The following is a 57671-nucleotide window of genomic DNA, read 5'->3' on the forward strand; positions in this document are numbered from 1 at the left end:
AAGTGCATAGGCACTTTAATTATTTGATCTGTCTACTTGACACGGAGCAGCGCCGACTGAGGCTTATTTCAGCTTATCAGATAAGCTATTTAAACGTGCCAAGTGGCACCCGTGTGTTTGCGTTGCGAACAGCAATGTAGTGATGATAACCACCTTTAATTTTATAACTGACGTAAATGTAGTTACCATTGCGAACATAACCATCATAGACAACTGACTCGCCTTTATAGTATTTAGCTCCCGTTGCTTGTACACCCGGATAGGCAAATACTCGCAAGGTTTGGCCGGCAGTAAATGTACTGTTCTGACGAGTAATCGTGTATGCTCCGTCCTTGAACGTACCTGTTGCTTTAACAACTGTTGATGTTGTTACCGGTTGACCGACACTCAGAATCTCGGCATCACTGCGATTGATCCAAGAGTTGACCCCGGCAAGCAGTAGACGAGTACCATTAACTTTTGCCACCTTGTAATGTTGACCTTTGACGAATGAGGCAATCTTTTGGCCAGTGGCCCACTTGGTTGCTGACAGATTAACCTTTACTGTGTCACCAGCCTTGATGTCCGTCTTGGGCGTGTTGTTAGCCTGTTGACCAGCTTTAATGGCCGTAGTCGTTGAATCCGTTTTGACCTGTGTCCCACCTTGCGAACTCGTAGTCGTCCCATCGTAGCCATTGTCGGTTACCCCAAGGTAATCCTTGTTACCATCCAAGCCACCGGCCACATACGTCGAAGTGAATTGAACGACCGACATTCCGTTGATCACAGGCAATGACTGCGTGCGTTCAGTTGAGCGGACCTGGTAATCAGGATAACGAGCAATCCATAGCGAATTAGGAAACACCTTGAGTACTGCCTTGTAGTCAAGGTGTGCTTTGATGAACGAGTCACCGCTGTACAGAATTGGCGTGTACCCTGCGGTCTTAATCTTGTTCATGGCATAAATAATGGCCGAGGTTGAAGGCGTGCCAGATTCGACGTCCAAGGCCACGATTGATCCTTTTGGTGTCTGTACTTTTGGTAAATAGTAATTAAGCATCTGATCCGCTTGGGCGTTCGTGCTGAACTCTGAGTAGATGTACGTATGAGCCCGCTTGCCTTGCGCAATGCAGTATTGGACTTGAGTGGCATACGTTTTTTGTGGTACAAAACGACCACCATAATAGCCACCTACTTGAGCAATCGCAAATCGATCTTTTGCGTACCCAAATTTGCCTTGATTTCCTTGGTAGACCGACCAGTCAACACCATAATCGCCCTTTGACGCAAATACTGGAGCTGTGGCTCCAACTACTAAAAAAGCCGCCGCGGTTGCGACAGCTGTCTTAGTTAGCTTGTGATTGAGTAGTTTGTGTTGCTTCTTGAGTCTGTGATCCGTCATCTGTTGATTCACCTCCTTGTGATGTTACTTTCGCGGCCGCAGCAAGCAAAGCTTCTGGATGCTCCTGCAAATAGGAAGTCACCGCCTGACTTACCCCCTGCTCTTGTGCGGTTTGTGCTTGAACTGTCTTGGCATCTTTACTAGCTTGTAACGTTGTAGCCACTGCCTTAACGGCGGGCTGCAGGCCATCAAATAGCCCACTGGTTGCACCACCTGCCAACAAGCCTAGTAGTGCGCCATTAAGATAGTTGGTGTCACCAAAGTAACCGAAGACGGCTAAGCCACCAATAACGCCCAAGATGGCAGATAACCATGGCAAATACTTACTGTCTAGGCTTGTCCATTTCTTGAGTGCCTGTGTAATTAATCCAACAACGGCCACAATGGCCGCTACTTCACCTGACGTTCCCAAATTTAAACTGTTTAAATCCATTCCAGTTACTTCCTTTCAGTCCGATCATATAGTTCTTTAATATCTTTACTGTGCTTGGTCAATTGAATATCTTGAGCATCGAGACGCTTATCTAATTCGTCATAACGTGTTCCAAGACGCTCAATGTTCTTCGTGAGCCGGTCAATGGTGTCCATCAATGAACGAATAGAGGCTTCCATCGGTTGTGTGATTGCAATGCGACTAAGCCACATAAATAAACCAATCAGCACTACAATAATGCTAATAATTGTCCCAACCTCAGACCAAGCTAAACCAAAAAAATAATGTGGACCCAAATTTCATCACTTCTTTTCTCCAAAATAAAAAGGACTAGGCTGCGTAGTCTGTCCCAGTAATTTCTTTATATTGATCGGCTGTGATCGTGTTAAGAACCACATACTGCTTGATGTCACAGCCCCAGCTGTACATTTGCTTAACAAAATCAAACATTATGCCGCACCCCCGTCCGTAGTTGTGAGCTTAGTAACTGTCGCTTGCAAACTTGCAACTTGTAAGCCTAACGCGTTAATCATTTGCTGTTCAGCCGTGGGGCCAACACTTGTGGTTCCAGTAGATTGGCGTTCTGTTTGGTAGTCATCTACCGACTGACCTGTCCATTTCACACCGTCCCACGTATAAGGTTGCACAATGCCGTTCGGCTTAACCAGTGTTGCATTCGCTGGTACGCTATTTTCATCAGCCACTTCGACGTATCCATTAAAAATCTTAGTTGTTGCGTCATATGTCATTGCTAACATTTATTAATCATCTCCTTATTTTACAAAAAATCCGCCTGCATTGATCTGACCCGGAGTAACAGACCCCATATAGTGCAGATCACCACTTCCCTGTGTTTGTAGACTTTGAACTCCTTGGCTTGTTACTACTGCTACGTTTGCCCAATGTAAATTAATAAGTGGTGTTCCCGTGCACTTTGATAACAACATGCTGTTAGTAAATTTGCCGTTGATTTGCCCTTTAATATAAGTAATTGAGCCATTATACGACGTAGCAACTGACAGATTTCCAGTAATGCCACTTTCTAGTGGTAAATCAACCCATGTTAATTTCTGTCCCGCTGTTAATGTTGCAATGTCTGCATTCAACGCCACATCGTTGGCGTCGATTGCTTCCGGACCTTTTTCCATGCCTGTTACAATTTTCGTTAATGTTGCCATTTATTTATCTCCTATCCGTAATAGATCGCTTTGTAGCCGCTAAACGCGGCATAAACGCCATTACTTTGTTTTGTTAATTTTGTTTGATCTGTGAAACTGGTATCACTGGTAGTTAATTCAACAACCGAACTGCCACCGCTTGAACTAATGACCGTGGCCGCTAACGTCTTTTGGTTTCCTCCGCCAAACATACCCGATGGCTCTGATCCAATTGCAACCAGTCCCAACGAATATTCTTGGTATCTCAAACTGATAGCCGCACCGACTGTTAACGTTTCCGGAATAACAAGCTGTATGCCACGCGTTTTAAACGTGACGCTGGCTTTTGTACCATCTCGCAAACCGTTATTAGGCACAACGCCGAGCGTATACGACGTTACCGGCTTCAATCCGGTTACTGTGTACGACTTAGCGGTTACTGTCGCTAACAGCGTCGTGCCGTTATAAATCTTGTAGCTAATAGCCATCGACTAGTCACCTCTTTATGACCACGTTAGGGTTGTACCTGTTGTTGTGGTACCAGACGCTGCCAGATTGGTTACAGTAACCAATGCCGCATATACCGTGACTGAAATAGCTGCGGACGTAATCGTCCCAACCTTGGCCGTGATATTTGCTTTGCCTTCCTTTAGTGCCTTGATTGCACCAGTACTAGCGTCAACTGACGCAACTGCTGGTGTATCTGACGTATAAGACGCTGCTCCATCGGTTTCGTCCGCTGGCGTAATCGTAACGCTAGCCTTAGCTGTCCCGCCGACTTCTAGCGACTTAGTATCAACTGCGATCGTTACGGCAGTCGTTGCAATGTTAGCGGTTGTTACTGTTACAACCGCCGTCTTGTCACCTTCACGCAATCCGTTTGTGGCCGTGACCGCAAAAGTATATTCTGTCTTAGGCTTTAAGTTGTTGACGGTATAGGTCTTTGCCGTTGCTGTCCCTAGCTTAGTCCAGTTTGCTGTGTCTCCCTCTTTTTGATAAATGTTATATGAAATTGCCATTATTATTTTCCTTCCTTTGCTTTCTATGCTGTATCCCAATCCAAACGATCAGTTTTGTCGTCGATTGGAGTTACTTTCAAATTTTTAACTTCCGGAATTGTTGTGTTTGTGCCCGTACCAGAATCATCACCGGCACCACTTGAATCTGTTGACGTTTGATTGCTACCATTACCGGCTGTCGCTTCCTCATCATTAACCGTTCCCAGATCAAATCTAAGTGTCTTGTACCCATCGATCAGATACCAGTAACCGTCCTTGTAGGTGACAACACCCGTCAATGCGTAGGACAATGGCAGGTGCACAATACACGTGTCATCATCCGGATAATCAACCTTGGCTGATATCGTTTGTACAGCCGACTCGCCTAATCCATAAGGACCTGTACCGAACCCATCACTCTCGGTTCCAATTGCGTACTCGTAATAGTGCACCACAACTTTCGGCTGTCGGTTCTGATTATGCTTGATCGTGACATTGAAGCCAGCCGGTACGTATGCTGCCAGTAATGACTCCATGTATTCAAGCCGATCATCAAGCACTGTAAAATTCCCAAAATGTGATGAACCACGAGCAAGGATCACTTCGCTATCCTTAGTGGCATTGGCAATAACTGCCTTGAATTGATCCAGCACATCACTCATCGTTTGTTCGACTTCTGTTTGACGGGCTTCAACACCTTCTTGTTTGTTCTGCAATTCAATCTTGAACGCCGTTTCATCCTCATTGATGTACGTTTGCACTGCCAGCACGATCTCGATCCACCGTGCTAACGATTCACGGACATCAACTCCGTACATTTTGGTTCGAATGAACTTAGCCAACTCAATCGCAATCGGCTGGATGTTGCTTGGTGTGTACTCCTGTTGCTCAGGAATCGGCGTTGAATCTTCATAATTCACTGATCCACTAACTGTTGCCATTTTCTACCTCCTCTCATTCGAGATAATTCGTCTTAAACCGATCACTAGGATCGGTACTCAAATCCACTGTATTTTGTGTGATGCCTGCAATGTGTCCCTTAGATGTGTACTGCCACAAGTCATATGGATGGGTTGGCTTCGTACTCCCGGCAACCGTACCATCATTTTGACCATATGACGGAATCCAAACAGCCCCGGCACGTGATACGTCAAGGTTAAAGGAATCGTAAAGATGATTAGCAATATACAGAACAATCTTATTATCAGGAACACCCAGACTATTGAGTTGATCCATATAGGCGCTGATACACGAACGCATGTCGGTCATGGTCTTCTCTTCCACATCGATCATCCAGAATCGAGGCTGTTTTCCATCACCGATGGCCGCTTGAGCACGATTATAGAAATTAGTAGCCTCAGTCTTAGCGTCTTCAACCGAAATAGCGGCATTATAAGCATAGACGGCGTAATTAGCACCCGCATCGATTGCCGCTGATATGTTGGCCTTATACGTCAAGTCTTCATGACTCGTACCATGTTGAACTCGAATAACTGCCAAGGCTAAACCGGCCTTAACTACTGCGGTCCAGTCAATCGTGTACTGAAACTCGCTAACATCAATGATTACTCCACCAACACTAGTCTTACCCTCAAGTTGTTCAATGGCCGCCTGCAACTGAGCGTTCTTCTTGGCTAATTCTTCATATTGAGTATTGCTGTTGGCCTTGATCTCGGCCAGCTGTTGAGCTTGAGCATTGATCATCTTGGCCAACGTCTCATTAGCCGCGTTCGCTTGAGCAAGGTTCATTGCTTCGTACGAGGACTGATTCATATCATCCTCGCCGATTGTCATGGTTGACGAAGCGATGTTCACGCAATCGATCACCATGCCGGTAATCCGCTCGACTAGATCAATGCCTTGAATCCGGCTAACAAGTTCGACAGTATCCCCATTGTTAAATGAGTCCAGATCCTTGTTAATATGGCTTAAGTCCACATAAGTCAGCTGAATCTGCGTCTTGAGGTTCTTTTGGGCGTCCATCATAGCTTGCCCCTTAGTCTTGAGCACCGCCTGCGTGGTCACGTCGTCCCAGTCATTAGCTTTAACAATCAAGCCAAACTTGGCGATCAATGCCTCGTTACGAATTAAGCCATCACCACCGATTGTCAAACGCGGATAGGACACGTCTGTGGTGTCCGTATTATCATCTGTAGTTTCTGGTTCTTGAGTTGCACCCAACGGTTTGAGTGCGGTGTAGAATGTCAACGCATCAACTGACCGTTGCAATGATAGCAGGTTCTTCCCCAGTTCAATCTTTTGGATCGACTGCCCACCGATCTGGGGCTCGTAGTCAAGATACAAGCCATCAGATTCATGGCGTACCCGAATTTCACCACCCAGCGAATTGATCAGCTTATCGGTAATGTTGTCATAGGTGTCCTTGTCGTCCTCCAGAAACCGGTATACGTTATCCGTGCTATTGGTTACTGTCACAGTGCCCAACTTGATCCGTTTATAATCATCAACCTGATTGTTGTGGTTCGTGATTATGGTTTGGAGAAAATCCTTAGGTGTTGTGTTGTGGAATTCGGCAAACGGCTGAACAGAATCATGCAGAAAACCTTCGAGACCCTCACAGATCACATCGTTGAAGATAGACCCGCCTGTGTCCATCTGATCATCAGGAGTGATAACACGGCCTTCAAAAATAGTCTTCTGAAGATCCGGACGTGTGACCTTAACGAACGTCGTAAACTGATGGAAATTGGCGTACTGCGGCTGATCCGGCGTGATCTGAATTTCTAACGAATCATAAGCAGATACGTCCTTTGTAACTTGACACATCAGCAATCTGAACTTGTCGGTTCGCTCAGAATGGATCACATGTTCTTCACCATCCCAGCCTTGCCGAATTGTGACACGATATCCATGACTTACCATCAAATCACCTCTTCAAACCAATCAAACGTGGCGTGAGCGTTACCCGTTATCATAAGCGAATTCTCACCCGGATTAAGCATGATCTCATCGTTATTGGTTGAACCTTGTGCCACTGAGAATGTGTCCCCGTTGAGGGTGAGTGTAAGTTTACTATCCGTCTCTATCATTAATGTCACAGCAATTTCACCATTGTTGATCAAATTGAGGTATGATGACCCATCGACATCAATCGTCGTACGTTGAGCCACATCCCAGTTAAAATTGAATGGATCCCATAGATCATCAGCTCGTTCATGGAAGCGATACGGATAGGCTTGAAACTCAATCGTGAGGTAACAAAAAGACGGCATCTCGCTAATTGTGGGTGACTTCTGTACTTCTGCCTTGTAGAAAAAATCCGATTGTGCATCATCGTCAAGTTCTCGCTTGCCCGTGGGATTCATCAACCAATTGACGATCTTAGTCCACGTGTTGTACAAGCGGTCCCGATCGTTGTACCCAATGTCTAACCGGCAAGGAAACGTGATCGTACGTTCGCCAAATGTGTTAGATCCATATAAATCACTTAGATCGAGCGATCCGTTCTGATACGGCACCTGCACAGTAGTCTTAGTCTTAGCTGGCAACACCATTGACTTAGTGTTGAGAACTTTCAGACCAAACTCACTAGAGTGGTGGCCGTTGAATGTGAATCCATAGTTCTTAGATGTTGACATTAATAGCTAACCCCCTCCGTGCTTGCTGTGTGCGTTGTACCCGACGTGCGGACCCGTAGGCCTCGTACGTCTTTGAAAAGCTGTGGCCGTTGATCTCAAGCGACTTGTTAGCAATCGTGTCCAGCTTATTAAGTACGTTGTCCAGATGGCCTGTGTAATCGTGTGAGTTGTCACCAGTGGCCACTTTGATGTTCTGTGATGCTCGCTGGCCCCAGATTGGAGCAACTTGGCCTGAGTCCTTAGCATTTTCGATCACCTGAGCCAGTTGAGCTGTGGTGCTGTTCGGTGCTTTGGCCGCACGTGCTTGGATCGCCTGCAAGATATGTTCATCTGCGGTGTCCCGTGCTGGGTTAATGGCCAATTCTGGCTGAGTAATGTCTTCACCGAAAATATTTAAATTACCGGGAATGCTCCACCCACCGTCGTTGTACCAACCAACCCGTTTGTGGAATGATTCGGCAGCCATAGCGGTTCCATACCGGCCCTTAATATAATTGACCATCCATTTAATCTGCGTAATTGGATTGTCTCGCCAGTCTTTACCAGCACTAGACAGCTTGCTGGCAGGTAAAGATTGTGGAATACCATAAGCACCTGACGATCCGTTGCGAGCATGTGGATTCCATCCAGATTCGGCATTAATTAGCCATGCCATCGCACTGGTCCATGAATCAGGTACACCAGCTTGCTTTAACCAATTTAAATGACTTCCAGTGGCCTTTGCACTCGTACCATTAGCATTCATTTCAGTACTTTCTTCAGAATACTTATCAAATTTCTCTTTCAAATAGTCAATGAAACCTTTTCTAGTTGAATCACTGGCACCCTGCATCAGATCATGTTGAGCAGCATCATAATTCGAAAGAAATCCTTTCAATCCTAGCTTATCTGCAATGAAGTCAAACGCCTTGTCTGCACCATCAGAAACAAATGACATAGTATCGTCCAATTTATCCTTCAACCAGTCATAAGCCTGCGTAATGGTACCGGATTTTCCGCCCTTATAGGCAGGTAATCCATAAGTCATGGAAAGAAATTGCTGAGAAAGTGTATGTGGCAAAATCGAAGTTCCTGCTTCCAAGTGCCGAATTTCCGGTCCACTCATTCCTAATGCAAATATTCCACGATTAGGATTATGAGCAAGTTCAAAGCCTTCTTCACCGACAAGTGCAATTTCATCACCCGACAATCCAGATGCCCCACGAGCATGTTTACCAATCTTTGGAATTTTACCCCAACCTTTATGGAGTGCATCAAGTACCTTGTTTAATCCCGAAGCAATACCATTCCATAGCACACGCATAGCATCAAAGCCACCGCTGTATTGACCATTAACCTCAGTCATTTCACCCTGAGCAGCGTTTACGTGGTCGGTGGCCTGTTCGTTGGCCTGCTTCTTTACATCTTTTTTCTGTTGAGTGATTTCTGATGTAACTTTGGTGTGCTGATCATGTGCGCTTTTTGTTACTCCGTGATACTGATCATCTGCCGCATTTTTTGTATCAGTACGTTGCTGTTCAGCATTATGTTTAACTTCTTTATACTGTGCATACGTAATAGTACCTTTCTCTTTCCATTCTTTTCTCGCTGTGGCAACGGTCTTGTGATACTGATCATCTGCCGCATCTTTTACATCATCACGAGTTTTTCGAGCTGACGTAACAGACGTCTTGTACAGATCATTAGCGTGCTTCTGCGTAGATTTAAGATCACTAGCATTAAGCTTGCCTTTGTCTTTAATTAACTGATCATATATCGATTTTTGTTCCTTGGCGCCCTTGCTAACGTCTTTTTTAACTTTGGTGTTAAGCCCATTTTCATCATTAATGTACGTATTCACGAAATTTTTATGCGCTTTTTGAAGCTCCTTATTTTTTTCTTTTTCGTACTTTTCAGAATTCACACCATACTTTTGCGCAATCTGTTGAAGCTTCTTGGTGCCACCGTTTTGAATATTCTGAACTTGCGCATAATAATTAGTTTGATCTTTTTGCATTTGTTTGAGTGCATTCTGTTTTGTAGTACGTTCTTTCTGATCGGCAGTAGTTTGCTTCTTTAATGCGTCGTTGGCTTGTTTTTGAGTCATGACCCCCTGCTTAACTAAGTTGTCTAGATCTTTCTTTGATTTAGATTCTTTATTTTTGTAATACGAGTCAATTGACTTAGACATACCGGAATAAAGCTTTTCAGTAGCCGCCTTTGTGCTGGCCATGCTTTTTGAATCATAACTAGTACTTACTACTAGCTTTTTATCCAATTTCTTGATGGATGGTTCAAGTTGCTTGCTAAGTTTATCGGCATCAATCTGTGAGGCTTTTGCACTTGCAGATATTTTTACATTTGCTTTGATTGTTTTAGGTTTAAGCTTTTTACCATCAACAGAATCTTGCAAACTTTTTCCAAATCCTTCGCCGAACTTTTTGCCGACCCACGATCCAGCCGAAGCCCCTAAAATTGTACCTATACCAGGCAAAATTGCTGTACCGAGTGCAGCACCAGCAGCAGCACCACCGATAGACCCGATGGATCCACCAGCTTTTGCGCCAGTTCCATTCTTACTAGTTAATTCAGTCGCAACATTTGCCCCAGCTACTAAATAAGGGCTTGCCTTGGCAAACTTGCTGACTAATGAAGTACCAGTTGCAACTAGCCCTGATCCGATTCCAGCGGTACCCGCTAGAGATTCGGCTCCCCCAGCGACCGTTGCAGTTTTAGCGCCCTTACTTAAAAAGCCACCAACGCCACTGCCGGATCCGGTTAGCGCACTGACTGCCTGAAATTCAAGCAATGCTTTCTTTGCGCGTCCAAGGTAAATAATGAAATCCGTAATTTTTTTCACGGCAAAGGCCGTAGCAAGTGCACCACCAACAGCAACTACAATTCCTTTGTGTTCCTGCATTGCATTGATCAACTTGATAAAAAATTTAGTCAAAGAAACGACCGCATCGGATGCACCATTAATGGCGTTTGTTAGGTTCTTTTTCCCAACTTTTTGTAGCATTTCCTGCATACCGGTGACGATGTTAGCTTTTAAATTGCCAAAAGCGCCTTCGAATGTTTCGGTACTCTTAGCGGCCTTCTTAGCACCATCGTTCATACCTAGTTGCATGATGGCCTTGTTAAACTCATCAGAGCTAATCTTGCCGGCCGCCATCGCATCCCGAAAGTTACCCGTATAGGCACCGTTCTGCTTCATGGCCTTCTGGAGTACACCAGAAGCACCCGGAATTGCATCGGCAAGTTGGTTCCAATTTTCAGTGGTCAATTTGCCGGCACCAGCTGTTTGAGTAAGCATCATAGCTACTGACTTAAACGTGTTAGCATTCCCACCGGCTTGAGCATTCAAGTTCCCAGCCGCTTCAGTTAAGTTCATGTATCCTTTAACACCGTTAGCTGCTAACTGTGCCGTCGTATTAGATACATCACCCAGCTCGTACACCGTTTCGTTAGCGTACTTTTGAACCTCTTTACTAGCACTGTTAATCTCTTTTTCACCGAATCCCCCAAGTTTCATGGTGGACTTGAATTTGTAAATCGAATCAGACGCTTCTATCGCTTCGGATCCTAAGCTAGCAATTCCTGATACGGCAGATTGCAGCCCGGTTGCCACGACGCCACCAACAATTCCGCCACCAACAGCCGTTTTTAGACTTGAAAACTTTTCTTCTGTCCGACCGGCCTCACTCTGAATATGTTCCAATTTTGGACTGGCATCATCATTTAGATGGGCGGTTGACGTAATCTTTGTAGGAATATGTTGAAGTAACTCCTCATAGTTAACCACCTCACCCTTGTCAGCCTTTGCTAATAGTTCAGTTTGAACTTCCTTAGGTAACTTGTTGAGGATTTTTTCGAAGTTATCAATTCCCGCTGTCTTAGCATCGGCTACTAGTTTAACCTTAGTTTCCTTAGAAAATTTACTGTCAATATGTTCCTTGGCCTTGTCGGCCGTCTGCTCCATCTTGCTAGTATTCTGCTGGAAACTCTCGTCCATCTTGTCACCGGCACCTGAACCAATACCGTGTACGATTTCATTAGCACGTTCACCGTCTGATTTAAGCCCAGTGAGATCCATGTCGAAATCAATTGTAATTCTTCCATCTGCTGCCATTTATATTTCCTCCTTTCCTCAAGATTTTCAATTAACGTGTTGCTTCATTTTTCAGTGCAGAGAAAATATCGTTCATGGCAGTGTCTTGGACTTCGACAGACCGATTATCATCAAGCTCATAGTACTGCTTGAGTTCCATCATATTGGCAACTTCTTGGCCTTCCATGCCCTTAGTATCACGCATCCGAATACTTAGGATTCGCCTGAAATACGTTTTGTCATTAAGTCCGGCCATTAACGCCTTGAACTTGTCCCAGTGCAGTTTGCCCTGTTGTTGAATCAAGTCAATACCATACTGCTCGACAAACGATGAATAAATGGCGTCAGCATCCTGACTATATGAGTAATACTTAATTGGATCACTGGTACCCACACCTGTATTGTCCTCATAATGGCCGTATGGTTCTTGGTGGATGTAGTCAGCAATCGCATCCACACCGGTAACTAGCAGATCAGAATCCAGCGCACATGCACTGTAAAACATCTCAAATGCCATTGACACTTTGTCATAATCGTCAATTCCATCGTCTTCTAGTAGCTCGTACCAGCGCAGTACATTGTCAAAACTCAAATCAAGCTCGTAGCTTTGGCCTTTATACTCAAACGAATGTTCTAACTCCTTAGTTAGGCTTAGCAAGGCTCATCACCGCCGCTTGTTGCTGGTGTACTTCTGACGTCGCTGTTGACGATTCTTTTTAACGATATTAGATGATTCTTCATTCAACTGGCCGATGATATAAGCTAGTGCTTGGCTGTCTTCGACATAATAGTGATAGATTCGTTGACCCTCACCATCGCCCAAAACTTCATCAAAAAAGTCACGTGCAATCTTGGCTGCCTCGTCAAATTTCCCAAAAATAAAGACTTGTTGTTCTTCTAGTGACATATCGTCAGCAGTCTCTTTATCAACATCGTCAATTTCTTTTTGCACCTTAGAAATCGAAAGATCCACGGTGGCCACATGTTTTGAAAACATATCATTCATTACTAGCGAATAGGTTTTACCCGCAATAATGAAGCTCTTTCGATTCTGAATCCGTTCGTCTAAGTTAATTGCCATGATTTATTACCCCTTTAATTTACGTCTCATTTTTTACTCGTCTCTGTCTACCATCAGTGCCTATTCGGCAGCTGTTACCGTAATTGCTGATGTACCAGACTTGCCATCAGCTGTTGCAGTGATCGTTGCTGATCCAGCCGCTACACCAGTAACCGTCCCATCACTTGCAACCGTGGCAATTTTCTCGTCACTCGACTTATAAGCAATCGTCTTATTTGTTGCATTATCTGGTGCTACCGTCGTGGATAGTTTAGTTGTCTTATCGACTTCCACGCTGGCCGTTGCCGGTGCAACAGTAACATTAGTGACAGCAACTGTATTATCACCATCATCGGTCGTAATGGCCGGTTCAAAGTCAGGCTTGCCATTGAACACAATAACAACTGAGAACGTCTGCTTTGCTCCTGGAGCGCCACCAGAACTAACAATGCTAGTCAATGTTATTACACCAGTGATCGTATCTCCTGATGGTTGAGTCCAACGGAACAATGTCTTGAGATCGTCACCGATCGCTAGTTGCTTGGCCGCAATATAGTCTTGGGCCGGATCACCTTCCAGACGATTACCAGCCAGTGTGAGTTGCAGACGCTTAGACGTTACATCTGATGTTCCAAACCCTTCACCGTCGTAATATTCGTCGTTGGTGGTTGTATCGTTAGCAGCAGGTGTTGAGTTGTTAATGCCTGCCGCCAAAGGCTTCCATTCAGCCTTGTCAACATTGTCTAGGCTGGTCTGCCCCGAAATATCAATTTCGAATTTGTTCTTGTAGTTGAGCGTAAACTTACCAATTTTCCCAGTAGTTGCCGCGTCTTCATTTACAATTGCCATGAGTTATTTACCCCTTTTCATATTTGTTTGTTTCAATAAAAACAGCCATGTCTAGTGCAAACGTTGAGTTGCCTTCGGTATCCTGCATAATTAATGCGGGAGCACTAGAGACAGTCAACGATTGAAAGACAAAGCTGTTGTCGTTGCTATTAAGTTCAGTCAAACCATCCAAGTATTTCTGAATGGCAAACAGGCTTTCACCTGCTGATTCTTGGTCATTTGTACGTATGGTGATCGAATAGTTGTAACGCCAGTCTTGATTGCCAGCGTAATCCTCATCAATCACTGCACTACCAGGAGCTGGAACTAATCCAATGCCCTCGTTTGGGATCAAATAGCCCATCTTGATTGCCACTCCGGTATTGGCCTTAATGGCATCAAACAGACGTTGTTCAAGATCCATTCCAGTTGGCCCCCTTCACAAATGCTTGTGTGACTTTATTCATGAGTTGCTGATCACCTTTAAGACGTAAGTCCCAGCGGCTCGATGCACCTGCAGGATGGTGGTTTACAATCGGATGACCATTAATCTTGCCATAGAACTGTGCTCTGGCGTACGGCATGGCATACACAATGTCACTGCCATCAGTATTCACGTTGGAATAGCTACGCAGATCGCCACTACGCTTGGGTACAAATTGCTCCATGGCTTGGTGTGCATCATTGACAGCCGCTAAGCGTCCCATGCGTAGGCTTGATTGCGTGAATTTACTCTCAAATCCGTTCATGTCGAATCTTACATGTGCTGGCATCACAACACCTCCAATTCATATGACCATACCTCATTACTAAATGGATCACGATTGTCTATGATCGACTGCAAAGCATAATCATTACCTTCAAATGTGATCACCGACTGGTAGTTATCCTTAGATAGCACCGGCATCGGTGAACTAACTCCGGCGTATAAAAAAACAATCGCGTTAGCTACTAGCTGGCGATTGTCGTTGGTACCGGAATAAATTGTTTGCGGTTGAAATACACAGTGATCGATCGTGATTGGTTCCTTATAGATTGGCTGGTTATAATCGTTGGTTTCACCAGTAGCCATCTTAATCTGCACAGTCTGATTAGCTAATTGTTTAGGAAACTTTGGCATTACCATGCCCTCACCCCTCTATACAGCAAACCAGTTCTAGCCAATAGATCTACGGCCGTTGTTACCACGCCAGTATTGCCATATGTGGCATCACTAATCGAATTGCCATCTGTGGATAACGACGTTCGGCCAACTGAAACCGTCTTGAGATTACCCGCTTTCTGCTCATAGATTGTTGATGCACCACTAGCCACGGCAAACTCGCATTGATAAGCAATCGCCTTTTGGTATTGTGTCGCTCTATAAACAATAAACGGAACGTCTGATGACAGATCGTCTGACACATCGTGTGTGATGTAATAATCATTGGTTAGATTATCAATCAACAACTTAGCATCGTTACATTGACCCTTGAACTGCTCCTCTGTGAACTGCTCCTCTGTGAGCGTTGTAAAGCCCAGTCTGGTATACGTCGCAAAGTCCATCAAATCATCTCCTAGTTAGCGTCTGATTATTGTGCAGGTGCTGTGATTGTTAATTTAGCAGTGCCAACGAAATTACCATCATTAGTGGTGTAAGTAACATCAACATCACCCACTGCACCATCCTTTGCAGTTACGACACCACCAGATACCGTAGCTTTAGTAGTGTCTGACGTTGCCCATTTACCGGTTTGATCCGTTGCATCTGCTGGTGCTACTTGTGCAGTAAATGTTGACGTTCCACCAGCTTTAACGGAAGCTGTGGCTGGTGATAGTGTTACACCCGTTACCGCTACTTTTGTCGGATTAACGACTGTTGTTCCGCCACCGTCACCCGATGGCGCTACGCTTTTGGGGCTAACGAAGTAACGATTCCATCTTCCATGCTCTTACGTACAAACAAATCATGGTACAAACGGTTCTGATAAAGATAACCGTCGCCTTCAGTATGTTGACCAGGTGCAAACAAGTACACTGAATTTTCTTTGACTACGGGAATAACTGCTTGCTTAACGACAAATTGATAATTGATAGCAAGTGCATCGGGAGCTACCACCGCACCTTCGTCATAATTATAAGCTGATTGGAAACGGGCATCATCCCAAACTTCGATTAAAGTAACACCATCAATCGAAGTTACACGTGATTCAAGCGCAGTCATGCCAACATTTTGATTAGTGATGTTACGAGTGAACTCACTAGAACGTTCAAGGGCATCCATAGTTGCACTAGAAACGAATCCAGTAATGTTGGCCGGATTATACTTACGAATTGGCAAGATCGAAGCCTTGAGCATTGAATAAGCATTATCCTTAGAAATCGTTTCGCTCTTGAAATGTTTAGCATCTCGAACAGACTTAGCAGCCATTGTTGAAAAACGGTATGCGTCAAGTTCTGGTTGAACATGTTCAGTGATGAAAGTGTTTGAGATGTTCGCCATTGCAAGCTCTTGATTAGTTTCATCGACATCTTGACTATCAATGAAAAATTCAATATCCCGATCTTGTCCCATCGTGTAAGTATCTTCGTCATCTGTAACAGTTCCAGAATTATATCCCTTGCCACGTGTATGTGTCTTTAATCCAGTGGTTGAAATACGGCGAAGTTTAAATGACTTGTTACCATTGAACCAGTCAACTTGTGGTACTCCCAAAGCCGTAGTGACCAAACCTTCTGTAATCTTTTGGTCCAATTGTGTGCCGTACTTAGTAGCATAGTTATATGCAGTATTTGAATCTGCCATTATTAATTCCCCCTATTATTTGCTTGTTACTTGCTTTGTGTATGAAGTCCTAAGGCTTGTGCAAACGCATCAGGCTTAGCAGCCGGAGCACCGTCAGGATTCCCCTTGGGTGTGATGTTAATGCCTGGTTTGGCCTGTTCAGTATCGGCTTGAAACAAGTAATCATGATCACCTTTGATCTTATCCACTTGCTCACTTAAACCGGTAAGCTCGTTCTTGTCGTCGTCATACTTAATCGTGTCAGGATCAATGAATGGCAAAATTGCCTTAATATCACGTGCCCCTGCGTCTTTTAAATAGTTTTGAACGGCATTATCCTGCTTAACTTGTAAAAGATTCTGCGCCGCCTGTTCGTCGTTAGTCTTAATGGTGCTCTGTAAGTCTTCAATCTGCTTTTTCATCTCATCACTGTTCCCAGCTTGATCACTGAGCGTGGCAATTTGAGTATCTCGATCTTTGACCTGTGAGTTCAAACTTTCCACTTGTGATTCAGCATTGGCCAGTTTGCTATTCACTGATTGGATTGCTTCACCATGTTTGGCTACAACTTTGTCAGCCTGTTCGTCTGTTAAACCTAATTCCTTCAAAAAATCTCTATTCATGTTTGTTCTCTCCTTACGAGTTTTTCTACGGTGCAACGACACCGATGGATTGCACAAAAAATAAGCAGTTTAATGACTTACTCAGGTCAATGTGTTACTTGGAATAGATGCGTTCACGTCCGTATTGGCGATGTAAGAAGTCGTTGTCATCAACTAACTCACGAATCTTAGCTCTATGTGCTGATAAAGCTGTTTGGTGGCGTTTAATGCCCTCTGCATCACCCAATCGCTTAGCATCTTGTAACAGGTACTTGTCATTTCGTACTGCACGCTCGTAATACCGCTGTTTTTGCTGAATGGCTGCTTTATTTACGGCGTCCTTTGGATCATATTGTGTCTGGTAATTGTGACTTACGCCTTCGATATATGGGTAAAGCATATGGCGGCAGTTAATCCCTTGAGTGCCGCTAGCCTCACCGTATCCATGATTATAAATACTGTCGTATTTTGGATTAGCCCGATTGTCACTCAATGGCACAATGTTAACCACGTGGCCTTGAATCGGCGCACATGCCTGACGTGCAGCTGGATGGCTACCCATTACAGCAAGTGGACTGTCGAAGTCCTTCATGCTCTGCAAGCGTACGTCGTTAAACGTTCGATGGGCCGTCGACTGAATCACAGTACGAGTGTAGCCCTCAAGTGACCAGTTGTGACCACCACGATCAACCATACCCGTCTTAAGACCAGCTGACTGCCACTTGTAGATATTGTCGGCTAACGCCCGCGTGGGCGTTTTAAGCCCAGTTTGCACCTCAAGCACCGTTTTATTGATAATATCCTGATACGTCTTCATCGCTGAATTTTGACCGTAATTGGTAGTGATTAGAGTCTGATTTACATTGTTATCAAGGCTGAGAAACGTTTGTTTGGTGTAACTATCAATAATGCCGGCAACAGTGCCACTAATTGGGACTGATTCATTGAGCATTTTAGACAGCTCACTATTAATTCCCTGAGCAACTTGTAAACCATCTCGACGGATTAATTCATTAATGGCTTTTTGAGTTTTACCGGACGTTTGGGCCACGATCTTAATCACTTCATTTGTCAACGCCCCCATTTTCGACAACATTTCAAGACGCCATTCGAGAATAGTATTTCGATCATTGAGCAAGCTTCTAGTATTTTTAGTAGCGTCAATAAGCAAATAAAAAATGCGCTGCTGCATGGCAACGTATTGATTGCTGATTTCTTCGGCTTTATCCATCATTTCTTGATGTGTGGTCACAGCTATTCACCACCAAACATACCAGTTTCGGCACTTGGAGCAGGCTCTGGGGTTTCGGCCTGTACCTGATCGACCCAGTCCTGTGCGTCATTCTGCGATAAACCGTAGTTGCGCATCAAAAATTGTACCTTGGGCATGATTCTCGAAGATACTGCCAGCATATCCTGCTTGGCCTGTGCATCCTTGTCAACGAACACACCATCATCGTAATGCACATTCATTTTTAGGTTGTGCATGTCAACCCCATCAGGCAACGAGAACAACGCTTGATGACCGTCAAATAACTGCGATGATTGAGCCAATTCGAGAATAGCCGTACACAGATCATTGATAAACGCAGAAACGTTTGTCAGAATGCTTGAACGAGTTTGATACGTCATACTGTTCTCACTCACAACCGCAGTAGCCGTTTGAATACCAGTCTTTGGATCGAAACTAAATGTACCGTCAGCTAGTCCAACACCGCTCTCGAGTTGTTTAAGCCAGAAATTCATTGCATCAGTATATTCTTGCGTTCGAATATCCTTGGTTAGATCTTGAATGACATCACCATTTTCGGTGTTAAGTCCCTCATATACGCCGTCACTAGCGTCAAACATAAGCTTGTGTGCCTTGTCTGTCTTGAGCATCGACGCAGGCACTACAATACGCCGCTTGCCTGCTTTGATCTCCCACATGAAGGCATCATTTGTGTTGTTGATATTATCGAGTGTATGTTTGTTATTATCAACGATGCCCAAACCAAGGGGTGATTCTAACGAAATATTATTTGCACCAGGCATCCGCATATAACAGAACAAAGGATTGATCATCTGGTCACCATCAAGCGTAACCTCGGGCTCGATACCCTTATATTTGTCGATCGAATCGAGTGGCACGGACGTGCCGACCGAGTCCTTGACATCTGATCGATACAGCTCATTGGTGATCGTATACTGGCCGTCTTTCCATTGGTGAAATTCAAGCATCGTGTAGTACATCACCGTATCATTTTCGATTTGTGTAGTTATGCTGGCTAGTGCAGCTTCACTAATGTTGTTGGTGTTTGATTGCAATGGGTAGAACTGATCAGCTCGAGCCCATGCCAGTTTGATCTGATTACCATCAACATACGGACGCACTGCAATGCCACCGCAAACAATAGCCTGCTCAAGGCGCATTTCAAATTCGTTCTTGAAGTTATTGGATTCAAGTACCCCATTGATGAAGTCGGACAGAGCTGTGTTTTCAAAGCTAATCTCGCATTTCTCATTGAATACAATCGATGCTAGACGACGTGCGACCTTCTCCGTCATATTGACACCGATCTGTTTGCGAATTGTCTCTTGACCATCGGACGTATGATATTTAACATCTGATGGCAGACCAGAATAGTACACAAGATCCTTGTTGATCCGTTCGTACTCCGAAGGATCAATATTAATTCGCTCGTCATCCGTTATATTGACCAGCGACTTACCAATGCCCATCTTTCCACCTTCTTTCCATAAGAACTTCTTGATTGAGTCGAACAATCCCATTCGTATCACCTACCATTTCAAGCAAAATAAAAAAGCCTCTACGAATTAGAAGCTTTCTTTTGAAGCATTAATTGTGCTGCACATTTTCTAGAACACGTTCTTGCCTTGCTGTATTTATTTGTTACGAACGAGCTCCCACACACAACACATTTTCTTGTTTCATTATCAACACCTGATCTTCTTCGGTATGCAGATTGGCAGTCAGGCGAACAAAATTTTGCACTTGGTCTTGCAGCCCTGAACGTTTTCCCGCAATTTAAGCAATTGACCATGTATTTCTTTCTTATTTTTATTCCCTTATGAGTTTTAGATGCCTGTGTTCTCCCTTCGGGGCTTCTATGCCACTCAGCAGCTTTAATCCTCGCCTTATCAAGCGAATGGTTCCATTTTGGTAGCATTTTATTGCGATCATGTTCACTATGCCACATGTGATGTTCATGTTTTGTCATACACATCAGATTGCTAATATCATTATGGTCCTTGTTTTCATCATAGTGATGTATTTGATAGCCTTTAGGTATTTCACCGTTATATTTTTCCCAAATATAGACATGTAGTCTTTTACGAGTACTTCCGATCTTTTTCGTCGACAAATAATACCCTGATTTACTATCTTTTCTAAATTTATAGCCATCTACAAACGCTGTTCCGTTTTCGTACAAAATATCATCCATAGCTATCACCTCTATGCCTATTTTACCACATAATAAATAGCTGTGTTCGCTGATATTACCACTTTAGTCCTAAATCTCTTCTATTATCGAGTACGAAGTACTGTAGTGCATCGCATGTGTGATCATGTTCCTTGATGACCCGTGGATCATCTGATTCAATCGTCTTCTCGTCCCATTGATAACGCCTGTGCTCGGAAATGAATATCTCGTTTGCTTCTGTATCCAAATAGAAAAACCGGCCTTGTGCAAGCAAATTTTGCACATGGTCAATCATTGCGACTTTCTTTGTTTTGGCAACATGATGCCACCTGATTGAATAGCGTTTGAAATATTCGTTGTCCAAGGCATAATCGGCCGTAGCACTATCAGCACTCCGTTTCCAAGGATCAAGGCCCCAACGCTCAATGTTATGTTGCTCAAAGGCATATAGATCCTCAACTAGATCACTGGGTGCTTTCTTATTGGCCTTGCCAGACGGGCTGTAATAATACGTGTCCAGTAAAATCACGCGTCCTCTCTCAGTCACCCCATAACACCCCTCGGTTGTCGCTGATGTTTCATGCCCTGAATCGACTGAGAAGTAGATATTGAGCAGTTCATCATCGTCTGGTAGCTCCTTGAGCTTATGAAACAGGCTCATGTTGTAGATGTTGGTGCCCAGACCGATTACCTTGCCCAAATACATCCAAGCATAGTAGTCCGGATCATTCTGAGCAACCACCGCAATTTCATCGAGGTAGTCCTGAGATAGGACCCCAAGTGTGTCATTCTTGTAGGTCGAATGGTCGATGTACCAATTAGCCAGCCCAATTCGCTTCTTAATCCACTCATTAATCCAATCATATGGGTTCTTGGGCGGGTTGTAGCTGTAGTACGTAATCACATGCTTACCAGGTGGTAGTTTCTTACGCGTGAATGACGCCCGCACAGCATCGACTTCGGCCCAGTCACTGAATTCCGCCAATTCTTCGAACCAAAGCCAACGGATGTAACCTTTAGCAATGATCATCGACTTGAGTTTTTGTGGGTCATCAACACCGCTGAAATAGAACGCGGTCCCGGTTGACTTATGAGTGATCCGATATGGTGACTTCTTGAACGTGAACTCGTCTTGCACATCGAGTTCGTAGATAGCCCACTTGATTTGCTCATAGACGGATAATTCAAGTGTATTGGCAACTTTACGCATGATCAGTGCGTTGGCCTCAGGATCGTCCAGAAAGTCGATCACAAGCTGTAGACTGATCACAGACGATTTAGTGGAACCACGGCCACCCTTGAGTACCTTGTTCAGCGCATCCGAGTACAGAACGTCGTCAAAATGTGGATTGATCAGATTGTTGGCATTAATTGTGATCTCCGCCATGTTTGTCCCTCCGATCCGTCCGAATGATCTTGACCGTGTTCGACGAACCAGTAGTCTTCTGCTCATCTAGTAGTTTGGTTAGTGCACCCAAGGCCTTCTGTTTGTCATACAACTCAATATCAATCTCACCTTTGTCAGTCTTAACCTTTGAGATAAGTGAGGTATCAACCATACTTTGGTCCTTGAATCGCACCTCGTGCTTTGTGTGCATCGCAGGCTCACCAGTATTGGGATCAGTAACCTCTACGTAATCGTAATGACCGCTGTTATCAATGAACGGCCCATTTTTACGATAGAGGCGTTCCCAGATAGGTGTGTCGGTCGTCACGAAATTAACGTAGTCACCCATATCAGCAAACGCCTGCTTGGCATACTCGTGGGCAATGTCAACGACAGTTAGATGAAGATCATCTGCAACCGACTTTTTGAGTTCAGTCAGCTGTTTTTGAATACCAGTATTTACCAGTAAGGCTGGCCCATTGGTGTTGGCCGTTCCATAGTTCACACCATATGCCTGCATATAAGCCCACGTGGCATTGAACCGTTGCAAATAGTACAAACAGAATGCCTTTTGTTTATCCGTGAGATCGCCATTATCAACCAGCTCGTCCACAACTTTGTGTGCAACCTTTTTGCGTTTTGTGTGCACACTTTTTTTGGGTGGTGCACCCTTATTCCAGTACCTCGACTTCCACGACTTAACCGTGTTGAGCTTAACGTCGTACTTAGCCGCTATGTCTTTATACTTCATACCGGCTTCATAATCTTTCTGAGCCAGCTTATACTTCTCAGTCATTACATATCACCACACCTCCGTTTGATCTTGTCGTCTTTCGACTGCATATTAAAAGCGCCATGCTGTTTAGCACGACGCTTGTCTTGTTTGATGGCCTTGTCAGCACGAGCGATCATATCTCGCTCAAATTGGCAGCTAACTAGGCCGTAATCTGTTTGTTTCATGTTATTCACCTATCGTATTAAAAAAGCCGCCCCTGCTAAGGCGACTAAATATGAAACCTATCGTTGATGCCACGGGTCAGAAGGGAGCTTTTCCACCTCCACGTGTACCGTGGCTAAACCAATATCGGGAATCGAACCCGGTAAAGGCATAAGCACCCCGTCCGTTGCGTAAACCAGACAAGATGACAAGTAGTTAAATAATTGGTTTCCAAGCAATTATTCTGTTGATGCAATCACAAAAACAAATAACGTTGCTTCCTAATTTGATTTCGTTGCTAATCAGCAAGAAGTGTCATTAATGCTTCTGTGATCCGTGTAGAAAGAAAGATGTGTTCGTGCGAGATTAACCGTGTCTCGCCTAGGGCGCTACCCTATTTTCAAGCAATCATCGTCCTTGTTATCCTCCTAGGCTGGACATTGCGGATTGTATGCTTGCTATGGAAACATCCGGGTGGGAATCGAACCCACTAACAAATAGATTAGTATTTGTAATTTCCATTGTACGGATGATGGGAGCTGATGCTATGAAGAACATTAATCGTATGACATCAGCCTACCACCCGGGAGGGTATCGAACCTTCATGCTGGCAATAATGGCATCCGCACCTGTGGTGTTCATTTTTCTATTGGATAACCACCATCTAGCATTAGCACAGGTATCCGCTAGAGTTCCGTAGAATAATGTCAGTATTCCATAACCGGGTAATGATAACGGCCATGGATCGGGCATGACCGTGCACGAACAAGCGTGCAATGATTCAGGTGGGGATCGAACCCACATCTTCTGTCTTACCAATTAGACGACTGAATCACGTGTTGATTAGTGAATCGATTATATTGTATTGAATTTATAAACTTATTCAGAAAGGAGGTAACCGGCGTACCCGTACCGGTTGAAAATTCATCAAATGTCGAAAATGTTTAGCACGCGTCAAGATGCAAGTTATTTGTTTATTCACTAATCAACAATACAAGCATATACCCATAATTCAGATATAACCTGCACTAAGTCTGCAACGATCCTGCAATTTTCCTGCACTAAACCTGCAATTTTTTTGGTTCTTGAAACTCATGTAGGTCATCAAGCATGTAATAATCTGCAAATGCGAGTAAGGCACGATTCTTGTAATAGTAATAGCGGCGTTCTTGATAGCCAATTTCTTTCCAAATTTGAAAATCATATACTCTGTGGTCGGAAAGGTACAGTTTCTTAATGATCGTCTGGCTAATACTGTCACAAACGTTCAAGGCTTTCATTGTTTGCTCCACAACGTTTTCAGCTGTTAACCGTTGTACAATACGCCGATCAGCGTTGTTCTCTACATTTTTGACGCCCGGCATATCCGAGATTACGGGTGATTGCAGATTGGTTATACTTCTACCCGAATAACGCACCATTTTTGGAAAAGTTACTTTAAAAAAACTAGTCACTTTCTTGATGGTCGCCTGCTCGTCAACCTCGGGAAAAAGTGATAAATTATCTGTTGTTTCAGTCATCTCGGCACCCCTTATGATATAATTAGTTTGGAAAAAGCATAATTAGTTCCGGGGTAGTCGTCTGTGCAAAGGCGGCTATTTTTTATTTTCTAATATATAAATATTATTATTACGATTAATTGTTATCATTTAGTTTATTTAAGTAAAAAATGTTAGACTTTAATTAATCAGATAAGGAGGCTTTCCATATGACTAAAGATAGTAAAACTAGATTCAACTGGTTACATCTCATTATTTGGATTGTATCAATTCAGATAATTGGCAGTCTTTCCGCCCTTTTTGCAGGAGACATAAAAAACATCTATAATCATCTATCCTTACCTCCCCTATCGCCACCTAACTATTTATTCGGCATTGTATGGCCAGTTTTGTATGCTTTAATTGCCATCTCTGGATATTTGATTTATCGTAGTAGTTACTCTAAACATGATAAAACTATGAATTATTCTCTGTTTGGAATTCAACTATTTTTAAATTTCATCTGGAGTATTGTATTTTTTAATAATTTGCAATACTGGATTGGTGTCATAATAATCGTTATCTTGGATATTATTGTGCTGCTATGTGTAACTAACTTTTATAAATCAAGTAAATTAGCTGCCTATTTACTCATTCCGTATTTTGTTTGGATACTATTTGCCACATACTTGTCTATTGGTGTGGCCGTATTAAATTAACCCTTCTCAGTTTCTATTTATCCAAATATAACTATCATTGAAGTCACTATTTAAATTAATAGCGGCTTTTATTTTGCTGAAATTTTAACTAGTTATGCTTGTCTTTCTGCCGTCATATCAAGGATTTATTTAACCCTCATTTTTCCACTCAATTCGGACTTCTCAGTTTCTAGGTCTTTAATTACTTGTTTATTTGGTTTCATCCTGCACCTCCACCCGTTCGCAACCTTCTAGCCCATATTTCTTAATTTCGTCCATCGTGAATTGCTTGTCACTAGAAAACGAGTTCGTATTATTGCTAATAGTTAAAGTCGTTGCGTCATTAGGGCTAATTTTCCAATAATAAAAGTTTTCTGCTTTGAGAACTTTAACGTAATACTTCTTTTCTGGTTCTCTCCGTTCATCAATCGGTGTAGCCGCGTAATCGCAGATCAACCAAAACGTGCTTTCTAGTAACTCATCACTGTAGTTATTTGGGTTGATTCCCATACCATAGCGCTGATTTTCATTGATCGTAGCAAACGGCCGTTCATCCTTCATTTGTAAATCATTCTCATAAATTTCAAATAATGGACTGCCATATACCGTGCTTTTAGTCCAAGTGCAGCCTCGTCTATTTAAACGTTTTCCAAATTCAACAGTTTTCAAATTAATTCCTCCTCAAAAATCCCGCTGTGATAGTCATATCTTGCGATCGTAATGGGTATGTCATACCGCATCATAAATAATTTCATGCGTAGTCTAGCGTCTGTTGTGAGCGTCACATTGCCGCCTTTCACGTCGACTACCTTATCGATCACGCCGTTGGTCCGGTGCACGAAATCTGGCCTGTACGTTGCGTGTGCGTATCGTTTATGACCGCATCGAAATGCTTTGACGATCTCGAACCGTTCCTGACGTGTCCAACCATCGGCCCATTCATTTTGGACTGTGAGGTAGTAAGCACCCTCAGCCTTCGAATCAAACTCAATTCCGTCAATAACCACCTTGTGGCTGTTGTATTTCTGCCGGCGTGGGTACAACTCGAATCCTCTATGCCAGGTCACTGAATCGCCTCCGCTGGCAAGGTCATTAACTCAGTCACTGGATAAATGCCTTCTGCCTTGAGCGTGTCGTAGATGAATTTTTGACCCTTCTGTGTCCACTTGAGTAGGCAGTGCACATGCTTAGCTTCCTTGTCGGACCACTGTTCATAGTCAGCGTAACCCTCACTAGCGAAATGCTGACGAACGATCCAACTCTTGCCTTGCTTGTAAATCACACCATGATCCTTAAGCCACCCATTCAGCCATTGAGGAGACTTCCCATATCGTTTAGCAATTACCGTCGTGGTCATCAGACCAGGATTGTGCATCTGATTGTCGAAGTAATCAGCCTTAGGCTTGAGTTTGGCATTCTCGATGGTTAATTGTGCGTTCTGGTCTTGCAGAATGGCGTAGCCGCGCTTCACGACTTCCTGTGGGTCGTTCCATCTACGTTCGAGTGCCAGAAAGTACTGGCGGTACTGCTTGCCAAGTGGTGTCTTGCTCATCATTGATACTTCCTTGGCCATGCCAACAGTCATGGCGTAGTCCTGTAATCCACGTCTGGCACCGTTATTAACGACCGTACTTGTGCGTACGCTTGTAAAATCTGTGCCTTCCTCGTACTCATCGAAGTTGTCAGCTACCCAAGCACTGAAACGCCGCTTGATTTCTAGTCCCTTGTATAGTGCACGTGCTGAGACGACCTGCTGGCCGTCTTGAATGGTTACTTGAATTAATTCGTTCACGTCTATACCTCCCCTATAATGCTAAAAAGTGGAATGTCTGGCCCATCGGCGGGCGTTTTTTGTTGTTTTGCTTGATTCTGTTCGTTTCTCTCCTGAACGGTTTGTTCGTACTGCTCACGATTCGTAATACCGCGCTTCTTAAACGCGTTCAGGACACTTGCAATGTACTTGAAGCTGTATGCCTGATGGAGTACAGCCTCCTGCAATGCACATTCAACCAGTACAGGGCTAGCCCCTTGAAACAAGCCATCAAGGTATTTGAGTTCCATTGGTGACAGTCGCCGTCCAAATTCTTGGGTGATCTTCTCAGTCACTGATTCTCGCGTAGGCGCGTTATTAATATTATTAGGAGTAGCAGGAGTAGAAGAACCTAATGATTTAGTTTGGTTTGTTTTAACTAATGTGTTCGGAGTGTTGTCCGGCGTGATGTTCGGACTGTTGTTCGGTGTGTTATCCGCTTTGCTGTTCGGAGTGTTGTTCAATATGGACAACACTAAATTGTTAGTTAATTCTGGGATCTCATATCGAGGTGCTCTGTTAGAACCACGTTTCTTGTAGTAGACCAGCTTTTTTTCGATCAGCTGTTGTCTGCTCCGTTGAAACGCTGATTGAGACAGCCCTGAAAGACCTTTAATTTCGTCGGCTGAGCATGTGAAGGTTGATATCCATCCGAGGCTATTGTCCTTGTTCAATAAGGCAAGGTACAGCATCCTTGACGAGGGACTCAACTCCGCACTTCCCGCAATCCGGAAAAAGGTATTCATCTGCTGAATGTAGTTCACACTTGCACCTCCTAGTCGATCAGATCGCCAACCTCGACGAATCCCTCTAGTTGTTTATGGCTCCGACAGTACTCACAAGTTCCACAAGCTACTGGTTTTTCCTGACCAGTCTTTACGGCTTCAAAGTGCTCAATCTGTCGATCAATTCGATCAAGTTCATCCTGGTATCGCATGGGATCAATATTAATGGCTAACTTGTCAGGCGGCGTCTGCTTACTTACTGCAAAGATGAACGGCTCACAGGTTACCCCATAGACTTGCTTAATAAGTTCACGATAGACAGCCATTTGGAGTACGTAGCCCCGATCTTCAACAAATGACTGCCACTGCTTGTAGTAATCGTTCCAATGACGCTTATGGATGTCATCCACGGTCTTGAGGTCACAGAAGTACCCTTTATCGAGGTTCAGACAATCAAGCTTGCCCTTCCAATCAACACCACCAAGGGTGCCTGAAACAGGTACCTCTTTCTCACCCTGGTAAACCATCTTGAAGAAGTCATCATCATCCAACGTTTTAATCATCATATCAGCCTGTTTGTAGGCCGCCTTAGGCTGTCCTTTGTACTTACCAGCCTTGGCAATAATATGATCGTGATTCTCTTCAATAAAGTCCCTGTGAGCTTCTGGTGATTCGTAGTAGCTATGCAAGTAGTTTCCAACAAGTAGCGCCTCTGGATTGCTTGTTGGCTGCCACTCATCACGAAGCTTTGCTAATGCGGCCGCTTCACAATTCTCGAAGTCCTTGAACTGGGATGTGGACCAATAATCCCAACTAGTGGCTTGGCTGTAGTAGTTCTGTTTGTTGAGCTTCATCGGTTGGCTCTTCGTTTTCGTCGGATTCTGTAGCATTGTCGTTCACCTCTTCATTTATCTCTGGCTTAGCTTCTTTAAGCTGTGATTCTTTGAATGATTCAATGAGTTTACCAGCGGTGCTGTCTTCTGGTGTGACGTCCTTACGTTCGTCGTTGAAGTCCATTTCTGAATCATTAGTGTCCTGAATTGCCTTGATTAAATTGTCATTGTCTCCAGAAGTGTTAATGAACATTTTGGCAGCACGACGAAGTACGGTCCGTTTAGCCATCTCATCGCCAAACTCGTTCTGAACTTTCTTAGTCTTAGCATGCGACCAGCTCTGATCAATCATCTTCTTGGTCATGACCGTCACGTTTTCTTGCCCATCAGTGGTCCGAATAACAGCGAACGCTCCAACAATTGGCTTATCAAGATTGGCAAAGCTTGGCTTAAATACTTCAATCGTTGTCTGACCCATATCATCGGCCCCAATCTCGAATTGATCGTCTTCGTGGATTACTTGAGCAAACGGCTTACCTTTCACGTTCTCAAGACGTTCAAGGATAGTCACATCACCGAAGTACGACCGTTGAAATGTTAACTTGCGACCGTATGGAATAAAGTATCCTTGACTCTTAGCTGGGCTAAGCCCTTGAATTGCCATGTTGAGTAACGTCTGCGTCTTGGAATTGTCATCCGTGTTCATTAGCTTAGGATCATCCGATATCATCAGCCACGCGGCATTGAGTGCATTTCCAAGACTATAGTTAGATGGCAATGCAAGACCGTTGTCAGCCTTCTCAAGTTCAGTGATACGATTTTGTACTTTTAATACAATTGGATTAGATGGCATTTGAATCATCCTTTCTTTCTGCGCCCATTAAACGGGCAGCTACATAATCTCCAGATTTTTCAATGATCGTGCTTAAGATGTTTCTAAGCTCCTGTGGTGTGCGTAGTGCAATGTAGTTATCAAGTGCACCATCACGAAGTTCATCGGGTGTGATGTCAAAATCTGGAAAGATTAATCGTGTTTCTAGTGAGTATTTATCTTCTAATAGATAGCGTTCGACTGGTGTTGGCCAATCTGATGGCTGTCTTTGTTGTTTAACATCCATTGCAAAAGCCCCCGTTTCGGTTTATGATATTGACATAAGATATTTTTGAAATAGTTTGTTTCGACGTTTAACAGTTGCCGCTGTTGAGCGTCTTTTTTTGCGTGTTTAAACATGTTTCTGCTCCTTCCGATCAAATAGATAGTTGCCTGTTTTAACGACGCCAAACACGATCCAGAACAACGCTAGCCAATTGATTAAGACTTGATTGCCTGTTACGAGCACAAGACTGGTAACAGCTCCAAGAATCATATACAGCCACTTCATACTGATTGCTTCCCTTCTTTATTCGCTCCATCTGCGTGTTTATAAATGTCAGGAAAATGTTGACTCAAGAACGTTGCCATCTCCTTAGCATTGAACGAATACTGCTGCTTACTACCAGCTACTGGAATAAATGCTGGACCACCATTCTCAAAGCTCAGTTCGTCATTGAACGGGCCGAGAATGTTATCTTTCACCCATTTACGCTCATGACCAACACGGGCTATCAAGTCTGCCATCGTCCAATACTGGCCTTCTAACGATGTCCGTTTCTTGTAGTCCTCTAATCCCTCAATATAGGACTTATCGACAATCACCTGATCCTCAGGAACGTTGATTGTAACTGTCGCCTTGATCTGTGTTGCCATTCTTCTCACCTCGCTAATTTGCTATGCTTCCAATATTTCTTGCGCTCGTTCGCCAAATCCTGCAACGAAAATCCAAATGCGTGACAGATAGCGATTGCAGCATTGATTCCGTAGAAATTGGCATCCAATATCTGAATAACTGCATCCTCTGGATCGTCTGCACCGTGAATTGAATCAGCTGGACCACTCAACTCATCAAGTGAATTATTAACGGCTGTGACGGCTTGCTGTAGCTGTGGCACTAACATAACCACTCGCGATAATGGATTCTCACTTATTGCTGAGCCGTTCATCACAGGCGGCAAAAACTCACTGAATTGATGAGCAACGTCTAATAGAATCTCCTCACCCTGTTCAGGAAACGCCCGCATAAGGCTTGGTACACTTTCAAGCGGTATCTTGGCCGCACCCGTTCGATACTTCGAAATAGCTGGCTGTGAATATCCTGAATCACGCCCCACCTGTGTGGCTGTAACATGTCGAAGCTTCATAGTATGGGGCAACGTATGAACGAGGCTCATTGACATATGAACTCGTACTTCTTGCATGTAAAATCACCTCCCTTCATGATTTGATTGGTCTTATTACAGCTATATGAACTACATTAGAGTTAAGCAAATGATTCCATAGCCATCTCGGCTACTTCATCTGCCACGCGGTTACGTTCGATGGTCAGCATATTGTTTAACGTGTCCGTTCCGAATCCTTCCAGAAACGACCGCTTGAGGTCCGGACGGAAGGACATTAAGTCCTCTACTAGTTGTGATTTATTCATATGGTTACCTCCTCGCTCATTTAAAATTGAATATACGTGTTCACTCTCCGGTGGGATAATAGTTCCAAAGGAGGTGAAATTATGACTAACGAAGAAATTACAACAATTTTGGCAAAATATGATATTGCTGACGAAAAACTTTCTGCAGCACTTTCTGAAATTGCAACTATCATCATCGAACGTGCAGGTTCTGTTGATAGTAAGAAAGCTTTAAACATTGAACGCCAAATCGTTAAGAATCAAAATGCTCGTGATCGTGGCTTAGCTGGTTTTAAGCTATAATCACTCTTCTCGGAGGTCAGGCTTTGTGCTTGTCCTTTTTTTCTTTAAGCTCGTTCATTCGTACTAATTCGTAGTAGATATGCCAGAGTGCACTAGTGATTCCGTTATGGTTTCTGACTTTCATACGCTCACCTCCTTGGCGGTGGAATTGTTTATACTTTTATTTGTAGTTAAATAGTAATTTTTAACTTATTTTTGTAGTTAAATGCTTCAAAAAAAATTTCCTCTTTATCGACATCAAAAAAGTCTTGTAAAAATTGCATCTGAGCTGGCCCAGGAGTAGCCGATCCTCTCTCCCACTTGCTGACTGTTCGTTGATTTACTTTTACTAAATCTCCAAGTTCTTTTTGAGTCATCTTTTTAGAATCTCGTAACTCCCGTAACTTATTGTCTAAATTCATTTTTCCACCCCCTTACCAACTTATGTAGTTATCATATACTACATTTTGTAGTAATACAATAGTTTTTACTATTTTTCTTGGTATTTTGCTTAATTTACCACAAATCGTGGTAATCTTACGTTGTAAACGGAGGTTTTTATATGATAGGCGCAAAAATTAAAGAACTACGCAATGAGCTTGGCATTAGTCAAGCCGAATTAGCTAAACGAATATCTGTTTCTCAGCAAACCATTGGAAGCTGGGAAACAAATCGATCAGAGCCTAACCTTGATGCCTTAAAAAAACTAGCATCTATATTCAATACGTCCGTAGATTACATTATTGGAAACTCAAAAAAACGTCACTACTATGATTTAACAAAAAAAGATGAAATTGACATAGCAGAACAAGCAGAACAAATCATTGAAGGAATACAGACTTCTGCAGACGTGAATTTCTATGGTGAACCCGCGACAAAAGAACAGATGGAAAGCATGCGTGACATAATTGAAACGGGGTTGCGCATCAATAAAGAAAAAGCAAAAAAGAAATTCACACCTAAAAAATATAGAGATAATGGAGCAAAAGGTGGCGATTAAATATGTCCGTCCAAAGTGAGGTAAATAAATTAATCAAACGGTTTAACTCAACCAACCCATATGTGGTTGCAGAGGGCCTTGATTATGATGTAATCCCCCACCAAATGGATTCGGACACATGGGGGCAAACAATTCGTTCCAATCGCATTTGTTCAATATTCATCAACGATCGACTAAGCGAGCAAACAAAACTATATGTAGTTAGTCATGAGCTTGGTCACTGCCGCTTACATACTGGGTACAATACTCCATTTTTGAGGAGTACGGCTGCTGGATTCAATATTCCGTATATTGAGCGGGAAGCAAATGAATTCGCTTTTGATTTTTTGCTTTCCGATGTAGATAGAGACTACGAAATTTCTAAACTGAATATCTTAGAATACTATGGTTTACCTGAATCTATGGAACGATTTATTAAGATTCAGTGATGTTTATAAGTCCAAATACTGACGACTTAAAAAGCTGAAATTCTTGGGAGATTCAAAATGGATAAGACAGAATTTACAACTAAACTCAAAAAGATATCTGAACAAGTTGATCAGTTTGCCGATAAATTAAACACTGAGGAAGCTACCAAAAATGCGTTAATTATGCCATTCTTCGCCGCTCTAAACTATAACGTATTTGATCCAACAGAGTTCGTGCCTGAATTTACCGCTGATTTTGGCAGTAAAAAAGGTGAACGCGTTGATTATGCTATTGTGTTAAATGACGAAGTCCAAATTCTAATTGAGACAAAAGAACTAAGTGATGACTTATCTAAACGCGATTCCCAGCTATTTCGATATTTTACTGCCACCAAGGCAAAATTCGGAATTCTTACTAATGGTGACACATATAAATTTTACACTGATTTAGAATCACCGAATGTAATGGATAAAACACCGTTTTTAACGGTAAAATTATCTACAATTAAAGACTCCCAAATTGCAGAATTATTCAAATTTGCTAAAGAAAATTTTAACGTTGAAAATATTACTAATTCGGCTTCTGATTTAAAATATGTAGGTCTCGTTAAAAGCTACTTCAATAAAGAAATTCAGTCACCAGATGATGAGTTTGTCCGCCTTATCTTGACATACATTTACGACGGAATGAAAACACAAGCTGTTATAGACTCATTTAAGCCAGTAATCCAAAAAGGTTTTTCTCAGATCATTTCTGAAACCGTTAACAGCAAATTGAGTAGTGCGCTTGATCGAACAATTGATGAATCATCCACCGATGATGACAATCCATCGATCAAAAAAGAAACTGATGACGGTATTATAACAACACCAGAAGAACTTGAATCATACACCGTCGCAAAAGTTGTCTTAAAAGACATTATTGATCCAAAACGTGTGTACTACCGTGATAATCGCACGTACTTCAACGTCTTAATCGATGATAGTAATCGCAAATGGATTATTCGTATCTATTTTAACAAAACACGCCATTTCTTCATTCTTCATGATGATGACAATACTGAAATTGACTTTGACGATCCAACAGACATTTACAACTACGCTGATCAGATAAAATCTATTGCCGACCAATATAAAGTATAGTTTTACGGAGGTAATTTTCAATGAAAAAACAGGTACTTGTTATTGGTGGTACGTTAATTATTTCTTTTTTTCTAGTTGCATGTGGTACGAATACAAAATCATCTGAGCAATCTAAATCTGTCGAAAAAATTTCAATTATAGGCGTAAAGGATAAATATATCTATTCTAATAATCCGGTAGTCATCTCCGGTAAAACCAATAAAAATGCAAAAGTTAAGTTAATAGAAGTTGATGATACTGTTAAAACCATTAATTCCAATAAAAATGGTGCTTTTAAGTTTACGATTACCCAACCAGATGAATACAAAATTACAGTTTCAAAAAATTCAAAAAGTAAATCAGTCAAAACTTCGGTAGAAAACAATCCATCGATTCAAAGTAGCATTTCTGAAAGCATGAAAAATGCTTCTTCAATGGCTGATACATCATCTGATGAATCCGTTTCTGAAACTTCATCTACTACTGCGATCAATTCTGATCTCACTAAAATGTTATCAAGTTGGAACGGCAAAGGATTTTCTAATTATGTTGATCATATGGAATACACAGACGATGGTGTTTTAAACATTTACATGAATGATAGCTTTACAGCATTAGATAACACAGATTCAACACAGAAATACCCTATTGCTCGCGATGCTCAAAAAGCTGGATTAGCTGAAATTAGTGGTGATTCTGATTGGTCAATCACAAAAGCCAACAAAGGCGTAAAAACCACTATTTATCATGATGATCAAATTATTGGTCACTCCACTGGTAGTATCAATGGCCAGTTTAAATGGCAATAACACCACCTACCCCGTCAAGCTGAAGTTCACGGATCCGGACACTGGGCAGAGTATTGGGACTATTAAACTGGATGTGAATTAATTATTTCAATACTTAAAGTAAGCATGATTTGGAGGAATGATTATGGTATCAGACACCAACGATGACGAAGGATATGTATATGCATTAGAAAACAAAGCTTTCCCAGGCTACATTAAAATAGGTCAAACAAAAGATGTGGCCCGCCGTTTAGCTCAATTTAATGATACTGGTATTCCAGATGGGAAGCCGACATTATTACTATTTGCTGTAAAAATTATGAATTATAAAAAGGCTGAACGACTATTACATAGAGCTCTTTCTAGCATGCGTGAAAGCCCTTCAAAAGAATTTTTTAAAGCAACTTACAACCAAACAAAAGAAGCATTTAAACTACTAACCTTCAATGACCCAACAGCTGAATGGATTAGACCGGAAGAATACAATTCAAAGATAACCGGAAAAAAATATACAGTTATTAGCCGAAAGATTGGTTCTCGCCCCAATCGCACATTCAAATACCTAAGCATTCCAGCAGGTGCGAAATTGACTTTTCGAGAAGATCCAAATATTAAAGTTACCGTTATAGACGGAAAAAATCATGTATTATGTCGCTGTGGTAAGGAACATACCCTTTCAAGGGCAGCAATTTGTTGCTACGATCATTATCACCAATTGACAGAAGAACAATGTGGTAGGGATCGTAACGGTTTCGCATGGTTCAAGTATAACGATATTATTTTATCGGATATAAAACCAATGGTTAACGCAGAATTGGAATAGTTATTTTTTAGCCTTTGTACCTAGTTTTTAACTGGTTCTCAGAAGAGTGTCCTGCATTGCTTAATTTTCATTGATTTAAAGACGGTTTTAAGGAAGAAGTGATTGTATGGAATACGTTGACATTTTTGGATATAAACACTCTAACTGCTCTATTATAAGTTCTGACAATGAATATAGACGTGTTTTTATTATTGAAGACAGTTCTCATAGACACTTTGTATGCTTGAAACCCGATGCAGTCCCTAAAAGAGGAATGTCTAATCACTGGGAATTATCAAAAAATGATCATATTCCTGATAACTATTGGGATCCATTTGATTAAAAAATTATTTTTAGCCTTCGTTTATATTGGGTGTGGCCATAATAGGCCTTTTACATGTTTGGTTAGATCAGATGTCCGTAACCGTCTGGTCGTTGGTTCGAGTCCTGCCGGGGACGTTGTACTTATTTATTGAAAGGATGTGAAAACATTGTGGTAAAAGTAAATGCTATCATCAATCAGATGAACGCTGGCAGAACTCATCCTTTTTTAGTTTCTTGCGATGACTCTAAGCAATATATAATGAAATGCATCAATAACACTACAAATGGGAAGGCTCTGTTTAATGAAATTTTTGCCTCACGTCTGGCAAAACTCTTGTGTATTCAAACACCATACACAAATATCGCAAAACTTCCGGAAAATATTGTAGAGGCAAATTCATTACTCACAAACAATGAAAGTCATCCAGGGAAATGTTTTATTTCTGAAATGATTAGTGGAACTGCCTTAGGAATAAATCAAATCTCCGCACACAAAATTTTAAATGATGAAATCTTTCCAGAAATTATCTTCTTCGATACTTTAGTAATGAACTCCGACCGAGCAGATAATAAAGGCAATTGGTTTGTCAAAAAATCAACCAGAAATTTAATTGCTCTGGACCATACTAATATTTTTAGAATCGCACAAATATGGGACAATATTTCACTTGAGCAAGATTCTCAAAATCCACCTGAAATTATTAAAGATTTAGACGACATAGCATACGCATTACTTGCAGACGAATATAAGCGAAGAAATCCTGAAACAAATCACCCGTTTTCACCTATAAAAAGAAGACTGAGTGAGTTGTCAGAAGATGAAATTAATTCATGTTTTTCAAACATTCCAGACGAATGGGCAATTTCAGACACTGACTTAGAAGCCGCGAAAAAGTTTCTTCACTTTCAAATTGCTCACTCGGATGATATAGTGTATAAATTAGAACAAAAATTTGGATTTAATAAAGGAGGTTATTTACATGGATAATTTTAAACTATTTTATTCGGTCTTGAAATATATTCCAAGTTCTATTCGTATGGAATCTATCAATGTCGGCATAGTTGTTCATGCACCCTCTATTAGTTTTTCCCATCTATTCAAGCTAAAAAATACTCGTCGTGTAGCTTCTTTTGATGACGAATACGACAAAGATTTTTTTAACATGACTCTTGACTCGCTACGTTTTGATCTTAACTTTCCAGTAGATGATGATCAAACGCATATGTCTCTCGGGTATGAAAGCAGATTTAAAAACATTGAAAATGATTTCTTCTTATCGGAAAATATTTCTTTTTTGTCGAATGAATTCCAGTTTTCGCCAATTCAGGCCATGGAAACAAGTGCCAGCTCCTTCGAGGAGGATGTCGACGAGTTAAAAAAGATGTACTTGTACTATGACAGACCAAAGTCACAACGTATTACAAAAGCTGAAGTTAAACGTATTCTATCTAAAAGTTTAAATTCTTATAGTCTTAGCAACTTAGAGAAGAAGCCAACGGATATAAAGAGTGACTTTAGTGATGAACCTGTTTTTGATTTTAAAGTTGGAGATAAGTATATAAAAGCTATCTCGTTCGATTATGCCCACAAATCAACAATGGCTACTGAATTAAAGAGTGCGCTATATGACATAAACAAAATAATCTCCGAAACTCCTGTTCCCGAGATTATAATCACAACTAATGATGACTACAATACAGAATCTTATAACACTTTTACCGAAAAATTAGTTGAAATTGAAAATTCTGCGAAAAAAGCAAACATAAGGGTCGTTCCATTATCTGAGTTCGGTCAAGCCTTGAATAAGTAATATGCACTGCCCCATTGTATTGGGGCTTTTATTTAACGCTTTAAAAGAACATATGTTTGTAATAATCAATAGTAAAGTATGAAAGGATGGTAAATGTGGCATATATTTATAAGCGCGCCAACTTATGGCATTTTAGGGTTAATAGATCCGTAAATGGGAAGAGGTTGCCCATTAACTCAAACGGTGGTTACCGCTTAAGAAGCATGGCCAAGGAAGCGGCCCAAGAGATCGAAGACCAAATCAAGCATGGCACATACCAAGAGCCAACAGACCAAACATTCGACAGATATTACGAAGAATGGTTTCACACATTTTATGAAGGAAAGAAGTCAGCAGCAAACGACAACCACTACCGATCTGCACTAAAAAAAATCAAGAAATATTTTCCTAATAAAAAAATTGCTGATATCTCACGATCCGATTATCAAAATTTTTTAAATGAATTTGGTAAGGAACATGCACCAGCAACTGTCCTGAAAGCTCACGTTTATATAGCTAAATGTTTTCACGAAGCATATCACTTTGGAGCAATATCAATTGATCCAACCTATGAAGTATCACTAACCGGTGATACCAGCCTTGAAAAAGATGAATCCCATAAATTCATGAATCTAGATGATTTTAAAACTCTAATCCAGTACACTTACACCCATCTCGATCCTCGTCGGGTAACCAACTATATTATTCTTGTTATGGCGAATACCGGTATGCGCTTTGAAGAGGCGGACGGGCTTACCTGGGACTGTATTGATTTCGACAATGCCACGATAAAAATTGATAAAACTTGGAACTATACGAAAAAGCCTTATGGATTCGGGCCAACTAAGAATCAGTCGTCCATGCGGTCAATTCATGTCGACAAGCAAACGCTTGGTGTACTTCGCAAACTCAAACTCGTGAATGACAAACGTAAGTTAATTCGACCAGACTATAACCCGAATAATCTATTGTTCATTCGGCCAGAAAATGGTCTCCCAATCTCTAATGACGGCCTCAATAGCCAATTATCATCAATTTGCAAAAAATTAGGAATCATAAGTGAAGGCCAACAGTCTTACACTTCGCACGCACTACGCCATACGCACGCCAGCATGTTACTCTATCAAAATCGTGATATAACGTATGTCTCCAAGCGTTTAGGGCATGAAAACGTAACAACCACCTACAAAACCTACGTACACGTCCTCAAAGAAGTTTCTGCCAGAAACGATAGTGCTCTAGATGGCATAGTGACAAGCTTAATTAACGGTCAAAAGTAAAATTGGTACACGAAAAGCAACGTAAAAAGGCCCTTTTTAGGGATTATTTTGTTGCTCGTGTACATGCCGTGTACACGAGACAGTTAACCAGAACGAATGAAATAGAGTCTAAGAATATAACAAAAGCCCTAAATCATTGATATATCAATGGTTTAGGGCTTTTATAAATTATGAAAATGAACTATATTTAATAGATCTAAGCGAGTGACGGGAATCGGACCCGCGACACAAGCTTGGGAAGCTTGGATTTTACCACTAAACTACACTCGCAATGCAGAGTTAATTGTACCATATCAATCACAAGATGTGAACGATTAATTTTCTGCAACCAGCATTTAATTAGGCCATTACCCGTTCTAGCTCTTCTAGTACCACCGGTAGCTTCGTATACCCGGCATCTCCCAAGAAATGACCGCCCGTGGACTGCAAAATCAATTTAGCACGTAAATGCTGAGCCATCGTTTGGCTAAACTGTGTGGGTACAATGCGATCATCCTTAGCAGTCACCACCACCGCATTCGCCACTTTAGGCAAAATATCACGCGCATAGTTAAATGTATGATCCGCAAAACTGTTTAATTCGGGATAAGTATAAATCGGTTCATCAAACCCTGATACCAAAATTAAATTGGCCTGTTCCACATCATGCTGCTCAATAAACCGCAACGCTTCGATACACCCCAGACTATGGGCAATGATTGTTACCCCATCAGTTGCCACAATCGACCGATCACATGCAGCATCCCATTCACTGGGGTGTGGAGAAAACGGCTGTGGTAGATCCACGATTTTAACCATGCAATTTAGTTTTTGGCGGGCCGTCTTCTTGAGCCATGGAAACCAGTCATCATCTGGCAATGACGTTCCGTGAATCAAATATGCTTTTTTCATTTTCTCATCCGCTCCTCTACCAATCATGTTTCACGATTACTTTAGTTTCATCGTACCACTAATCTGAATCTGTTGTACCCTCACTTACATGTGAAGTGTTTCGCTCTGCGATATTCTATCATTTGCGGTATCATGAAGACACTATTTCAAAACAAAGGCAAGGTTTTACCATGGTTTCAAAAATTGATCACATCGAAGTACGCGGCGGTAACGTCAACAATCTGAAAGATATTGATGTCGATATCCCATTAAACCAGTTTGTGGCCATTTCCGGTCCTTCTGGTTCGGGCAAAAGCTCACTTGCGATGGGCATCCTATATGCGGAAGGCTCACGGCGCTATCTTGAGGCCCTGTCAACCTATACCAGACGTCGAATCACTCAAAATCGCAAGTCTCAGGTGCAATCCGTCAAACATATTCCGTCCGCCCTCGCACTCCGTCAACGCCCCAACATCCCATCTGAACGATCAACCGTTGGCTCCTTAACCGAAGCATTCAACGTAATTCGCCTAATTTTTTCACGTCTTGGCTCAATCGTTTGTCCCAATGGTCACCGCATGGCACCAACCATTGAAATTGCTCAGGCAATGGATCGTCCTGGACAAGCAATGGGTGTGGTAACCTGTCCCACATGTGGTATTCAATTCATGGCAACTAGTGCCGAAGACTTCTCATTCAATTCTACGGGTGCCTGTCCCACTTGTGACGGACTCGGCGTAGTTCGGGAGCTCGATGAAGACAAACTCATTGGTGATGAAGCCCTAACCCTTGAGGAAGGCGCTGTTGCATCATGGCACCTCCCTGGGCGAAACTTCATGCCCAAACTCGTCGCAACATTGGGCGTTCGGACCGATGTGCCTTACCAGAAACTAACCGCCCATGAAAAACAAATTGTCCTTCACGGTGAGAAAAAACAGTATCCCCTTGATTTGCACTCTGGCACCGGGCGTGTTTTTCATATGGATAAGGCCTTATACGAAAACGCCTATGACGCAGTGACTGATTCACTTCAAACCTCTAAAAGTGAACGTTCCATTGCTCGAATCAACTCGTTTTATCATTTCTCGACGTGTCCTACCTGTCACGGTTCACGACTCAACCCTGAACGACTCAAACAAATTGTCGGCGAAAAAAATATTGCGGAGGTCGCTAATTTACAGCTCGGAGATCTTGCCCAGTGGGAGGCGATTACCAAGCAAGACCTACCAAAAAACATGCAACCGTTAGCAAATATTTTATTCACGGAGCTTGAAGACACCTTACGGCCACTCCTAGAGCTCGGTCTAGATTATCTGAGTCTCTCTCGGAACGGTAATACACTCTCAACCGGTGAACTACAACGAATTCAGCTTGCGCGTACCCTTCGCACCGAAACAACCGGGGTTCTTTACGTCCTTGATGAACCTTCTATTGGCTTGCATCCCGATAATATTCAGGGACTGGTTCATATCTTTCGAGAATTAATCGAGCAAGGAAACTCATTAATCGTGGTCGATCATGAGGTTGATATCATTGCAGCGGCTGATTGGGTAATCGAAATCGGCCCTGGTTCCGGTGATCAAGGTGGTCAAATTATCGCACAGGGAACCCCTCAACAACTTACTCAAAATACGGCTTCACTAATTGGACCGTTCATTGCGGGGACCGCTAACATCTTACGAACCAAAACAACACCCGCACCAACCACCCAAACCGTCCTCAAAATCGCCCGTTACTTTAACCTACATGATGTGACGGCTACCATCCCCGACAATCAAGTAACCGCCATTACCGGCTTTTCGGGTGCGGGTAAGACTAGTCTAATTCTCGACAGTCTTGTTCCAGCGATTCAGGCTCAGCAACACCACCAGAAACTTCCCCACCACGTTACCTCACTATCGACGCAGCTAAAGCGAGTCGTCAGCGTCGATGCGACCCCCGTTGGGAAAAATGCCCGATCGACCCTTGCCACCTACACTAACATCATGAATGCACTCCGCCACCTCTTTGCGGCACTGCCCGCAGCACAGGAACACGGCTACGCCATCGCTGATTTTTCATACAATAACAAACAGGGGGCTTGCCCAAACTGTGGCGGCCTTGGCAATATCACACTTGACATTCAGTACCTTCCCGACATGCAAGAAGTCTGTCCCGTTTGTCACGGGACCCGGTATAATCAAGAAATTCAAGCAATCAAGTGGCATGGGTACTCAATTGTCGATCTACTGGCGATGTCCGTAACTGAAGCACTGCCAGTGTTTAAAGATGTTCCCGCAATTGAGCGCCAACTGAAACAGCTCCAAGAAGTCGGTCTCGCCTACCTGCACCTTGGTGAGAGCACCCCCACGCTTTCTGGTGGCGAGGCGCAACGCTTGAAGTTAGTGAGTCACCTCACACGACACGAAGCCGGAACGCTGTTTGTATTTGATGAACCATCCATTGGCCTACACCCACTGGACGTCCAAACGTTGCTTCAGATCATCGAACGACTACAAACTAACGGTGCTACCGTGATCATCATTACACACGATCTAGACTTGATGATCAATGCCGATTATCTGATCGACCTTGGTCCGCGAGGTGGGGATGCGGGTGGTCAAATCACTGCCACCGGCGCCCCACTCACATTAGTTCAGACGCCAGTTAGTCTAACGACTCGGTATTTGCAGCAACACTGGCTAAAATTTCAACATTAATACAAAAGCGAGGCCGCTTGTGCCCCGCTTTTGTATCTATTCAATTGGTTCGATTGTCATTCCACGAACCGTAATTGCGTTTCGTCCAATATTTTTGGAATGGTACAAGTATTTATCTGCTCGTCGGTAGACATCTAAATAGTTTTTATCTTCCTCCATTGATCGATCTTGACCGAGTGAAATCGTAATGTGGAACGTTTCTTGTTGCTCGGTTACAAATTGGAGTGTGCCCAGTTCGTGATGAACCAGTCGTGAGATTTCACATGCCCGTTCAAAACTTTTTTGAACATCATGGAGGACAAAGCTAAATTCTTCACCGCCCGTTCGGTAAGCTTCGGCCGGATATTCGAGGTGATCGGTAATTTCTTTCAGCTTTTTTGTGACAGCTTCTAATACCTGATTTCCCATCAAATGTCCATATTGATCATTAATCTGCTTAAAGTGGTCAATGTCTAGCGTGTAGAGCGCGTATGATTGATGATCCTTTTGCATATCCGTAAATGAATTCAATAAATCTTCATTAAACACCCGAAAATTATAAAGCTGCGTCAGGTCATCTACTCGGGCTTCTCTTAAGAGTTTATCTTGGGATTGTTTATGCCGCTTTTCGGCATACTGCACCAGCCACAACACCAAACTAATCACCAAACTAGTGCTGATTTGCCAAGGCCAACCGACATTGATTCCTTTGAGTGAATACACATTGGTTATCAAAAATGGTGCCGCAAATATCAGGCTGAAGGGCACATACAATACCAAGTGCCGCTTGATTACCGGACCAAAATTTTGTGCCCCTATCATCAGCACCAAGCTAATCAGGTAAAAGGGCACCCAATTAGGTGCATTCGGAATCCACCAGTACCAAGCAAGTAGGAGCACTGCTAAGCAATACAAAATCGGCCGCCGACGGGACATCAGCATTGCAAACATGACGGTCCCAACCTGAAAATTAATGTACGTCCAGCCAAAGCCCTCTTGATTTCCCGCTTGAATCATACTATTTAACGATGCAACGTGAAACAGAATCAAAAATAAAACCGTAATTGCAATTAGGTAGGTGGTTGCCAACTTTTGGTTGCGAATACTCTTGAATTTAGCCGACTGAATCCAGTTAAATAACATCGCATACCCAATGAGCACTAAAATGTTAGTTACGTACGTAATAATTCTCGATTCCCAAATAAACATCCTGGACCTTCTTTAATCGTTTAAATTTAATCCCACTTTTTCACCGGCATATACCGCCCTCATTGTATAATTTATCCGGACGAATTTAAACAATATTTTTAGTAAAAATTAGTAAATCAACAAAAAAACGAATTATGTCGTGTCGTTTGTCACACGATGTCATTCGTTTTTTGAGTGTTCTATTTTTGGTTTTCACTAACCGCCGTTTTACCGGCGACTCGACCAAAGGTGAAAATATCTGTTAATGAATTCCCACCTAGACGGTTTCCTGCGTGAATTCCCCCAGCCACTTCACCGGCCGCAAATAGGTGTGGAATAACAGTACCCTGTTCGTTTAAAACATGCGCTTGTGTGTCAATTCTTAACCCACCCATCGTATGATGAATAGCGGGCTTTCTTGGTGTCGCATAGAACGGCGCCTGTTCAACCTTTAAATCAAAAACGTTCTTGCCAAACTCAGGATCTGTCCCAGCATCCACGTATGAGTTATAATGCGCGATCGTGGTCGTCAAGACTGCCGGATCAACATGAATCTGTTGCGCTAGCTCTGCTAACGTGTTGGCACGATACAGCGTTCCGTCTTCGACTTGTTGATCAATTTTTTCCTGACTCGTATTGTAGGCGGTCTCCTTAATCTTATCATCCGCGATTAAATAGAACAGACTGCCGTTAGCAATTGCGGCTTTCGACAAAACATCCCGGCCTTCATATTCATTGACGAATCGCTTTCCTTGCTGATTAACCATCACAAAGTTAGCGGGTGGCACCTGTAAACCAGTAAAGAGCTCACCCGTTTCAGGATCCGAAACAGGCATCATTTGTGAGAAGCCCATGCCAACAAGGTCTGCCCCCGCGCTCGTTCCTAGCTTAATTCCATCCCCAGTAATCGCCGGCGAATTTGAGGTTTGAATATCATCATCAATCTGTTGCCAATACGTGTTATACTGCTGAACCATCTTAGTATTAGCACCGAACCCACCAGAAGCTAATATTACAGCGCTGGCGTGAATGATGACTTTTTGATCATCTGGTCCCTGTGCAATAATTCCACGAACCTCACCGTCTTCAATAATTAATTTTTTAGCCGGTGTTTCCGTTAAAATTTGGCCATCACGTTGTTCCACAAAGGTCTTCAATGCTGAAACATAGGCGTATCCTTGATTCTTTAGTGGTTTATGACCCCGTCGCCATTTTGCACCAACCGGCATTGAGACTTCAGTTTGATCAAATTCAACACCGATGCTTTCTAACCACTTTACAGATTCTAACGCATGATCAGTTAAAATCTTCACCAAATCATACTGCCCGTGAATTTCATGACCAGCTAAATCGACACGTTTACCGCCTAAATACGTTTGAATTCGGTGGAATAGCGTTGAGTCAAACAGATATTCATTATCATCATCGGTTGTTTCCAGATACTTCGTGATTTGTGTTTTTAGTAATCGGAAATCGGCAACGTATGCAGGATCGATGGTCGCCTCGTCGGTGTTCAAAATACCTTGCAAAGTCGTTCGTTCCCCGGGATTCGCACTGAATTCATTTTGCCAAGTTGGATCAGCCGCGTTCATTGGTCCACCAGTCCGCACCGTGTTACCACCAACTGATGGGAATTTTTCGGCAACGATAACACGTTGTCCGCGTTGTAGCACGCTGGCAGCTGCCGTCAAGCCGGCACCACCGGCACCAATCACCACAACATCTGTCTCATACTCGACAGGGGGAACTTGTCGTTTCGCACTTGGCCGTGGTCGATTTTTAAGAACATCAGGATCACCACCAGCTAACTTCACAGCTTCTGCCACGCCGTCAATGACCCCTTTGCTGGTTACCGAAGCACCGGAAACGGTATCAACATTTAACGTTTGCCCACTTAAAATTTGTGCCGGAATTTTCTCGAATACCACATCCGCAATACCGGCCGTTTCTGCGCTGGTATCAATTTCAATATTTTCAATCTTATCTTCTGAAAATTCGACTGACATCGGTAATTTCCCATTATGCCCCATGGCCGTCACGTCGTAGGTTCCCGGGTTAACCTTCAAATCTTCCGGAACGTTTAACATTTTGACCATGTTGGTAAAGCGCAGGAATTTCTTAAAGCAACTAGCTAAAAAGCTAACCGTTCCTTCGTTATTCAAATCACCATGCTCATCAAAGGCTTGTTGCGCATGACCGAGCAAAAATTCGTTTCCGGGCATGACGATGGCATCGATACCGGGTGCATCTAAAATCTGGCGCAAATGAAGTTGTGCCCGCGATGATCCCTGATCGTGATAGGACGCACCAACAATCATAACTGGTTTTCCCTCAAAGGAATGGACATCATTTGATAGCCATTCAAGCGTACTCTTCAGTGCAGAAGGAATAGAATGATTATGTTCCGGCGTTGAAATAATAACCCCATCCGCATCAATAATTTTTTGATCGAACGTTTGAATAATGGGTAAATTTTGGTCCGCCGATTCATTAAACATCGGCACATCCTTAATCTCCAAAATTTCTATTTCTGCTTGATCAGCAAAATGCCGTTGCATAAACGTAAGTAGCTGACGATTATATGATTTTTCTGCGTTCGTTCCGACAATTCCAATTAACTTCATCTATTTCGTCCTCCTATTCTTCCGTCCAAACGGCCTGTTTGTCGTGTAGTTGACTTGAATGTGCGATCAACTGATTCACATCTTGAGCAAACGTCATATACTCCGTAAAGTCGCGCTCGAGTTCGTGAATTTTAGCTGCATCTACTAAGTTCCCCGCATCATCAAAGGCTCGTAATGATCCCCCAAGTAAGAATTCTGAACTTGGTAAAACACGCGCACCGACTTCTGGAGCGTCTAAAATTTGCCGTAAATGGTTCTGTGCCCGCGATGATCCTAACGTCCCATGTGATGCCCCAGTAATCATGATGGGACAGTTATTAAATGCCTCGGACGTATATGATAACCATTCGATTAAACTCTTAAGTGCCGCAGGAATCGAGTGATCGTACTCTGGCGTGCTGATAATCACCCCGTCAGCCGCCTGAATTTGATCAATAATGGCTTGAATTTCACGTGGTGCAATTTTTGAATCTGGCTCGTTAAATGCCGGTAAGTCTTTAATTTCACAAATTTCAATTGTTGCTGCTTGACTAAAGTGGCGTTGCATATAATTCAGTAATGTTCGGTTCGTTGACTGATCGGCGTTGGACCCTACAATTCCGATAAATTTCATAATCGTCTTCCTTTCTAGTTCTCGATACCTAAATTTTAACGAGATGTAGAAAGATTGTGAAATACTTATTTAATTATTGTATAATAGCTAAATAGCTATTACTCACTAAAGAAGGTTTGCAAATGATTCTCAAAGACTCCAAAAAAATGCTACAGTACCTCGATGCCCTACTGACATATGGTAACTTTACCAGAGCAGCGAAAGCACTCTATATTTCTCAGCCGTATCTAACGCAACTCATTCAAAAGCTCGAAAAAGAGTTACAAGTTGAAATCATCAATCGAACTGCCAAACACCTTCAGCTCACCGAGGCTGGTAAATTGTACTACAACTACTTGGAAACGTTGGAAAATGAAACGGCTAAGTTTGATGATCAGCTCAGCCAATATACAACGCCGAACGGCACAACCATCAAGCTCGGGGTACTCAGTACACTCGGGTCTTACCTTCTGCCACTATTTCTCCCTCAATTTCTTCAAACACATCCCGACGTCAAAATTCTAGTCGATGAAAATAAGCCCCAACGTAACGAGGCCAATGCTTTAGACGGCAAAATTGATTTTTATATTGGTCAAAATCCCGAAACCCTGTCATCAAATTTGATTTTTCACGAATGTGGTAACCATAGTTATTTTGCTATTATTCCACCGACATCCGATTTTTTTGATCAGACAAAAACAGTTCTGCCCCTGGGATCCATCCCCATGGCAGAACTGTTGGGCGAACAACTACTATTGACTTCGAGCGGCTCAGCGATTCGGCGGCAAGTCGACTATTTACTCCAGAAATATCAGGTTCAGCCCAACATTGCGGTCGAAAGCGACAATATTTTCACCATTTTCAATCTTAGCAAGCTCGGAACTGGCGTTACGATCGTTCCGGAAGAAATTATAGGCTCACTTCCCCAGCAGCCAGCCTATAATCTTTATCCGTTGTCCGATCATCTAATTTCGATCAATTTTTTTATTGCACACAGAGCGGATAAAACGCTTAGTTCGGTGGAACAGGATTTAATTACGGCCTTTCTAGCGCCGTTCAATTAACGATTTCAGTGCTCCGGAATATAGAAGGTCGCCTTGTTTAGTAATCACAACGCCACCAATAATGCCTGGTTGCTTTAAAGATATAATCATCTGTTGGGGGGATTGTCCGAACAATCGTGTCGTCCAAATTTCACCGTCCACCGACTTTTCCGAAATAACAGATAAACTAACCACGTCCGTTGCCACCGGATAACCGGTTCGTTGGTCAAAAATGTGATGGAATGTTTTCCCATGAAATGTATTTTGTCGTTCATAAATTCCCGATGTCACAATCGAAAGATTCTGAATTTTAAGCGACAAAACATAGTTTCCCCGTGGTTGAAAGGGATTTTGAATGCCGATACGCCACTGATGATCGGCATGCTCGGGCGCATCGCCAAAAGTTAAAATGTTACCACCAAGATCGATCATTCCCGCTAATGCGCCCTTCATCTTAAAATCCGCAATAATCTGATCCGCAAAGTAGCCCTTTGCTAACGAACCGAGATCGAGTGACATTCCCGGTTCCGTCAAAAAGACGGTCTGATCGGTGCGATTGAGTACAATGTGGTCCGTATTAATTAACTTTAGTGCCGCCTGCACCTCTGCTGGAGTGGGTTCTTTGGCGTCCGAAAATCCAATTTGCCAGCTATGAATGAGTGGCCCGATGGCGATATTTAAAAAGCTGCCGGGTGCCTGACTATTTTGTTTTCCCAGATCAATCAGCTCAAATAGATCATAATCAACTTTGACTGGTCGTTGCCCCGCGAAGGTACTGATTCGCATTAACTGTGACTGCTGATCGTTTGCACTGAATCGTTTTTCGTAATCGATCAGCTTCTGTTCAGCTGCTGATAACAACTGCTCGGCATGGGGATGTTGTACCCATAATTTGATGACCGTTCCCATCAAATAGCAGGTTCGATTGGCTTCATCCATGATGATTCCTTCTTTCGCGTCAAATGACATGTGATCATCATAACGAACTCACGAATGAAGCTCAAGACAAAAGAACATTCTAAAAAGGACCGGATGACTTATTTCAGCCCATCCGATCCCTCGTTTTAACCAATCTGTCGCTTAAATTTTTTAAAGTTAAACAATGCATCAATCTGCTGGAGATAGTCCTCCGGAATTGAAACCGTTAATGCACGTAAATTATTTTGTAGTTGTTCAGGTCTGCTGGCTCCGGTTATGACACTAGTGATATGCGAATCGCGCAAATCCCACGCTAAAGCAAGGCTGGCTAAATCAGTATTCAAGTCAGCAGCCATTTTAACCAAGGCCTCAACTTTTTCCAAGTTTGACGTTGTCAATAAAGCTTGAATTTGGTCTTGATAAGTAGCTCGAGATCCGGCTGGAATTTGTTGTCCAAGGCGATACTTACCGGTGAGTAATCCCTGCGACAACGGTGAAAATGGTACGATTCCTAACCCTAAATGATCACAAACATCGATTAACTCATGCTCAATATATCGATCAAACATATTGTATTGTGGCTGAACCACCGACATGGGATGCAACCCAAGCTTTTGAATGATCAGTTGCGCTTCCAAGATTTGAACTGGGGTCCACTCGCTCACCCCATAGTAAAGGATCTTGCCATGATCAACTAGATCACTTAAAGCTTGTAGCGTTTCCTCTAGTGGTGTTTCTGGATCAAAGCGGTGGCAAAAATAGAGATCTAAGTAATCCGTTTGTAAATTTTTAAGCGACTGATCAATCGACGTCATAATATGTTTGCGGGACAATCCACGATCATTAACGCCATCGCCAGTCGGAAAGTAAACTTTACTTGAAATTATGAGCTCTTTTCTGGGAAGTGTTTTTAAAACTTGACCCAAGAAACGTTCAGCGGCACCACCACTATATGCATCTGCACAATCAAAGAAATTCACGCCATTCTCAAAAGCCGTTCGAATACTTTCAGCAGCTAATGTTTGATGCTGCTCGTCACTCACATCGGTCATCCAACTTCCAAGTGCAATTTCACTTACCTTTAAGCCACTCTTACCTAACCGCCGATACTTCATCACCAATCACCCCTTTATTGAATTAGGGTCACTTTATCACTTGAAGTGCACTTGAAGTAAAGGCTTTCTCAGCATTTTATTCAGTTTTTAAATCCTGTTGATACTGACTGTGATTCAATTTAACAAGAATTCCAATTTTCTTAGTTGACTTAGACCCACTCTAAGGTGCTAAATTAAGTCCATGCTTTTAAAAAGTAAGTTAGAAAGAAGGATTTTTAATCATGACTAAAGTACTAATTGTATTAACCAATCATGAAAAATTTGAAACAATCAACCGGGCCGCTGGTCTGTGGTTGAGCGAAGCCACTCATTTTAATAAAGTGATGAAAGATCACAACATCGCAGTGGATTATGTCAGTCCACAAGGGGGCTATGTTCCCGTCGATCCAGGTAGTTTGGCTCCTGATCAATTAGACGACATCAACAATGAATTTTATAGTGATGCTGAATTTCGTAATCAGGCGCTAGGCCACTCACTTAAACCAGCTGACATCACAGCTAGTGATTATGATGCAATTTACTTCGCTGGCGGCCATGGAACCGTTTGGGATTTTCCCAACAATCAAGAACTCGGCACAATCGCCAAACAAATTTATGATAATGGCGGCATCATTTCTGCCGTTTGCCACGGAGTAGTCGGTCTTCTTTCTATTGAAAATGCAGACGGAACTAAATTTATCAATGGCAAAAATTTAACTGGTTTCACCAATGAAGAAGAAGAGATCAACCAACTCACCAATGATGTCCCATTTCTTGCTGAAGATGCACTGAAAGCTGCTGGTGCTCACCATACTAAGAGTGATCCATATACGAAGCACGTTATTGTAGATGGTCGCTTAATTACGGGTCAAAATCCACAATCGGCAAAAGGCGTTGGTGAAGCGCTGATCGATGCTCTCCACTAATTTTTCTCAAAAGCCTGTAATCCCAAGGATTGCAGGCTTTTTGCATAAAAAAAGGATCACAGTGTGATCCTTTGCACTAGTGCGTGCGCACTAATACTGGCGATATAACTTATATTGTTCAAAATTGAACGACTCGATCGTACCACTTATGAAGGTATTTGAATACAACCTTTAGCATTTATTAATTTTTTGTCATACTCCTCGCTTTTTAATTTTCATAAAATAAATAGGGTCGATTCTGCAATTTCCGAATCGGCCCTATTTTTATGCTAGCAAGTAAATCGACATTGCATGTGTAAGTTGGTTGCAAAGTGAGTTTCGATTAACACATCTAGCAAATATTTTTATTTTTTAGTTGCTTTACGTGCAATAATTTCATCATTCATTTTTTCAATCTTTTCATTATTCAACTTATAGAAAGAAAAGACAATCATCGCAATGACACAGAATACTGCAGGAATGAGCGTTGCCGTTAATTTAATCCCTAATAAACTATTAGCGGTTTGATTTTGGTTAGCAACAAATCCAAATGCAGCTAATGCATATCCAGGGACCACGCCGCCCATTGCCATACCGGCTTTAAAGAAGAATCCAATGACGGCATTGATAATACCATTTTCACGTTTACCAGTTTTCCATTCTCCGTAGGTAATTGTCTGTGGTACAAGTCCCCATTCAAACGTTCCAGCTAAAAAGATTCCGGCTGTTTGAATTGCACGTCCAAGAAAAGTCAAAGCAATATTTTTTGCTGGAATCATGAACATCAGAACTGAACCAATTACGGCAACCAATAATGCCATTTGCATTAATTTTTGTGGACCCATTTTTTTATTTAACCATGGTGTCAAAGGAATTACGACAAATACTGGTAACGTTCCGATCAAATTGTACCACTGCATTAGACCTGCATCTCCAGCATTATAAGTCATGTAGTACGCACCAATCGAATTAACAACTGACATTAATCCGAAAATGATAATGAAGAAGATCGCTAAAACTCGAAGTGGCACATTAATCACTAGTTGGTGAAACAGATCTGAAACTTTAACTTCTGCCTGTTGTGAAGCCGTCATATGAATGTGCTCTTTAGTTTGCGAAAAACAGAACAGCAAAATTAAAGCACCTACGATACCGTACATTGACATTGTTAGGAACCATCCAGTACGAGCATTAACCCCACTATAATAGCCACCAGAAAACAGCTTCACAAAAATGGGAATACCGAAACTAACAACCAAACCACCAAGTTGTGCCAAGAACATCCGAATTGAATTCATAGAAATCAGTTCATGATCATTTCTGGTCATAGCAGCATTCATTGATCCATAAGGAATATTAACCGTCGTGTAAACCAGTGACATTCCGATATAGGTCACGTACGCATATGCCATCTTGCCCACACTACCAAATGATGGTGTATAAAAACAGAGAATTGCCATAATTGCAAATGGAATCGATGTAATGACAAGCCAACCACGGTACTTACCCCAACGTGTCGTGTGCTTATCTACGATAGTCCCAATTATCGGATCATTAATCGCATCAATCATCCGAACCACTAGGAACATCGTTGCTGCGAAAGCTGGTGACAATCCAAAAACGTTCGTGTAGAAAAACAGTAGATAAGTTGACACACAGTTATAAATTAAGTTTTGTGCAAAGTCACCAGTTGCCCAGCCAAACTTTTCACGCATTGGTAGTCTTCCACTACCTGGTAAAGATTCTACGGATTGAGCCATATTTTCTCACTCCTATCTTTAACGAATTGTGACTGTTTCGTGATTACTTTCAGCGTCTGCTGAACTATTACCGAGATAGCAATCATAATCCATTTTTTCAACGACAAAGGTATTCTGGGATTCATCAAAATAGGCTAATTTTTCTAACGGTACTGTAATTTCAACTGTCTTCATTTCACCGGCCTTTAATTCAATCCGCTGGAACCCTTTCAATTCCTTATGGGGATGATCCAATGTTGATTGATCATATCCAACATATAATTGAACTACTTCTGCACCATCACAGTGTCCGGTATTCTTAACACTTGCAGTGGCAATTAACTGATCACCATCACGCTTAAACTTCACATTTTTAATTTCAAAAGTGGTATAGCTAAGGCCACTCCCAAAAGCAAAATCTGTTTCATGGCCTTCTGTTTCCAGTTTGTTATAACCATGTAAATAACCATATTCAATTTCCGTACTTTCCCAATCAATCGTTGGCAAGTATTTCTCATCAACTGGAATTGCAAATGGTAACTTACCTGATGGATTAACATCACCACTGAGAACGTCTGCCAGTGCATGGCCACCCTCCATTCCAGGATAGTACGCGTCAAGAATTGCACTCACACTGTCTTGCCATGCATGTGTTAAAATCGTATTTCCACCAATCAACACGACAACTGAATTTGTATTCACTGGGCCAACCGTATTAATGAGATCGATATCGGCCTGATGAAGATTTAGTGTCTGCCGATCGCCACCTTTTGCAAATCCAGTGCTTGATCCAGCTGATCCTTCATTACCATTCAGGAGTGCTTCATCACTTTGATCATTTGATACATACTCTCCTTCATCATCAAAATTGTACCCAACAACAAATATCACCACGTCTGCTGTTTCAGCGGCCAATTTAGTTGCTTCAATATCCGTTCCATCATCATAACTAACCTTGGAGTTCTCAAAAGCTTCCGTAATGCCTTCTAATGGACTAACAGTGGTTGTTGGATAAACACGACTGGAACCATGATCACCAATATTGTCACTTTGCGCTAGTTTACCCACAACTAGAATCTTCTGCGCCTTTTTAGCGACCAACGGTAACACACTATTTTTATTTTTCATTAACGTAATTGCTTCTTGTGCAACCCGACGTGCTAGTTTGACGTGTTCAGGGCCTGCAATAACTTCTTTACTGAAAGTTGGTGCACCATCTTCAAAAGCAAGAACGGTTCTAACAATTCTAAGAGCCGCTTTATCAATTGTGTCTTCCGCAACATCACCACGTTTAACTGCAGCCACAAGCGCAGGGCCAAAATATTTTGTCCGCATCATTTCCATATCTTGGCCGCCATTAGCCGCCTCTACAGTATCATTAACGCCCCAGATAAAGTCGCTCATTACAAAGCCATCAAAGCCCCATTCTTCTTTAAGTACTTTATTTAACAAATAATCGCTGTGTCCCGCATACTTACCATTATAATGATTATAAGAACTCATGATTGAGGCTGCACCCGCATCCACTGCATCTTTAAAATGCGATAAATATTGTTCTCGCTCAGTACGTTTACTTGCAGTTACATTTACTTTAAATCGTGCATTTTCCATACTGTTAAATGCAAAATGCTTAACACATGCCATAACATGTTGCTTTTGGACGCCAGTAATAAGTGAGGACGCCATTTTACCTAACGCAAAATTATCTTCACCATAAACCTCTTGGCTACGTCCCCATCCCGGATTATATGGCATATTCATACAAACACCGGCAAATAGATTCCCACCACTTGCTCGTACCTCGGCGCCAATTGCTTCACCAACTTGTTCCTCTAAGTCTGGGTCAAAGGTCGCACCACGAGCCATCGAGACAGGAAAAGCTGTGGCATTACCAGCAACCACACCACGTGGACCATCAATAAATTTAACGTTTGGTAAACCTAATCTTTCATTACCAGCAGACTGGTAGGGCTTTTGATTGTAACGCTCTTTTCCAGATAACAGCGTATCATCGCGTCCACTCATTAAATGAACTTTTTCTTCCAAACTCATCTGGGATACCATTTCTTGAGCTTGTTTCGTATATTGACTCCGATATTCTTTTCCTAGCATTTTAAAACCTCCGTAATATAATTAGAGAATGAAAAATTGCAATGTATTGATAAGCGCTTATGTAATTACAAGATCATTATATGAAAGCGCTATCAATAAATTTTGAAAAAAATTCCACTTTTTTGAACTTTTAATAGAAAGTTGATGACCTACATGAGTATAGAACAGCTATATATCGAGGCTTTAAACGTCCCTGGTATTGAATTTAAATTATTTGAAAAACAGCCAAAAATTACCTTTAAACATGGTCGAATCCTTACAAGTGCCTATTTGTCAATGTTTAATGAACTATCACTTGATAGCAAAGTAACTGTTTTACGACATACACAAAATTTATTTAGTTTTTGTATGATGAAAAATGATGTCGGATATTTATTAGGCCCCGAAATTCTTACAGATGTTTTATCTGATCAACGTCTTGATCCAAATCAAAAAACGATTTATTTGCCAAGACTAATGAGCACAATTTCGCTCAAGACAAAGCAATGTTATAAGCAACTTCTTGTTTTTGCCAACCTTCTTGATATTGATCTTGACGAATCAGAAATTAACGCTGCTTTTACTAATTCAATTACCTCGGAACAATTTAATGATAAGCTTGTTTTAGTAAACTTTAATGATCAAGGTGCCCATGTCAGTTACGTTTATGAAAAGGCACTCAAAGCCGCTGTCGAAATGGGCCAACCCTCAATGGTACACGACGCCTTCGTGGGACTTGTTAACTCAGGAAGAATTGGCATTTTGTCTGATGAAGGTGATGTTCGTAATGTCAAAAATTGGGGCATCATTTGCATATCTGTAACTCTTCGAGCGGCGATTGCTGCCGGAATGGATTATGATCAAGCATACTCCCTCAACGATCACTACGTTCGATCTTTAGAAAGTTTCAATTCTTACTCAGATGTTATGACTGCCATCGAGGAAATGCTTAAAGATATGGCACAAAGAGTAGCACAATTAAAATTTGTTCATTTATCCGCTCCAGTTAGGAGAACCTATCAAATCATTATGAACACACCTGAAACAAAAATTAATGCCACAGAATTAAGCAATCAATTAGGAATTTCACCCCACTATTTATCATCTTTATTTAAAAAAGAAGTTGGTATAACCATTGCTCGTTTTCGAATTTTAGTAAAAATTAATCGAGCCATTCAAATATTACAAAGTACTAATTTATCACTAGCAGAAATTGCATCAATTTTAAACTTTTCGGATCAGTCACATTTAACCCGCGAATTTGAAAAGTTTGTTGGAGCTTCACCCAGTCGTGCAAGGCGTAATCCGCACCTTACTGATAATTGGCACCTTTATAATTTTATAAAAGTTAACGTCGGATGATAATCGAATTTCCAGTTTCAAATCATTGATTTGATCAAAATTTTGCTTATTACACCATTTATTAATCAGCCCAATTAATTGATCCGTATAAATTCATTATCTTTTCATAACATATCATTCATACGAAGGTAACTATTCATGAAAAAAGAAACCAAAATCCAGATTCTTCGAAAATTAATTCAATTACCAACCATTAATAACAATGAAACAACTGTTGTTGATTTTATTATCTCGCTATTTAAGCCCTATCCCACCGTACAAATAAAAAAAATCCCCTACGCTCCTAATCGAGATAATCTTGTTATTACAATCGGACACGAAAACACTGGACCGATCATCGGCCTTTCTGGTCATATGGACGTCGTCGCTCCAGGTACTTTGAGTAACTGGACCAACGATCCTTTTTCGGCTACTCTCACAAATGGTAAACTATTCGGCCGTGGTGCTTCTGATATGAAAAGCGGTCTGGCTGCTGAAATCATCGCCATGCTAGAAATTTTAGAGTCTCAGCCGCAACTCAACGGCCAAATACGGTTGCTTGCTACTGTCGGTGAAGAAACTGGCGAATACGGGGCAGCACAACTCACTGAACTAGGATATGCCGATCATCTAACTGGTATTATTATTGCTGAGCCCACAAACAACATGACTAATCTCGTCTATACATCCCGTGGCGTGATTGATTACGAAGTCACTTCCAGTGGTAAAAATGCCCATAGTGCCCACCCAGATCTAGGAGTAAATGCCATTCGAAACTTATTGAATTTTTATCAGTTAGCTCAGCAGCGTTTAGAAAAACTTAGTGATTCGGACCCCGTACTTGGCCGAATGACACATGAAATCACACAAATCACTGGTGGTGAACAAGCCAACATGATTCCATCCAGCGCACAATATTCCGGTAATATTCGAACAATTCCTAACTATCCAAATCAACTTATTTTTAATGAGTTAAATACCCTACTAACAGAATTAAATGCCCTTCCCAACTATGAATTAACGATCCATTACAGTTATCCGGAAGCACCCATTATGGGAACACCTGAATCTGAACTCGTTCAAACTGCGCTTAAAACATACCGAACAGTTTTCAACCACGACGTTATCTTGACTGGTAGTTCTGAAGCAAGTGATGGTTCGGAATTCATTCAGGCTGCAGGCCAACCGACCATCATTATCTGTGGCCCCGGATCGCCAACTGGTCATCAGGTCGATGAATACGTCGACATTGATACCTATCTCCAATCCATTATGTTCTATAAACAACTGGCTCTCGCCTACATCAAATAAAAAAGGCCGATACTTCAGTCCAACTGAAATATCGGCCTTTTAACTATCCATCATATGATGTGCTGATCGTTTGCCAGGTAAAATTACCAGAGTCATCGGCACTCGTCTGAACCTGCAGCACACCATCCCCAGTGATTCTGAACCAGCATGCTAGGTTAGATGTTTCGGGATCGGCGCCAGCAGCCTTCATATTTGCCGTACTATGATCTTCACGAACTTCGTAGTAGACACCGTCATCCGAGTCACCCGACCAGCCGCCGGAATGACCATTGTATATGTAATCAAAATCATCAGCGTCAAACGTAACCCCATTGTTACTGGCAGCGTTATCGCTCGTATTATAATTTTGTGACAGGACTGCGCCCATATTAGCTTTCATCCATGCTACAGCCTGCGCGTTAGTCAAATTTTTGACATCAATCGTCCTGCTACTTGAACTTGCAGCAACTAACGATGAACTTTCTTCATTACTTTTCTTCATACTTGCGGCACTCGTTGATCGGCTTGCCGAGTAGCGCGCCGACTGACTAGATGCCGTAGCACGATCGGAATTAGTGGTCGAACTGCTAGACTGATGAATCGTCAATCCCGTGATCACCACAATAACGATAATCAGCATAATCCCAGCAGCACCAATAATCTTTTTCTTTGTACTCATCAAAACGCCTCCCAAATCTGTCTCATAACTAAGTATGCCACATTGGGAGCAGAAAATGGCTGCTTGACCATACAATCAGTTCGAAGTCCCTAATCGGTCGCCCGAATACCATTCCAAA

The 57671-nt window shown here is 42.2% G+C and carries 65 protein-coding genes, 1 tRNA gene and 1 pseudogene (1 of these 67 running past the window's edge); 15 read left to right on the top strand and 52 right to left on the bottom strand.

Annotated features, from left to right (window positions below; translation table 11 throughout):
- Positions 1-85: 85 nt before the first annotated feature.
- The 29 genes and pseudogenes from FC26_RS07935 to FC26_RS08065 all read right to left on the bottom strand — a co-directional run bounded on the left by FC26_RS07935 (position 86) and on the right by FC26_RS08065 (position 24181).
- Entirely contained in the window at positions 86-1381 is a 1296-nt protein-coding gene (locus FC26_RS07935; protein ID WP_057779433.1) for a GH25 family lysozyme, read from the bottom strand.
- Positions 1326-1814, bottom strand: coding sequence for a hypothetical protein (locus FC26_RS12990; RefSeq protein ID WP_057779435.1), 489 nt, complete (start codon positions 1812-1814; stop codon positions 1326-1328). The genes FC26_RS07935 and FC26_RS12990 overlap by 56 nt, the downstream gene beginning before the upstream one ends.
- A gap of 5 nt (positions 1815-1819) precedes the next feature.
- Positions 1820-2110 (bottom strand): hypothetical protein, encoded by a 291-nt coding sequence (locus FC26_RS07945; protein ID WP_057779437.1) that lies wholly within the window; start codon positions 2108-2110, stop codon positions 1820-1822.
- Between the two features lie 34 nt (positions 2111-2144).
- Entirely contained in the window at positions 2145-2264 is a 120-nt protein-coding gene (locus tag FC26_RS12525) for an XkdX family protein (protein WP_083483788.1), read from the bottom strand.
- Positions 2264-2572 carry a hypothetical protein gene (locus FC26_RS07950; protein WP_057779438.1) on the bottom strand — a complete coding sequence of 103 codons (309 nt, stop codon included), beginning with the start codon at positions 2570-2572 and terminating at the stop codon, positions 2264-2266. Before FC26_RS07950 ends, FC26_RS12525 begins: the two co-directional genes overlap by 1 nt.
- Positions 2573-2587: 15 nt before the next feature.
- The gene (locus tag FC26_RS07955) at positions 2588-2992 is read right to left on the bottom strand and encodes a hypothetical protein (RefSeq protein ID WP_057779441.1); all 405 of its coding nucleotides are present in this window, start codon (positions 2990-2992) and stop codon (positions 2588-2590) included.
- An 11-nt stretch (positions 2993-3003) separates the two neighbouring features.
- On the bottom strand, positions 3004-3459 hold the full coding sequence (locus FC26_RS07960; RefSeq protein ID WP_157061130.1) for a fibronectin type III domain-containing protein: 456 nt from the start codon (positions 3457-3459) through the stop codon (positions 3004-3006).
- A 15-nt stretch (positions 3460-3474) separates the two neighbouring features.
- Positions 3475-3990: an Ig-like domain-containing protein gene (locus tag FC26_RS07965; RefSeq protein WP_235809490.1), complete on the bottom strand. Its 516-nt coding sequence runs from the start codon at positions 3988-3990 to the stop codon at positions 3475-3477.
- A gap of 23 nt (positions 3991-4013) precedes the next feature.
- Positions 4014-4910, bottom strand: a complete 897-nt coding sequence (locus FC26_RS07970; protein ID WP_057779443.1) for a hypothetical protein — start codon at positions 4908-4910, stop codon at positions 4014-4016.
- A 13-nt stretch (positions 4911-4923) separates the two neighbouring features.
- Positions 4924-6852 (bottom strand): phage tail spike protein, encoded by a 1929-nt coding sequence (locus tag FC26_RS12880; protein WP_057779445.1) that lies wholly within the window; start codon positions 6850-6852, stop codon positions 4924-4926.
- Positions 6852-7568 (bottom strand): phage tail domain-containing protein, encoded by a 717-nt coding sequence (locus tag FC26_RS07980; RefSeq protein WP_057779446.1) that lies wholly within the window; start codon positions 7566-7568, stop codon positions 6852-6854. The genes FC26_RS12880 and FC26_RS07980 overlap by 1 nt, the downstream gene beginning before the upstream one ends.
- Positions 7555-11679, bottom strand: a complete 4125-nt coding sequence (locus FC26_RS07985; protein WP_057779448.1) for an aggregation-promoting factor C-terminal-like domain-containing protein — start codon at positions 11677-11679, stop codon at positions 7555-7557. The genes FC26_RS07980 and FC26_RS07985 overlap by 14 nt, the downstream gene beginning before the upstream one ends.
- A gap of 31 nt (positions 11680-11710) precedes the next feature.
- A complete protein-coding gene (locus tag FC26_RS07990; RefSeq protein WP_057779450.1) occupies positions 11711-12316 on the bottom strand; it encodes a Gp15 family bacteriophage protein in 606 nt (201 codons plus the stop codon).
- Between the two features lie 6 nt (positions 12317-12322).
- Positions 12323-12739: a hypothetical protein gene (locus FC26_RS07995; protein ID WP_057779452.1), complete on the bottom strand. Its 417-nt coding sequence runs from the start codon at positions 12737-12739 to the stop codon at positions 12323-12325.
- 60 nt (positions 12740-12799) lie between these two features.
- The gene (locus tag FC26_RS13175) at positions 12800-13567 is read right to left on the bottom strand and encodes a phage tail tube protein (protein WP_338045562.1); all 768 of its coding nucleotides are present in this window, start codon (positions 13565-13567) and stop codon (positions 12800-12802) included.
- Positions 13568-13574: 7 nt separating this feature from the next.
- On the bottom strand, positions 13575-13970 hold the full coding sequence (locus FC26_RS08005; RefSeq protein ID WP_057779454.1) for a hypothetical protein: 396 nt from the start codon (positions 13968-13970) through the stop codon (positions 13575-13577).
- Positions 13960-14319, bottom strand: a complete 360-nt coding sequence (locus FC26_RS08010) for a minor capsid protein (RefSeq protein WP_057779456.1) — start codon at positions 14317-14319, stop codon at positions 13960-13962. The genes FC26_RS08005 and FC26_RS08010 overlap by 11 nt, the downstream gene beginning before the upstream one ends.
- Positions 14319-14672: a putative minor capsid protein gene (locus FC26_RS08015; RefSeq protein WP_057779457.1), complete on the bottom strand. Its 354-nt coding sequence runs from the start codon at positions 14670-14672 to the stop codon at positions 14319-14321. The genes FC26_RS08010 and FC26_RS08015 overlap by 1 nt, the downstream gene beginning before the upstream one ends.
- Complete coding sequence (locus FC26_RS08020) at positions 14666-15091, bottom strand: head-tail connector protein (RefSeq protein ID WP_057779459.1); 426 nt, start codon at positions 15089-15091, stop codon at positions 14666-14668. The genes FC26_RS08015 and FC26_RS08020 overlap by 7 nt, the downstream gene beginning before the upstream one ends.
- A gap of 26 nt (positions 15092-15117) precedes the next feature.
- A pseudogene (locus FC26_RS13070) lies at positions 15118-15321 on the bottom strand (Ig-like domain-containing protein); the annotation flags it as partial.
- A 110-nt stretch (positions 15322-15431) separates the two neighbouring features.
- Positions 15432-16331, bottom strand: coding sequence for a hypothetical protein (locus tag FC26_RS08025; protein ID WP_057779460.1), 900 nt, complete (start codon positions 16329-16331; stop codon positions 15432-15434).
- Between the two features lie 26 nt (positions 16332-16357).
- Complete coding sequence (locus FC26_RS08030) at positions 16358-16933, bottom strand: phage scaffolding protein (RefSeq protein WP_057779461.1); 576 nt, start codon at positions 16931-16933, stop codon at positions 16358-16360.
- A gap of 94 nt (positions 16934-17027) precedes the next feature.
- Positions 17028-18164 (bottom strand): phage minor capsid protein, encoded by a 1137-nt coding sequence (locus FC26_RS08035; protein ID WP_235809491.1) that lies wholly within the window; start codon positions 18162-18164, stop codon positions 17028-17030.
- 2 nt (positions 18165-18166) lie between these two features.
- Complete coding sequence (locus tag FC26_RS08040; RefSeq protein ID WP_057779464.1) at positions 18167-19684, bottom strand: phage portal protein; 1518 nt, start codon at positions 19682-19684, stop codon at positions 18167-18169.
- 38 nt (positions 19685-19722) lie between these two features.
- Complete coding sequence (locus tag FC26_RS08045; protein ID WP_057779466.1) at positions 19723-20358, bottom strand: HNH endonuclease signature motif containing protein; 636 nt, start codon at positions 20356-20358, stop codon at positions 19723-19725.
- A gap of 55 nt (positions 20359-20413) precedes the next feature.
- Positions 20414-21724: a PBSX family phage terminase large subunit gene (locus FC26_RS08050; protein ID WP_057779468.1), complete on the bottom strand. Its 1311-nt coding sequence runs from the start codon at positions 21722-21724 to the stop codon at positions 20414-20416.
- Positions 21705-22520 (bottom strand): terminase small subunit, encoded by an 816-nt coding sequence (locus tag FC26_RS08055; protein ID WP_057779472.1) that lies wholly within the window; start codon positions 22518-22520, stop codon positions 21705-21707. Before FC26_RS08055 ends, FC26_RS08050 begins: the two co-directional genes overlap by 20 nt.
- Positions 22520-22684, bottom strand: a complete 165-nt coding sequence (locus tag FC26_RS12925) for a hypothetical protein (protein ID WP_164478252.1) — start codon at positions 22682-22684, stop codon at positions 22520-22522. Before FC26_RS12925 ends, FC26_RS08055 begins: the two co-directional genes overlap by 1 nt.
- Positions 22685-23722: 1038 nt before the next feature.
- A complete protein-coding gene (locus FC26_RS08065) occupies positions 23723-24181 on the bottom strand; it encodes an ArpU family phage packaging/lysis transcriptional regulator (protein WP_057779475.1) in 459 nt (152 codons plus the stop codon).
- A 188-nt stretch (positions 24182-24369) separates the two neighbouring features.
- Between FC26_RS08065 and FC26_RS08070 the strand changes: the two genes are divergently transcribed.
- Entirely contained in the window at positions 24370-24858 is a 489-nt protein-coding gene (locus FC26_RS08070) for a TspO/MBR family protein (RefSeq protein ID WP_057779478.1), read from the top strand.
- 189 nt (positions 24859-25047) lie between these two features.
- Here the strand turns inward: FC26_RS08070 and FC26_RS08075 are convergent, their stop codons facing one another.
- From FC26_RS08075 to FC26_RS12765, 11 genes are all read right to left on the bottom strand, one after another.
- Positions 25048-25506 (bottom strand): hypothetical protein, encoded by a 459-nt coding sequence (locus FC26_RS08075; protein ID WP_057779480.1) that lies wholly within the window; start codon positions 25504-25506, stop codon positions 25048-25050.
- Positions 25503-25904 carry a DUF1064 domain-containing protein gene (locus FC26_RS08080; RefSeq protein WP_235809492.1) on the bottom strand — a complete coding sequence of 134 codons (402 nt, stop codon included), beginning with the start codon at positions 25902-25904 and terminating at the stop codon, positions 25503-25505. The genes FC26_RS08075 and FC26_RS08080 overlap by 4 nt, the downstream gene beginning before the upstream one ends.
- Positions 25901-26629, bottom strand: coding sequence for a phage antirepressor KilAC domain-containing protein (locus tag FC26_RS08085; RefSeq protein ID WP_057779482.1), 729 nt, complete (start codon positions 26627-26629; stop codon positions 25901-25903). Before FC26_RS08085 ends, FC26_RS08080 begins: the two co-directional genes overlap by 4 nt.
- Before the next feature lie 2 nt (positions 26630-26631).
- Positions 26632-27411 carry a DnaD domain-containing protein gene (locus FC26_RS08090; protein WP_057779484.1) on the bottom strand — a complete coding sequence of 260 codons (780 nt, stop codon included), beginning with the start codon at positions 27409-27411 and terminating at the stop codon, positions 26632-26634.
- A gap of 11 nt (positions 27412-27422) precedes the next feature.
- Positions 27423-28226: a PD-(D/E)XK nuclease-like domain-containing protein gene (locus FC26_RS08095; protein ID WP_057779486.1), complete on the bottom strand. Its 804-nt coding sequence runs from the start codon at positions 28224-28226 to the stop codon at positions 27423-27425.
- Positions 28186-29058, bottom strand: a complete 873-nt coding sequence (locus FC26_RS08100; RefSeq protein ID WP_057779487.1) for a recombinase RecT — start codon at positions 29056-29058, stop codon at positions 28186-28188. The genes FC26_RS08095 and FC26_RS08100 overlap by 41 nt, the downstream gene beginning before the upstream one ends.
- On the bottom strand, positions 29048-29323 hold the full coding sequence (locus FC26_RS08105; protein WP_057779489.1) for a hypothetical protein: 276 nt from the start codon (positions 29321-29323) through the stop codon (positions 29048-29050). The genes FC26_RS08100 and FC26_RS08105 overlap by 11 nt, the downstream gene beginning before the upstream one ends.
- A 105-nt stretch (positions 29324-29428) precedes the next feature.
- Complete coding sequence (locus FC26_RS12760; RefSeq protein ID WP_157061132.1) at positions 29429-29587, bottom strand: hypothetical protein; 159 nt, start codon at positions 29585-29587, stop codon at positions 29429-29431.
- Positions 29584-29952, bottom strand: coding sequence for a DUF771 domain-containing protein (locus tag FC26_RS08110; protein WP_057779491.1), 369 nt, complete (start codon positions 29950-29952; stop codon positions 29584-29586). Before FC26_RS08110 ends, FC26_RS12760 begins: the two co-directional genes overlap by 4 nt.
- 5 nt (positions 29953-29957) lie before the next feature.
- On the bottom strand, positions 29958-30500 hold the full coding sequence (locus FC26_RS08115; protein WP_057779493.1) for a hypothetical protein: 543 nt from the start codon (positions 30498-30500) through the stop codon (positions 29958-29960).
- 62 nt (positions 30501-30562) lie between these two features.
- Positions 30563-30727 (bottom strand): hypothetical protein, encoded by a 165-nt coding sequence (locus tag FC26_RS12765; protein ID WP_157061134.1) that lies wholly within the window; start codon positions 30725-30727, stop codon positions 30563-30565.
- Between the two features lie 81 nt (positions 30728-30808).
- On the opposite strand from FC26_RS12765, the gene FC26_RS08120 reads away from it, so the two are divergent.
- Entirely contained in the window at positions 30809-31009 is a 201-nt protein-coding gene (locus FC26_RS08120; RefSeq protein ID WP_057779495.1) for a hypothetical protein, read from the top strand.
- Between the two features lie 170 nt (positions 31010-31179).
- Here the strand turns inward: FC26_RS08120 and FC26_RS08125 are convergent, their stop codons facing one another.
- The gene (locus FC26_RS08125) at positions 31180-31410 is read right to left on the bottom strand and encodes a helix-turn-helix transcriptional regulator (protein WP_057779497.1); all 231 of its coding nucleotides are present in this window, start codon (positions 31408-31410) and stop codon (positions 31180-31182) included.
- 140 nt (positions 31411-31550) lie between these two features.
- On the opposite strand from FC26_RS08125, the gene FC26_RS08130 reads away from it, so the two are divergent.
- From FC26_RS08130 to FC26_RS08165, 8 genes are all read left to right on the top strand, one after another.
- Complete coding sequence (locus FC26_RS08130) at positions 31551-31988, top strand: helix-turn-helix transcriptional regulator (protein WP_057779500.1); 438 nt, start codon at positions 31551-31553, stop codon at positions 31986-31988.
- Positions 31989-31990: 2 nt separating this feature from the next.
- Entirely contained in the window at positions 31991-32416 is a 426-nt protein-coding gene (locus FC26_RS08135) for an ImmA/IrrE family metallo-endopeptidase (protein ID WP_057779502.1), read from the top strand.
- Positions 32417-32473: 57 nt separating this feature from the next.
- A complete protein-coding gene (locus FC26_RS08140; RefSeq protein WP_057779504.1) occupies positions 32474-33538 on the top strand; it encodes a type I restriction endonuclease in 1065 nt (354 codons plus the stop codon).
- Positions 33539-33558: 20 nt separating this feature from the next.
- Positions 33559-34326 carry a hypothetical protein gene (locus tag FC26_RS08145; protein ID WP_057779505.1) on the top strand — a complete coding sequence of 256 codons (768 nt, stop codon included), beginning with the start codon at positions 33559-33561 and terminating at the stop codon, positions 34324-34326.
- A gap of 124 nt (positions 34327-34450) precedes the next feature.
- The gene (locus tag FC26_RS08150) at positions 34451-35128 is read left to right on the top strand and encodes a GIY-YIG nuclease family protein (RefSeq protein ID WP_057779508.1); all 678 of its coding nucleotides are present in this window, start codon (positions 34451-34453) and stop codon (positions 35126-35128) included.
- A gap of 472 nt (positions 35129-35600) precedes the next feature.
- Entirely contained in the window at positions 35601-36419 is an 819-nt protein-coding gene (locus FC26_RS08155) for a HipA family kinase (protein ID WP_057779510.1), read from the top strand.
- Entirely contained in the window at positions 36412-37242 is an 831-nt protein-coding gene (locus FC26_RS08160; RefSeq protein ID WP_057779512.1) for a DUF3037 domain-containing protein, read from the top strand. Before FC26_RS08155 ends, FC26_RS08160 begins: the two co-directional genes overlap by 8 nt.
- A 95-nt stretch (positions 37243-37337) precedes the next feature.
- Positions 37338-38501, top strand: coding sequence for a tyrosine-type recombinase/integrase (locus FC26_RS08165; protein WP_057779514.1), 1164 nt, complete (start codon positions 37338-37340; stop codon positions 38499-38501).
- 199 nt (positions 38502-38700) lie between these two features.
- Here the strand turns inward: FC26_RS08165 and FC26_RS08170 are convergent.
- Both FC26_RS08170 and FC26_RS08175 read right to left on the bottom strand, forming a co-directional pair.
- Positions 38701-38771 (bottom strand) — tRNA-Gly (locus FC26_RS08170).
- Between the two features lie 69 nt (positions 38772-38840).
- Entirely contained in the window at positions 38841-39392 is a 552-nt protein-coding gene (locus FC26_RS08175) for an RBBP9/YdeN family alpha/beta hydrolase (protein WP_057779516.1), read from the bottom strand.
- A gap of 170 nt (positions 39393-39562) precedes the next feature.
- On the opposite strand from FC26_RS08175, the gene FC26_RS08180 reads away from it, so the two are divergent.
- Positions 39563-42070, top strand: a complete 2508-nt coding sequence (locus FC26_RS08180; RefSeq protein ID WP_057779518.1) for an AAA family ATPase — start codon at positions 39563-39565, stop codon at positions 42068-42070.
- Positions 42071-42106: 36 nt separating this feature from the next.
- Here FC26_RS08180 and FC26_RS08185 read toward each other — a convergent pair whose 3' ends face one another.
- The 3 genes from FC26_RS08185 to FC26_RS08195 all read right to left on the bottom strand — a co-directional run bounded on the left by FC26_RS08185 (position 42107) and on the right by FC26_RS08195 (position 46474).
- Positions 42107-43258, bottom strand: coding sequence for a GGDEF domain-containing protein (locus FC26_RS08185; RefSeq protein WP_057779520.1), 1152 nt, complete (start codon positions 43256-43258; stop codon positions 42107-42109).
- A gap of 179 nt (positions 43259-43437) precedes the next feature.
- Positions 43438-45861, bottom strand: coding sequence for a flavocytochrome c (locus tag FC26_RS08190; RefSeq protein WP_057779521.1), 2424 nt, complete (start codon positions 45859-45861; stop codon positions 43438-43440).
- Between the two features lie 13 nt (positions 45862-45874).
- The gene (locus tag FC26_RS08195; protein ID WP_057779524.1) at positions 45875-46474 is read right to left on the bottom strand and encodes an NADPH-dependent FMN reductase; all 600 of its coding nucleotides are present in this window, start codon (positions 46472-46474) and stop codon (positions 45875-45877) included.
- Between the two features lie 122 nt (positions 46475-46596).
- On the opposite strand from FC26_RS08195, the gene FC26_RS08200 reads away from it, so the two are divergent.
- A complete protein-coding gene (locus FC26_RS08200; RefSeq protein WP_057779527.1) occupies positions 46597-47517 on the top strand; it encodes a LysR family transcriptional regulator in 921 nt (306 codons plus the stop codon).
- On the opposite strand, the gene FC26_RS08205 is transcribed toward FC26_RS08200, so the two are convergent.
- Both FC26_RS08205 and FC26_RS08210 read right to left on the bottom strand, forming a co-directional pair.
- The gene (locus FC26_RS08205; protein ID WP_057779528.1) at positions 47500-48435 is read right to left on the bottom strand and encodes an FAD:protein FMN transferase; all 936 of its coding nucleotides are present in this window, start codon (positions 48433-48435) and stop codon (positions 47500-47502) included. The two genes, FC26_RS08200 and FC26_RS08205, sit on opposite strands and share 18 nt — an antisense overlap.
- 125 nt (positions 48436-48560) lie before the next feature.
- Positions 48561-49529, bottom strand: coding sequence for an aldo/keto reductase family protein (locus FC26_RS08210; protein WP_057779530.1), 969 nt, complete (start codon positions 49527-49529; stop codon positions 48561-48563).
- 221 nt (positions 49530-49750) lie between these two features.
- Here FC26_RS08210 and FC26_RS08215 point away from each other — a divergent pair, with 221 nt between their 5' ends.
- The gene (locus FC26_RS08215) at positions 49751-50434 is read left to right on the top strand and encodes a type 1 glutamine amidotransferase domain-containing protein (RefSeq protein WP_057779532.1); all 684 of its coding nucleotides are present in this window, start codon (positions 49751-49753) and stop codon (positions 50432-50434) included.
- 344 nt (positions 50435-50778) lie between these two features.
- Here FC26_RS08215 and FC26_RS08220 read toward each other — a convergent pair whose 3' ends face one another.
- Both FC26_RS08220 and FC26_RS08225 read right to left on the bottom strand, forming a co-directional pair.
- Positions 50779-52173 (bottom strand): glycoside-pentoside-hexuronide (GPH):cation symporter, encoded by a 1395-nt coding sequence (locus FC26_RS08220; RefSeq protein WP_057779534.1) that lies wholly within the window; start codon positions 52171-52173, stop codon positions 50779-50781.
- Between the two features lie 18 nt (positions 52174-52191).
- A complete protein-coding gene (locus FC26_RS08225; RefSeq protein ID WP_057779536.1) occupies positions 52192-54264 on the bottom strand; it encodes a beta-glucosidase family protein in 2073 nt (690 codons plus the stop codon).
- 153 nt (positions 54265-54417) lie between these two features.
- Between FC26_RS08225 and FC26_RS08230 the strand changes: the two genes are divergently transcribed.
- The gene (locus FC26_RS08230) at positions 54418-55605 is read left to right on the top strand and encodes a helix-turn-helix domain-containing protein (protein WP_057779537.1); all 1188 of its coding nucleotides are present in this window, start codon (positions 54418-54420) and stop codon (positions 55603-55605) included.
- Positions 55606-55743: 138 nt separating this feature from the next.
- Positions 55744-56895 carry an ArgE/DapE family deacylase gene (locus FC26_RS08235; RefSeq protein WP_057779538.1) on the top strand — a complete coding sequence of 384 codons (1152 nt, stop codon included), beginning with the start codon at positions 55744-55746 and terminating at the stop codon, positions 56893-56895.
- A gap of 43 nt (positions 56896-56938) precedes the next feature.
- Here the strand turns inward: FC26_RS08235 and FC26_RS08240 are convergent, their stop codons facing one another.
- Both FC26_RS08240 and FC26_RS08245 read right to left on the bottom strand, forming a co-directional pair.
- Entirely contained in the window at positions 56939-57553 is a 615-nt protein-coding gene (locus tag FC26_RS08240) for a hypothetical protein (RefSeq protein ID WP_057779540.1), read from the bottom strand.
- 89 nt (positions 57554-57642) lie between these two features.
- On the bottom strand, positions 57643-57671 hold the 3' end of the coding sequence (locus tag FC26_RS08245; protein WP_157061136.1) for a TetR/AcrR family transcriptional regulator. Its footprint extends 538 nt past the window's final position; 29 of the gene's 567 nt are visible here — the last part of the coding sequence; its start codon lies beyond the right edge, outside the window — the gene reads right to left on this strand; it ends in the stop codon at positions 57643-57645.

The sequence above is a fragment of the Paucilactobacillus vaccinostercus DSM 20634 genome (genome assembly GCF_001436295.1).
Classification (GTDB): domain Bacteria; phylum Bacillota; class Bacilli; order Lactobacillales; family Lactobacillaceae; genus Paucilactobacillus; species Paucilactobacillus vaccinostercus.

Bases quoted from the DNA above. Each gene is read 5' to 3' on its own strand.
- FC26_RS07935 (WP_057779433.1), bottom strand. From the start codon at position 1,381: ATGACGGATCACAGACTCAAGAAGCAACACAAACTACTCAATCACAAG.
- FC26_RS12990 (WP_057779435.1), bottom strand. From the start codon at position 1,814: ATGGATTTAAACAGTTTAAATTTGGGAACGTCAGGTGAAGTAGCGGCC.
- FC26_RS12525 (WP_083483788.1), bottom strand. From the start codon at position 2,264: ATGTTTGATTTTGTTAAGCAAATGTACAGCTGGGGCTGTGACATCAAG.
- FC26_RS07950 (WP_057779438.1), bottom strand. From the start codon at position 2,572: ATGTTAGCAATGACATATGACGCAACAACTAAGATTTTTAATGGATAC.
- FC26_RS07955 (WP_057779441.1), bottom strand. From the start codon at position 2,992: ATGGCAACATTAACGAAAATTGTAACAGGCATGGAAAAAGGTCCGGAA.
- FC26_RS07960 (WP_157061130.1), bottom strand. From the start codon at position 3,459: ATGGCTATTAGCTACAAGATTTATAACGGCACGACGCTGTTAGCGACA.
- FC26_RS07965 (WP_235809490.1), bottom strand. From the start codon at position 3,990: ATGGCAATTTCATATAACATTTATCAAAAAGAGGGAGACACAGCAAAC.
- FC26_RS07970 (WP_057779443.1), bottom strand. From the start codon at position 4,910: ATGGCAACAGTTAGTGGATCAGTGAATTATGAAGATTCAACGCCGATT.
- FC26_RS12880 (WP_057779445.1), bottom strand. From the start codon at position 6,852: ATGGTAAGTCATGGATATCGTGTCACAATTCGGCAAGGCTGGGATGGT.
- FC26_RS07980 (WP_057779446.1), bottom strand. From the start codon at position 7,568: ATGTCAACATCTAAGAACTATGGATTCACATTCAACGGCCACCACTCT.
- FC26_RS07985 (WP_057779448.1), bottom strand. From the start codon at position 11,679: ATGGCAGCAGATGGAAGAATTACAATTGATTTCGACATGGATCTCACT.
- FC26_RS07995 (WP_057779452.1), bottom strand. From the start codon at position 12,739: ATGGCAATTAACTTAGACGAACGGATTCAGAATCGAAAGAGCTTCATT.
- FC26_RS13175 (WP_338045562.1), bottom strand. From the start codon at position 13,567: ATGGCAATTGTAAATGAAGACGCGGCAACTACTGGGAAAATTGGTAAG.
- FC26_RS08005 (WP_057779454.1), bottom strand. From the start codon at position 13,970: ATGGATCTTGAACAACGTCTGTTTGATGCCATTAAGGCCAATACCGGA.
- FC26_RS08010 (WP_057779456.1), bottom strand. From the start codon at position 14,319: ATGCCAGCACATGTAAGATTCGACATGAACGGATTTGAGAGTAAATTC.
- FC26_RS08015 (WP_057779457.1), bottom strand. From the start codon at position 14,672: ATGGTAATGCCAAAGTTTCCTAAACAATTAGCTAATCAGACTGTGCAG.
- FC26_RS08020 (WP_057779459.1), bottom strand. From the start codon at position 15,091: ATGGACTTTGCGACGTATACCAGACTGGGCTTTACAACGCTCACAGAG.
- FC26_RS08025 (WP_057779460.1), bottom strand. From the start codon at position 16,331: ATGGCAGATTCAAATACTGCATATAACTATGCTACTAAGTACGGCACA.
- FC26_RS08030 (WP_057779461.1), bottom strand. From the start codon at position 16,933: ATGAATAGAGATTTTTTGAAGGAATTAGGTTTAACAGACGAACAGGCT.
- FC26_RS08040 (WP_057779464.1), bottom strand. From the start codon at position 19,684: ATGGGATTGTTCGACTCAATCAAGAAGTTCTTATGGAAAGAAGGTGGA.
- FC26_RS08045 (WP_057779466.1), bottom strand. From the start codon at position 20,358: ATGGATGATATTTTGTACGAAAACGGAACAGCGTTTGTAGATGGCTAT.
- FC26_RS08050 (WP_057779468.1), bottom strand. From the start codon at position 21,724: ATGGCGGAGATCACAATTAATGCCAACAATCTGATCAATCCACATTTT.
- FC26_RS08055 (WP_057779472.1), bottom strand. From the start codon at position 22,520: ATGACTGAGAAGTATAAGCTGGCTCAGAAAGATTATGAAGCCGGTATG.
- FC26_RS12925 (WP_164478252.1), bottom strand. From the start codon at position 22,684: ATGAAACAAACAGATTACGGCCTAGTTAGCTGCCAATTTGAGCGAGAT.
- FC26_RS08065 (WP_057779475.1), bottom strand. From the start codon at position 24,181: ATGACTGAAACAACAGATAATTTATCACTTTTTCCCGAGGTTGACGAG.
- FC26_RS08070 (WP_057779478.1), top strand. From the start codon at position 24,370: ATGACTAAAGATAGTAAAACTAGATTCAACTGGTTACATCTCATTATT.
- FC26_RS08095 (WP_057779486.1), bottom strand. From the start codon at position 28,226: ATGAAGCTCAACAAACAGAACTACTACAGCCAAGCCACTAGTTGGGAT.
- FC26_RS08100 (WP_057779487.1), bottom strand. From the start codon at position 29,058: ATGCCATCTAATCCAATTGTATTAAAAGTACAAAATCGTATCACTGAA.
- FC26_RS08105 (WP_057779489.1), bottom strand. From the start codon at position 29,323: ATGGATGTTAAACAACAAAGACAGCCATCAGATTGGCCAACACCAGTC.
- FC26_RS12760 (WP_157061132.1), bottom strand. From the start codon at position 29,587: ATGAAGTGGCTGTATATGATTCTTGGAGCTGTTACCAGTCTTGTGCTC.
- FC26_RS08110 (WP_057779491.1), bottom strand. From the start codon at position 29,952: ATGGCAACACAGATCAAGGCGACAGTTACAATCAACGTTCCTGAGGAT.
- FC26_RS08115 (WP_057779493.1), bottom strand. From the start codon at position 30,500: ATGCAAGAAGTACGAGTTCATATGTCAATGAGCCTCGTTCATACGTTG.
- FC26_RS12765 (WP_157061134.1), bottom strand. From the start codon at position 30,727: ATGAATAAATCACAACTAGTAGAGGACTTAATGTCCTTCCGTCCGGAC.
- FC26_RS08120 (WP_057779495.1), top strand. From the start codon at position 30,809: ATGACTAACGAAGAAATTACAACAATTTTGGCAAAATATGATATTGCT.
- FC26_RS08125 (WP_057779497.1), bottom strand. From the start codon at position 31,410: ATGAATTTAGACAATAAGTTACGGGAGTTACGAGATTCTAAAAAGATG.
- FC26_RS08130 (WP_057779500.1), top strand. From the start codon at position 31,551: ATGATAGGCGCAAAAATTAAAGAACTACGCAATGAGCTTGGCATTAGT.
- FC26_RS08135 (WP_057779502.1), top strand. From the start codon at position 31,991: ATGTCCGTCCAAAGTGAGGTAAATAAATTAATCAAACGGTTTAACTCA.
- FC26_RS08140 (WP_057779504.1), top strand. From the start codon at position 32,474: ATGGATAAGACAGAATTTACAACTAAACTCAAAAAGATATCTGAACAA.
- FC26_RS08145 (WP_057779505.1), top strand. From the start codon at position 33,559: ATGAAAAAACAGGTACTTGTTATTGGTGGTACGTTAATTATTTCTTTT.
- FC26_RS08150 (WP_057779508.1), top strand. From the start codon at position 34,451: ATGGTATCAGACACCAACGATGACGAAGGATATGTATATGCATTAGAA.
- FC26_RS08160 (WP_057779512.1), top strand. From the start codon at position 36,412: ATGGATAATTTTAAACTATTTTATTCGGTCTTGAAATATATTCCAAGT.
- FC26_RS08175 (WP_057779516.1), bottom strand. From the start codon at position 39,392: ATGAAAAAAGCATATTTGATTCACGGAACGTCATTGCCAGATGATGAC.
- FC26_RS08180 (WP_057779518.1), top strand. From the start codon at position 39,563: ATGGTTTCAAAAATTGATCACATCGAAGTACGCGGCGGTAACGTCAAC.
- FC26_RS08185 (WP_057779520.1), bottom strand. From the start codon at position 43,258: ATGTTTATTTGGGAATCGAGAATTATTACGTACGTAACTAACATTTTA.
- FC26_RS08190 (WP_057779521.1), bottom strand. From the start codon at position 45,861: ATGAAGTTAATTGGAATTGTCGGAACGAACGCAGAAAAATCATATAAT.
- FC26_RS08195 (WP_057779524.1), bottom strand. From the start codon at position 46,474: ATGAAATTTATCGGAATTGTAGGGTCCAACGCCGATCAGTCAACGAAC.
- FC26_RS08200 (WP_057779527.1), top strand. From the start codon at position 46,597: ATGATTCTCAAAGACTCCAAAAAAATGCTACAGTACCTCGATGCCCTA.
- FC26_RS08205 (WP_057779528.1), bottom strand. From the start codon at position 48,435: ATGGATGAAGCCAATCGAACCTGCTATTTGATGGGAACGGTCATCAAA.
- FC26_RS08210 (WP_057779530.1), bottom strand. From the start codon at position 49,529: ATGAAGTATCGGCGGTTAGGTAAGAGTGGCTTAAAGGTAAGTGAAATT.
- FC26_RS08215 (WP_057779532.1), top strand. From the start codon at position 49,751: ATGACTAAAGTACTAATTGTATTAACCAATCATGAAAAATTTGAAACA.
- FC26_RS08220 (WP_057779534.1), bottom strand. From the start codon at position 52,173: ATGGCTCAATCCGTAGAATCTTTACCAGGTAGTGGAAGACTACCAATG.
- FC26_RS08225 (WP_057779536.1), bottom strand. From the start codon at position 54,264: ATGCTAGGAAAAGAATATCGGAGTCAATATACGAAACAAGCTCAAGAA.
- FC26_RS08230 (WP_057779537.1), top strand. From the start codon at position 54,418: ATGAGTATAGAACAGCTATATATCGAGGCTTTAAACGTCCCTGGTATT.
- FC26_RS08235 (WP_057779538.1), top strand. From the start codon at position 55,744: ATGAAAAAAGAAACCAAAATCCAGATTCTTCGAAAATTAATTCAATTA.
- FC26_RS08240 (WP_057779540.1), bottom strand. From the start codon at position 57,553: ATGAGTACAAAGAAAAAGATTATTGGTGCTGCTGGGATTATGCTGATT.